The 57671-nt window shown below is 74.7% G+C and carries 47 protein-coding genes and 1 pseudogene; 19 read left to right on the forward strand and 29 right to left on the reverse strand.

Features of this window, described 5'->3' with window-relative positions; translation table 11 throughout:
* Positions 1-295: 295 nt before the first annotated feature.
* The 4 genes from HL189_RS18385 to HL189_RS18400 form a co-directional block, all read right to left on the reverse strand.
* On the reverse strand, positions 296-2257 hold the full coding sequence (locus HL189_RS18385) for a 3-oxoacyl-ACP synthase III family protein (protein WP_369135169.1): 1962 nt from the start codon (positions 2255-2257) through the stop codon (positions 296-298).
* Positions 2258-2259: 2 nt separating this feature from the next.
* Complete coding sequence (locus tag HL189_RS18390) at positions 2260-7785, reverse strand: carboxyl transferase domain-containing protein (protein ID WP_369135170.1); 5526 nt, start codon at positions 7783-7785, stop codon at positions 2260-2262.
* 52 nt (positions 7786-7837) lie between these two features.
* On the reverse strand, positions 7838-8629 hold the full coding sequence (gene fabG / locus HL189_RS18395) for a 3-oxoacyl-ACP reductase FabG (RefSeq protein ID WP_369135171.1): 792 nt from the start codon (positions 8627-8629) through the stop codon (positions 7838-7840).
* Between the two features lie 323 nt (positions 8630-8952).
* Positions 8953-9597 (reverse strand): hypothetical protein, encoded by a 645-nt coding sequence (locus tag HL189_RS18400; protein WP_369135172.1) that lies wholly within the window; start codon positions 9595-9597, stop codon positions 8953-8955.
* A gap of 139 nt (positions 9598-9736) precedes the next feature.
* Between HL189_RS18400 and HL189_RS18405 the strand changes: the two genes are divergently transcribed.
* A complete protein-coding gene (locus tag HL189_RS18405; protein ID WP_369135173.1) occupies positions 9737-10540 on the forward strand; it encodes an alpha/beta fold hydrolase in 804 nt (267 codons plus the stop codon).
* A gap of 48 nt (positions 10541-10588) precedes the next feature.
* On the opposite strand, the gene HL189_RS18410 is transcribed toward HL189_RS18405, so the two are convergent.
* Both HL189_RS18410 and HL189_RS18415 read right to left on the reverse strand, forming a co-directional pair.
* Positions 10589-11674 (reverse strand): PHB depolymerase family esterase, encoded by a 1086-nt coding sequence (locus HL189_RS18410; RefSeq protein ID WP_369135174.1) that lies wholly within the window; start codon positions 11672-11674, stop codon positions 10589-10591.
* 104 nt (positions 11675-11778) lie between these two features.
* Positions 11779-12174 carry a CopG family transcriptional regulator gene (locus tag HL189_RS18415; protein WP_369135175.1) on the reverse strand — a complete coding sequence of 132 codons (396 nt, stop codon included), beginning with the start codon at positions 12172-12174 and terminating at the stop codon, positions 11779-11781.
* A 201-nt stretch (positions 12175-12375) separates the two neighbouring features.
* Here HL189_RS18415 and HL189_RS18420 point away from each other — a divergent pair, with 201 nt between their 5' ends.
* Complete coding sequence (locus tag HL189_RS18420; protein WP_369135176.1) at positions 12376-13575, forward strand: DUF3141 domain-containing protein; 1200 nt, start codon at positions 12376-12378, stop codon at positions 13573-13575.
* Positions 13576-13645: 70 nt separating this feature from the next.
* Here HL189_RS18420 and HL189_RS18425 read toward each other — a convergent pair whose 3' ends face one another.
* Positions 13646-14026 (reverse strand): helix-turn-helix domain-containing protein, encoded by a 381-nt coding sequence (locus tag HL189_RS18425; protein WP_369135177.1) that lies wholly within the window; start codon positions 14024-14026, stop codon positions 13646-13648.
* Between the two features lie 227 nt (positions 14027-14253).
* On the opposite strand from HL189_RS18425, the gene HL189_RS18430 reads away from it, so the two are divergent.
* Positions 14254-15114 (forward strand): IclR family transcriptional regulator, encoded by an 861-nt coding sequence (locus HL189_RS18430; protein WP_369135178.1) that lies wholly within the window; start codon positions 14254-14256, stop codon positions 15112-15114.
* A gap of 31 nt (positions 15115-15145) precedes the next feature.
* Here HL189_RS18430 and HL189_RS18435 read toward each other — a convergent pair whose 3' ends face one another.
* The 4 genes from HL189_RS18435 to HL189_RS18450 form a co-directional block, all read right to left on the reverse strand.
* Complete coding sequence (locus HL189_RS18435; protein WP_369135179.1) at positions 15146-16873, reverse strand: PHA/PHB synthase family protein; 1728 nt, start codon at positions 16871-16873, stop codon at positions 15146-15148.
* A 138-nt stretch (positions 16874-17011) separates the two neighbouring features.
* Positions 17012-17290: a hypothetical protein gene (locus HL189_RS18440; RefSeq protein ID WP_369135180.1), complete on the reverse strand. Its 279-nt coding sequence runs from the start codon at positions 17288-17290 to the stop codon at positions 17012-17014.
* 214 nt (positions 17291-17504) lie between these two features.
* Positions 17505-17918: a hypothetical protein gene (locus HL189_RS18445; protein ID WP_369135181.1), complete on the reverse strand. Its 414-nt coding sequence runs from the start codon at positions 17916-17918 to the stop codon at positions 17505-17507.
* Positions 17919-18029: 111 nt separating this feature from the next.
* Entirely contained in the window at positions 18030-18662 is a 633-nt protein-coding gene (locus tag HL189_RS18450; protein ID WP_369135182.1) for a class I SAM-dependent methyltransferase, read from the reverse strand.
* Positions 18663-18891: 229 nt separating this feature from the next.
* Between HL189_RS18450 and HL189_RS18455 the strand changes: the two genes are divergently transcribed.
* Positions 18892-19704, forward strand: a complete 813-nt coding sequence (locus HL189_RS18455) for a hypothetical protein (protein WP_369135183.1) — start codon at positions 18892-18894, stop codon at positions 19702-19704.
* Between the two features lie 134 nt (positions 19705-19838).
* Positions 19839-20720, forward strand: coding sequence for an alpha/beta fold hydrolase (locus HL189_RS18460; RefSeq protein WP_369135184.1), 882 nt, complete (start codon positions 19839-19841; stop codon positions 20718-20720).
* A 21-nt stretch (positions 20721-20741) separates the two neighbouring features.
* Here HL189_RS18460 and HL189_RS18465 read toward each other — a convergent pair whose 3' ends face one another.
* Together HL189_RS18465 and HL189_RS18470 are read right to left on the reverse strand one after the other, a co-directional pair.
* The gene (locus HL189_RS18465) at positions 20742-21524 is read right to left on the reverse strand and encodes a TIM barrel protein (protein WP_369135185.1); all 783 of its coding nucleotides are present in this window, start codon (positions 21522-21524) and stop codon (positions 20742-20744) included.
* The gene (locus tag HL189_RS18470; RefSeq protein WP_369135186.1) at positions 21521-22543 is read right to left on the reverse strand and encodes a Gfo/Idh/MocA family oxidoreductase; all 1023 of its coding nucleotides are present in this window, start codon (positions 22541-22543) and stop codon (positions 21521-21523) included. The genes HL189_RS18465 and HL189_RS18470 overlap by 4 nt, the downstream gene beginning before the upstream one ends.
* Positions 22544-22655: 112 nt before the next feature.
* On the opposite strand from HL189_RS18470, the gene HL189_RS18475 reads away from it, so the two are divergent.
* Positions 22656-23657 carry a LacI family DNA-binding transcriptional regulator gene (locus HL189_RS18475; RefSeq protein WP_369135187.1) on the forward strand — a complete coding sequence of 334 codons (1002 nt, stop codon included), beginning with the start codon at positions 22656-22658 and terminating at the stop codon, positions 23655-23657.
* Positions 23658-23660: 3 nt separating this feature from the next.
* Here the strand turns inward: HL189_RS18475 and HL189_RS18480 are convergent, their stop codons facing one another.
* Positions 23661-24683, reverse strand: a complete 1023-nt coding sequence (locus HL189_RS18480; RefSeq protein ID WP_369135188.1) for a LacI family DNA-binding transcriptional regulator — start codon at positions 24681-24683, stop codon at positions 23661-23663.
* 170 nt (positions 24684-24853) lie between these two features.
* Between HL189_RS18480 and HL189_RS18485 the strand changes: the two genes are divergently transcribed.
* Complete coding sequence (locus HL189_RS18485; RefSeq protein WP_369135189.1) at positions 24854-26041, forward strand: Gfo/Idh/MocA family protein; 1188 nt, start codon at positions 24854-24856, stop codon at positions 26039-26041.
* 22 nt (positions 26042-26063) lie between these two features.
* Positions 26064-27062 (forward strand): sugar phosphate isomerase/epimerase family protein, encoded by a 999-nt coding sequence (locus tag HL189_RS18490; RefSeq protein WP_369135190.1) that lies wholly within the window; start codon positions 26064-26066, stop codon positions 27060-27062.
* A gap of 15 nt (positions 27063-27077) precedes the next feature.
* Here HL189_RS18490 and HL189_RS18495 read toward each other — a convergent pair whose 3' ends face one another.
* Positions 27078-28115 (reverse strand): LacI family DNA-binding transcriptional regulator, encoded by a 1038-nt coding sequence (locus HL189_RS18495; protein ID WP_369135191.1) that lies wholly within the window; start codon positions 28113-28115, stop codon positions 27078-27080.
* A 100-nt stretch (positions 28116-28215) separates the two neighbouring features.
* Here HL189_RS18495 and HL189_RS18500 point away from each other — a divergent pair.
* The 3 genes and pseudogenes from HL189_RS18500 to HL189_RS18510 form a co-directional block, all read left to right on the forward strand.
* A pseudogene (locus HL189_RS18500) lies at positions 28216-28659 on the forward strand (aldo/keto reductase); the annotation flags it as partial.
* Between the two features lie 145 nt (positions 28660-28804).
* Complete coding sequence (locus HL189_RS18505; protein WP_369135192.1) at positions 28805-29053, forward strand: aldo/keto reductase; 249 nt, start codon at positions 28805-28807, stop codon at positions 29051-29053.
* Between the two features lie 90 nt (positions 29054-29143).
* The gene (locus tag HL189_RS18510) at positions 29144-30331 is read left to right on the forward strand and encodes a phytanoyl-CoA dioxygenase family protein (protein WP_369135193.1); all 1188 of its coding nucleotides are present in this window, start codon (positions 29144-29146) and stop codon (positions 30329-30331) included.
* A 24-nt stretch (positions 30332-30355) separates the two neighbouring features.
* On the opposite strand, the gene HL189_RS18515 is transcribed toward HL189_RS18510, so the two are convergent.
* The 7 genes from HL189_RS18515 to HL189_RS18545 all read right to left on the reverse strand — a co-directional run bounded on the left by HL189_RS18515 (position 30356) and on the right by HL189_RS18545 (position 39227).
* Positions 30356-32614 (reverse strand): cytochrome P450, encoded by a 2259-nt coding sequence (locus HL189_RS18515; protein ID WP_369135194.1) that lies wholly within the window; start codon positions 32612-32614, stop codon positions 30356-30358.
* A gap of 109 nt (positions 32615-32723) precedes the next feature.
* Positions 32724-33539 carry an ATP-binding cassette domain-containing protein gene (locus tag HL189_RS18520; protein ID WP_369135195.1) on the reverse strand — a complete coding sequence of 272 codons (816 nt, stop codon included), beginning with the start codon at positions 33537-33539 and terminating at the stop codon, positions 32724-32726.
* Position 33540: 1 nt separating this feature from the next.
* Positions 33541-34602, reverse strand: coding sequence for an ABC transporter permease (locus HL189_RS18525; RefSeq protein ID WP_369135196.1), 1062 nt, complete (start codon positions 34600-34602; stop codon positions 33541-33543).
* 65 nt (positions 34603-34667) lie between these two features.
* Positions 34668-35648 carry a substrate-binding domain-containing protein gene (locus HL189_RS18530; protein ID WP_369135197.1) on the reverse strand — a complete coding sequence of 327 codons (981 nt, stop codon included), beginning with the start codon at positions 35646-35648 and terminating at the stop codon, positions 34668-34670.
* Positions 35649-35946: 298 nt separating this feature from the next.
* Positions 35947-37143 carry a Gfo/Idh/MocA family protein gene (locus HL189_RS18535; RefSeq protein WP_369135198.1) on the reverse strand — a complete coding sequence of 399 codons (1197 nt, stop codon included), beginning with the start codon at positions 37141-37143 and terminating at the stop codon, positions 35947-35949.
* Positions 37144-37300: 157 nt separating this feature from the next.
* Positions 37301-38317, reverse strand: coding sequence for a zinc-dependent alcohol dehydrogenase family protein (locus HL189_RS18540; RefSeq protein WP_369135199.1), 1017 nt, complete (start codon positions 38315-38317; stop codon positions 37301-37303).
* An 85-nt stretch (positions 38318-38402) separates the two neighbouring features.
* Positions 38403-39227 (reverse strand): IclR family transcriptional regulator, encoded by an 825-nt coding sequence (locus tag HL189_RS18545; RefSeq protein ID WP_369135200.1) that lies wholly within the window; start codon positions 39225-39227, stop codon positions 38403-38405.
* Positions 39228-39386: 159 nt separating this feature from the next.
* Between HL189_RS18545 and HL189_RS18550 the strand changes: the two genes are divergently transcribed.
* The 7 genes from HL189_RS18550 to HL189_RS18580 all read left to right on the forward strand — a co-directional run bounded on the left by HL189_RS18550 (position 39387) and on the right by HL189_RS18580 (position 49294).
* Complete coding sequence (locus HL189_RS18550) at positions 39387-40718, forward strand: MFS transporter (RefSeq protein ID WP_369135201.1); 1332 nt, start codon at positions 39387-39389, stop codon at positions 40716-40718.
* A gap of 132 nt (positions 40719-40850) precedes the next feature.
* The gene (locus tag HL189_RS18555) at positions 40851-41705 is read left to right on the forward strand and encodes a fumarylacetoacetate hydrolase family protein (RefSeq protein WP_369135202.1); all 855 of its coding nucleotides are present in this window, start codon (positions 40851-40853) and stop codon (positions 41703-41705) included.
* A 1-nt stretch (position 41706) separates the two neighbouring features.
* Positions 41707-42948, forward strand: a complete 1242-nt coding sequence (locus HL189_RS18560; RefSeq protein WP_369135203.1) for a DUF3500 domain-containing protein — start codon at positions 41707-41709, stop codon at positions 42946-42948.
* A complete protein-coding gene (locus HL189_RS18565; RefSeq protein ID WP_369135204.1) occupies positions 42945-44564 on the forward strand; it encodes an FAD-dependent monooxygenase in 1620 nt (539 codons plus the stop codon). Before HL189_RS18560 ends, HL189_RS18565 begins: the two co-directional genes overlap by 4 nt.
* Before the next feature lie 190 nt (positions 44565-44754).
* On the forward strand, positions 44755-45780 hold the full coding sequence (locus HL189_RS18570) for a 3-oxoacyl-ACP synthase III (protein ID WP_369135205.1): 1026 nt from the start codon (positions 44755-44757) through the stop codon (positions 45778-45780).
* Positions 45777-48335 carry an alpha/beta fold hydrolase gene (locus HL189_RS18575; RefSeq protein ID WP_369135206.1) on the forward strand — a complete coding sequence of 853 codons (2559 nt, stop codon included), beginning with the start codon at positions 45777-45779 and terminating at the stop codon, positions 48333-48335. Before HL189_RS18570 ends, HL189_RS18575 begins: the two co-directional genes overlap by 4 nt.
* Entirely contained in the window at positions 48332-49294 is a 963-nt protein-coding gene (locus HL189_RS18580) for an NAD-dependent epimerase/dehydratase family protein (protein WP_369135207.1), read from the forward strand. The genes HL189_RS18575 and HL189_RS18580 overlap by 4 nt, the downstream gene beginning before the upstream one ends.
* 51 nt (positions 49295-49345) lie before the next feature.
* Here the strand turns inward: HL189_RS18580 and HL189_RS18585 are convergent, their stop codons facing one another.
* Genes HL189_RS18585 through HL189_RS18600 form a run of 4 tightly spaced genes read right to left on the reverse strand, consistent with a single transcriptional unit; the run spans position 49346 to position 53384 of the window.
* Positions 49346-50101 (reverse strand): nitrilase-related carbon-nitrogen hydrolase, encoded by a 756-nt coding sequence (locus tag HL189_RS18585; RefSeq protein ID WP_369135208.1) that lies wholly within the window; start codon positions 50099-50101, stop codon positions 49346-49348.
* On the reverse strand, positions 50098-51288 hold the full coding sequence (locus HL189_RS18590; protein WP_369135209.1) for a pyridoxal phosphate-dependent aminotransferase: 1191 nt from the start codon (positions 51286-51288) through the stop codon (positions 50098-50100). The genes HL189_RS18585 and HL189_RS18590 overlap by 4 nt, the downstream gene beginning before the upstream one ends.
* Positions 51289-51312: 24 nt before the next feature.
* Positions 51313-52485 (reverse strand): low temperature requirement protein A, encoded by a 1173-nt coding sequence (locus HL189_RS18595; protein ID WP_369135210.1) that lies wholly within the window; start codon positions 52483-52485, stop codon positions 51313-51315.
* Positions 52486-52541: 56 nt separating this feature from the next.
* Positions 52542-53384 carry an NmrA family NAD(P)-binding protein gene (locus HL189_RS18600; protein WP_369135211.1) on the reverse strand — a complete coding sequence of 281 codons (843 nt, stop codon included), beginning with the start codon at positions 53382-53384 and terminating at the stop codon, positions 52542-52544.
* A 57-nt stretch (positions 53385-53441) separates the two neighbouring features.
* On the opposite strand from HL189_RS18600, the gene HL189_RS18605 reads away from it, so the two are divergent.
* Positions 53442-54509: a Gfo/Idh/MocA family protein gene (locus HL189_RS18605; protein WP_369135212.1), complete on the forward strand. Its 1068-nt coding sequence runs from the start codon at positions 53442-53444 to the stop codon at positions 54507-54509.
* 18 nt (positions 54510-54527) lie between these two features.
* Here HL189_RS18605 and HL189_RS18610 read toward each other — a convergent pair whose 3' ends face one another.
* The 3 genes from HL189_RS18610 to paaK form a co-directional block, all read right to left on the reverse strand.
* Positions 54528-55469, reverse strand: a complete 942-nt coding sequence (locus HL189_RS18610; RefSeq protein WP_369135213.1) for a hypothetical protein — start codon at positions 55467-55469, stop codon at positions 54528-54530.
* Positions 55470-55592: 123 nt separating this feature from the next.
* On the reverse strand, positions 55593-56204 hold the full coding sequence (locus tag HL189_RS18615; protein WP_369135214.1) for a TetR/AcrR family transcriptional regulator: 612 nt from the start codon (positions 56202-56204) through the stop codon (positions 55593-55595).
* Positions 56205-56241: 37 nt separating this feature from the next.
* A complete protein-coding gene (paaK, locus tag HL189_RS18620) occupies positions 56242-57591 on the reverse strand; it encodes a phenylacetate--CoA ligase PaaK (protein WP_369135215.1) in 1350 nt (449 codons plus the stop codon).
* Between the last annotated feature and the right edge of the window lie 80 nt (positions 57592-57671).

The raw sequence follows: 57671 nt of genomic DNA on the forward strand, positions 1-57671 counted from the left end.
TTCGACGGCGTGCTGACCACCTGCGTCTTCGGCTGGGACGCCGAGGCGCGCGAGTCCGGCGCCCGGATGCTGGCCGCGATCCGCGAGCTGGTCACCAAGCACTTCCCCGCCGGTACGAACACCTGACCCCGAGAGGCAGCAAGCTACGGCAGGCTGGACCTCGGCCCACCGCACAACGCCTGACCCCTGCCCGCAACCTCCGCGGCGATCATGGACCGGGGGAACCGGCACGCCGCGCGGTGCCGGCGTGCCGGCCCCCCGGCGCCATGATCGCCTTGGAGGGGGACGCCGGCTGTCAGCCGAACGCCTCCTGGATGGCGTCCGAGGCCCGGCGCGGGCTCGCCGCTTCCTCCGGGGCGATGGACTCGGCCGTCCCGACCTCGCGCGCGGCAGGCTCGCGCACCTCGACCACCGCCGGATCGATCCGCATCACGGCGTAGCCGGCCACGGCTCCCGCGCCGAACCCGGGCGCGAAGATCCGGGTCGGCTGGGTGATGACGCCGTCCCGCACGGCGTCGTGGATCGCGAGGGGGATGCTCGCCGCCGACGCGTTGCCCACCCTCTCGATGTTGAAGTACAGCTGGTCCGCGCCCAGCCCGGCACGCTCGGCCAGCTGGAGCACCATCGTCTTGTTGGCCTGGTGCGGGACGATCAGGTCGATGGTCTCCAGCAAGGAGCCGGCCTGGCCGCGGGGGTCGGGCAGCGCGCCGATCTCCTCGATCATCTGGGTCAGGTAGCGGCCGGCCAGGTTCTTCACCTGCGGACCGAACACGGTGACGTTGTTGTCGAAGTCGGGGTTGGGCCAGATGATCGAGTTCACCTCGCTGGCCGGGCCGCTGGCGTAGGTCTGCAGGTAGTCGAGGTCCGGCTCCTCCCCCTCGGGCGCCACCCCCACCACCATCGCCGCCGCGCCGTCGGCGAAGAGCATGCGCGACGGGCGGACGTTGCCGACCTTGTCGGAGAACTTCTCCGCGCACACCACCAGGACCGGCCGCTGCACCTCCTGCAGGATCCGGACGGCGTCGGACAGCCCGTAGGGCATCCCGGCGCAGGCCGCGATGAGGTCGAAGGCGGCGTGGGTCTGGTAGATGCCCAGCTGACCGCAGATGTAGGTGGCCAGCGACGGGAGCAGCCGGGAGGTGGTGCAGGTGCACACCACCACGCCGCCGATCTCCTCGGGGCCGCGCTGCGCCTTCTCCAACGCCGCCTCGGCCGCCTGCAGCGCCAGCTCCTCCAGGCTCAGCGAGGTGTAGCGCCGCTCCTCGACCCCGGTCTTCTCCTGGATCTCGTCGGCGCTCATCGGGGACCAGTTGTAGGAGGAGTTCCGGACGACGTCGTCGTTGGTGAACGGCTGGTCCCCGTGGATCGCGACCAGCGCCTCCAGCTTCGGCATCACGGTGAACTGGCTGCGGACGTCGACCGCCGGGTAGGGCCGCACCGGCTGCCGCGACTCCCGGGCCCGGGGTGCCGGCCGCTTCGTCGCCCCGGCGCTCAGCCGGCGCAGGAAGTCGGCGACCCCCTTGTCCCGGGGGTGGAAGGCGACGACGTAGTCGTCGTCCGACAGCTGGTCGGCCCGGGTGAGCTCCACGCCGGCCCGGTCCCACGGGTACTGGTTGTGCAGCACCATCGCCCAGCGGTGCAGCGCCTCGAGCTCCGGCACGTCCTCCCAGCAGTCGAGGATGTCGTCGTAGTCGAAGACCGGGTAGTCCGGGTCGTAGCTCGGCAGGCGGAACGTGAGGTTGTCCGGGTCCTGCAGGAACTCGGCCACCGTCGGCTTGACCGCCGGGAGGGTCGTCGCGTGGTTCTTCCGGTTGCCGAAGACGTCGAACAGGATGCCGAAGATCCGGTCCTCGACCTCCGCGTCCCACTTGGGCGGCAGCGCCGGGTAGGCCGACTCGACCGCGGCCACCTTCGTCGCGCCGTCCTCCCAGGGCTGCAGCACCGGCAGGAAGACGTCGGTGCGGGTGCGTGGCAGGTCGCCCCAGCGGGTCGGCCGCTTGTCGTACATGGTGATCGAGAACCGGTTGGCCCAGAACAGGTTGAGCGCCACGTCCCGCATCAGGGCGTAGCGGTCCTCGTAGGCGCCGATCCGGACCTTGTCCAGGATGTCGGTGCCGCTGGGCGCCTTGGTCTCGAAGTCGCGGCGGATGACGTTGTCGAGCTGCTCCAGCGAGGTCATGGTCGAGAAGTCCAGCTGCGGCATGATGCTCGAGGGGAACACCGGGCGACCGTGCCGGTTGAGGACGAAGGCGTTCATGATCAGCCTCTCTGAGGGCCCGACGTGGCGGCAGTCCCTGGTCGGGCTGCCCGTTCCATCCCCCGCTCGACGGCGGCGATCAGCCGCGGGCGGAGCTCGGCAGCGGGGACGATGTCGTGCACCGAGCCGACCCGACGGGCCCGCTCGATGTCGTGCACGGCCTCGAACTCCGCAGCCACCTCGCCCAGCTTCTCCGATCGCACGCTGGCGCGCAGGGTGGCGAGCTCGGCTCCCAGCCGGGCCTGCTCCAGGCCCTCGGCGGCGTCCACCGCGGCCTGCAGCTCGCGCACCCGGCTGTCGGCGGCGGTGCGCTTGTCGACCTCGCGGGTGAAGACGACGGCGGCGGCGGGGGCACCGCCGAGCACCGAGGCGTAGGAGCCCTCGACCGCCAGCACCTCCATGTTGTCGTTCAGGACGCCGGCGAAGACGACGAAGGCCCCGCCGTGGTAGCGGGAGACGACGCAGAAGACGATCGGGCCGTCGAAGTTGGTGATCGCCCGGCCGATCTCCGCGCCGTACTCCAGCTGGAGCTTGCGCAAGGACTCCGGTGACCCGTCGAAGCCGGAGAGGTTGGCCAGCACGACCAGCGGCCGGTTGCCGCTGGCCGCGTTGATGGCCCGGGCGGTCTTCCGCGACGAGTGGGGGAACAACGTCCCGGCCGTCCACTGGTCGGGGCCGTCGGCGGGGTACCTGCCGCGGCGCGGGATCGGCCGGGACTCGATCCCGATCATCTCGACCGGGTGGCCGCCCAGGTGCGCGTCCAGCACGACCGAGGTGTCGGCGTCGGCCATGCCGGCCCACCGCTCGAGGACGGGGTGGTCCTGGTCGCTGACCGCGTGCAGGACCGTGCGGATGTCGAACGGCTTCTTCCGCTCGGGGTTGGCGGTCGCCGAGAAGATGTCCCCGACGGTGGTGAAGTCGCTCGACGGGTGACTGTGCGGATGCGACCGGACGTCCCGGTCCCGGGGGTCCTCGGTGTCGGCGGGCCGGGGCCAGCGCTCCCCGGGCACGACGTAGGTGTGGTCGTAGTGCCGCAGCAGCAGGTCGGTGGCGGCCGCGAGGTCGGGCGCCCAGTACTGCGCCTGACCGTTCGGGCCCATCACCCGGTCGTAGCCGCCGATCCCGAAGTTGTCCTCGGCCGACACCCCGCCGGAGTAGTCCAGGGAGTGCTTGCCGGTGAGCACCATCGCGCTGTCCGGCGTCATCACCAGGATGCCCTTGGTGTGCATGAGCATCGTGGCCTCGGCGTTCCAGTACGGCTGCGCCCCGACGTTGATCCCGGCGACGACGACGTTGATCTCGCCGCCGTCCTGGGTGAACGTGATGATCCGGCGCAGGGCGCGGGCGACCCAGTCCATGTTCTCGGTGCCGCTGTCCATCGAGATGCGGGCACCGGAGGACAGCGCGAACCACTCGACCGGGACGCCGAGCTCCTCGGCGAGGTCCACGGCGGCGACGACCCGCGCGCACTCGGGTTCGGCGACGGTGCCCAGTGCCTTGGTCGGGTCACCGAACAGGACCACCCGGGTCATGCCCTCGGGATGGCGCTGGCTGGGCGTGCTGACCACGCCCACCACGAGGCCGGCCCGGTTGCGCCCGGGCGGCCGTTCCACCGGCACGAGGCGGCCCTGCTCGTCGAGGTCGTACTCCACGAAGGTGCCGTCGGGGCCGGCCAGCAGCGGCGCGAGCTCGTACGGGTAGACGGTGCCGCGGGCGCGGGAGCTCAGCACCTTGTCGGCGTAGTCGTCCAGGGGCCGTAGCGGCTCGGTCGGCCGGTCGGTCACCTCCATCCGCACGCCCGCCCCCGGCCGGAAGGAGAACCGCAGCGCCACGTCACGAGGGGCACCGTCGTCCTCCTTCAGCCGCGCCAGCAGGACGATCTGGTCGAGACCGGCCCCGACCGTCAACGGCGCGGAGGTCCGGGCGAAGGCCGCGACCTGCGACAGCGGCACCTCGATCGACGGCCAGGCGTAGAGGTGCACCCGGTTGTGCATCAACGGCCGCCGCGACCGCCGCTGCGACTGCGCCCGGCGCAGGCCGTCGAGGCAGGCGGTCAGCAGCCGCTCGACGGTCGGGAACCCGACGATCTCGCCGGTCTCGTCGCGGAGCGGCGTCAGGTCGCGCACCTCGGCCATGGCGATCAGCCGCTCGTCGTTCGGGTTGTCCTTGGCGACGACGTGCAGCAGGTAGGTGTCCTCGGCCGAGGGCAGTCGCCGGCCCTCGAACTCCTTGAGCCGCCACAGGTCGAGCCGCTGGGCCGTCAGCGGGTGCAGGCCGCGGATGATCCGCTCCTCGGCCAGGCCGTCCGGCGAGGGCCGGAACGTCACCGCGTCCACGTCGCCGTCGGGCGTGCAGACGGTCACGGTCACCCGGCGCACCGTCTGCAGCCCCGGCACGGCCGCGAGCTGCTCCTGCAGCCGGGCGGCCATGGCGTCGTCATCGGCCGGCCGGTCGGGCCAGGAGAGGTAGAGGTCCAGGATCAGGTGCCCGGGGTCCCCTGACTCCGCGGCCCGGGCGGCCAGCGCGGAGAGGGCGGCGGGCAGGCCGTCGCTGCCGACCATCAGGGCGAGCACGTGCAGCTGCACGCCGTTCAACTCGTAGTCCGCGGAGACGGCCGACTGGCCGTCGAGCAGGAAGGACCGGACGTCCTGCAGCGCCCGGCTGCGGTAGTAGCGCCGGGTGAGGACCTCCACGACCGGGTCCGGCCTGCTGGTCGGCCGGTCGAAGCGCTGGGCCAGGAGCCGGATCAACGGCTCCGGGCTGGCGACCAGCGCCTCGATCCGGGTCAGGTCGTCCCCGGACTCCCCTCGGCTCCGGGCGTCGTCGAGCTCGTCCAGCAGCCGCCCCGCCTCGTCGATGACCTCCTGCCGCGCCCGGCGGACCACCGGCTCCTCGAAGGAGCGGTACCGGACGGCGCGGGCGAGGTCGCCCACCGACGGGTAGCGCAGCTGGGTCGCGACCACGAGCCGGTCGAGCACCTCCGCGACCTCCGACCGCTCCTCCCCCGACGGCGGGTCGGCGACCAGCCACCGGTCCAGCAGGGCCAGCACGGCGGGCAGCTGCCCGGTGACCCGCTGCTGGGCGAGGAAGACCCGGTACACGGCCGCCTCGAGGGCCGGGCCGGCGTCCCGGTCGTCGTCGACCCCGTAGTGCGCGAGGACCCGGCGCAGCCGGTCCCGGAAGCTGGCCGGGAGCCCCTCCCGGTCCGCGTCCAGCGAGTGCAGGTAGGTGTGGAAGTACTCGCGCGGGCTGTGGACCTGCTGGTCCTCCTCCTCCTCGGCGACGGCCGGGCGGTTGCGCGACAGCTCGGCGAGGTCGGCGAACGTGGTGAGGACGGCGAGCTCCGCGCGCAGCAGCTCCGGGTCGTCCGGAGGGAGGTCCGCGCGGGCACCGGCGTACTCCCGCACCAGGTCGGCGACGTGCCCGGCGCCGATGTCGTAGCCGGTGATCAGCGCCTGCAGTGCCGCGAGCGTCGCCAGGGCGCGGGCCCGGGCATCCGGTGCGGCCGCGTCCGGGCTCTCCGGCAGGGTGACCCGCTCGCCGGACGCCTCCTCGGCGTCGTCGCCGGCCCGGTCGATCGTCAGGAGGGGGGCACCGGCGTCGACCTGGGCGTTGGCCGCGACGCGCACCTCGCGCACCCGGCCGGCGAACGGCGCCCGCACCGCCGTCTCCATCTTCATGCTCTCCAGGACGACGATCGTCTGGCCGGCCTCGACCTCCTGGCCGACCTCCGCGCGCACCGCCACGACCACCGCGGGGGCCGGGGCACGGACGATGCCGCCGACGTCCCGGGACACCCGGTGCGACACACCGTCGACCTCGACGAGGGATGAGCCGGTCGCCTGGACCGCCACCACCGAGAACCGGTCGTCGCCCACCGTCAGCCGGCTCTCCAGCGGGCTGAGCCGGTCCACGTCCACGTCGGTGTACCGGTCGTCGAGCGTCACCCGGTAGCGATCCCGCCCCACCGTCGCCACGGTCAGCCGGTAGGCCTGCCCGCGGGAACCCAGCTCCACCGTCCGCCCCACCTCGTGCGGGGCCCGCGGGCGCCCGCCCTGGGCCGAGGCGAGGAAGGCGGCCCGCTCGCGCGCCTCCTCCTCGTCGGCGACGTCGATCGCCACCTGGGCCAGCGCCACCCAGGCGTTGCCCGCGGGCTCGGCGTCCCCCCGCGTGCCGGTGCGGTCCAGCCAGCCGGTGTCCGCGGTGCCGGCGACCACCTCCGGCCGGTCGAGGAGCTCCAGCAGGAAGGACTTGGTCGTGGCCCCGCCGCGCAGCACGACGGTCGTGTCGCGCAGCGCGCACCGCAGCCGGGCGAGCGCCTCGGGCCGGTCGCGTCCCCAGGCGATGATCTTGGCGATCATGGAGTCGTAGAGCGGCGGGATGACGTCGCCGACGCCGATCCCGGTGTCGACCCGGATCCCCGGCCCGGTGGGCAGGCGCATCAGCTCGACCCGGCCGGGCGCGGGGGCGAAGCCCTGCTCGGCGTCCTCGGCGTTGAGCCGTGCCTCCACCGCGTGCCCGGACCGCGGCGGCGGCTCACCCTCGAGCCGGCCGCCGCCGGCCACGTGCAGCTGCAGCTTCACGATGTCCAGGCCGGTGGTCTCCTCGGTCACCGGGTGCTCGACCTGCAGCCGCGTGTTCACCTCGAGGAAGGTGAAGAGCTCCTCCTCGGGCTGGTACAGGAACTCGACGGTGCCCGCCCCGACGTACCCGGCGGCCTTCACCAGCGCGATGGACGACTCGCGCAGCAGGCGGTCCTGCTCGTCGCTCAGAGCGGGGGAACTGGACTCCTCCAGCACCTTCTGGTTGCGCCGCTGGACGGAGCAGTCGCGCACCCCGGGGGCCCACACCGTGCCGTGCTGGTCGGCGATCACCTGGACCTCGACGTGCCGGCCGCCCTCGACCAGCCGCTCCATGAAGACGACCGGGTCGCCGAAGGTGCGCTGCGCCTCGACCTGCGTGCGGGCCAGCGCGTCCTCGAGCTCGTCCGCGGAGCGCACGACGCGGATCCCGCGCCCGCCGCCGCCGCTGCGGGACTTCACGATCAGCGGATAGCCGATCGTGTCCGCGTGCCGCCGGCCGTCCTCGATGCCGGCCACCGGGCCGCCGCTCCACGCCGCCACCGGCACGCCGGTCTGCTCGGCGAGCACCTTCGCCTCGATCTTGGCCCCGAGCAGCCGCATCGCCTCCGGCGGAGGGCCGACGAAGACGACGCCGAGGGAAGCGCACAGCTCGGCGAAGGCCGGGTCCTCCGCGACGAACCCCCAGCCGACCCACGCGGCGTCGGCGCGGCTGGCGCGCAGCGCCCGGGCCAGCTCCTCGTGGTCGAGGTACGGGCTGCCCGCACCGGTCTCGCGCAGGAGCACGGCCTCGTCAGCCGCCCGGACGAACGTCGCCCGGCGCTCGGCCTCGGTGTGCAGCGCGATGACGCGCGTCCCGTGCCTGTGCTCGGCGTTGAGCTCCCGGACGGCCCGCGTGAGCCGCATGGCGGGCTCGCCCCGGTTGATGACGGCGATGCGATCGAACACCGAGCACTCTCCTGTCGGTGGGCCCGTTGACGGCGGCGGCGTCGGCCGCCTGCTACATGTCCAGCCCGCCGTTGACCCCCCAGGTCTGGCCGGTGATGTACGACGACGCGTCGGCCGCGAGGAAGTGCACGACCCGCGCGATCTCCTCGGGCTGCCCCAGCCGGCCCAGCGGGATCTTTGCCAGGATCCCGTCGAGGACCTTCTGCGGGACGGAGCTGAGCATCTCGGTCGCGATGAAGCCCGGGGTCACGGCGTTGACGGTGATCCCGATGCCGTCCGTCTTGCCCGCGCGCTTCAGCTGCATCGCGGCCTCGAGGGCGAGGGTCTTGGTCAACCCGAACAAGCCGGACTTGGCGGATGAGTAGTTGACCTGCCCGATGCCGCCGGTCTCGCCGATGATCGAGGAGATCATCACGATCCGTCCGCTGCCGCGCTCCAGCATGTGCACCAGCGCCGCCTGGGACAGGTAGAACGCCCCGGAGAGGTTGACGTCGATCACCCGGCGCCAGTCGTCGTCGGTCATCTTCAGCACCGTGCGGTCCGCGGTGATGCCCGCGTTGTTCACCAGGATGTCCAGCCGGCCCTGCTGCTCGATGACCTCACCGATGGTGCGCCGGCAGTCGTCCGCCGACCCGATGTCGCCCCGGTGGACCGTCACCTGGCGGTCGGGGAAGTCACTGGTGAAGTCGCGGGCGAACGCCTCGGCCGCCTCCTGGTTGCCGCTGTAGCCGACCGCGACGTCGGCTCCCTGGGCGGCCAGGCTCCGGGCGATCGCCGCGCCTATCCCGCGGGTCCCGCCCGTCACGAAGGCCACCCGGCCGAGGAGCTTGTCACCGGTCCTCATCGCGCGTTCCTGCGTCGCTGTCATGGCGTCCCCTCGTCGCGGCGTTACCACCGTGTCCCCCCGAGTCGAGCCTGAGCGGCACGGGTGGCCGTTCCGACACCGGGCAGGGCGAGCATCGTGGTCGGACTGCGGAGCGTCAACGGGAGACCGAACATCCTCACGCAACGACGTCGTGTCGCCCCGGACAGCCACCGCCGGTCCGTGGCGCGACCGGCGTCCCAGGACGACCGCCGACGACGCAGCAGCGCCCCCTCCCCGGACGGGGAGGGGGCGCTGCTGCGGACGGTGGTGCGGACCGTCGCGCAGGCGACGGTCACGCGGACTTACTTGGTGTCGGCCTCGACCAGTCGCTCGACGAGCTCGTCGACGGTGCCGGTCTTGGGCAGCTCGCGCTGGGCGGCCAGCTCGGAGAGCTCCGCCTTGGTGAGGGCCTGGTACTGCTCACGGGCCTTGTCCTGCGCCGCCTTGCGCTCCTGGCGCTCGGCCTTGGCCGCGTCCCGGGCCTGCTGGCGCTCGGCCTGCTCGGCCTGCTCGGCCTGCCGGCGAGCGGCCTGCTCGGCCCGCTCGGCCTGGTCGCGAGCGGCCTTCTCGGCCTGCTCGGCCTGCTCGCGGGCGGCCTTCTCCACGGTGTCCACGCCGGTCCGGGCGACGTCGGAGACGCTCTGGAACTGGTCGCGCACGGCGCCGCTGACCGACTCGATCTGCTGGCGGGTGACGTCGGAGAGGGTGGTGGCGACCTCGGCCAGCTGACGGGCGTACTGGTGGTTGAGGTCCACGATCTGCTTGATGAAGGAGTACTGCCGCTCGACGGCGTCCGCGACGTCCAGCTGCGGGACGCTGGGGGCGGTCGGCAGGGTGCGGAACTGGTCGGTGACGGTGCTCATGCCGTTCTTCCAGCTGTCCAGCGTGGTGCTGAGCAGGTCCTTGGCGTTGCGGGTCGCGGCGGTGTAGTCAGTCGCGGAGGTCATCGTGTGCTCCAGATGTGGTAGGTGGCCGTTCGGTGATAACTATGCCAAGCAACCGCGCTACATGTCAATCGAAAGGGCAGTGGTACGACTCACCCGGCCGATGAGGATGGTCGCCCGGGCTGTCGGCGCTGCCCTGACCATGACCCTCCTCGCGTCCGACCGCGCCGGCCGCGGCGAACCACTGCTGCTGCTCCACGGCATCGGCTCAACCCGGGACGACTTCTCCGCCCTCCTCCCCCGGCTGGCCGAGCGCTACGACGTCCTGTCCCTCGACCTGCCCGGGCACGGCGGGTCGCCCGCGGTCAGCGGGCCGCCCACCGTCGCAGCGCTCACCGACGCCGTGGAGGCCGACCTCACGGAGCGCGGACTCCAGCGCGTCCACGTGCTCGGCAACTCCCTGGGCGCCCGGATCGCCATCGAGCTCGCCGCCCGCCGGCGGGCCCGCTCGGTCGTGGCGCTGTCGCCGTCCGGCCTGGGCCTCCCGTCCGAGCGCCTGCACCAGGGCCTCCTGATGGCGACCGCGCGCACCATGACCCGCACGCTCCGACCGGCGCTCGGGGCCCTCGCGGGCTCGCCGGTCGGACGCGCCGCCCTGCTCGCCGGCATGCGCGCCCGCCCGTGGGAGGCCAGCGAGACCGAGGCGCTCGCCATGCGCGGCGGCTTCGCGGACTCCAGCGGGTTCTGGTCGATGCTGTGGTGGGCCGTGCTGCAGGACGTCCCGACCGGGCTGCACCGCGTGGACTGCCCGGTGATGCTCGCCCAGGGCGCCCTCGACGTCGTGGGGGCCGGGCAGACCCCGCGCTACCTCGCGTTGATCCCCGGGGCGCGCTTCCTGCTGCTGCCGGTGGCTGGGCACGCGCCCCAGTCCGATGCCGCGGACGCCATCCTGGACCTGGTGCAGCAGACCGTCGAGCGCGCCGCCCCGCTCCGCGCGGGAGCCTGACGCCGCCGTCGGAGGGGGCGCCGACCGCCCCCTCCGACGACCGGGGGCCTACGCCGACTGCTCGGCGACCGACAGGAAGAACCTGACCATCTCCGCCGAGGCGTCGGGGCCCGCGGGGTCGGTGTAGGAACCGGCCGTGCTGCCGCCGAACCAGGCGTGCCCGCCCCCGTGCACGGTCCAGGACTCGACGAGCACCGCGCCGTTCCCGTCGGTGTGCACCGTCCGGGTGCTGGCGCGCCCGCTCCCCCGCTCCACGCGCGACGTGTCCGACACGGTGACGTCGGCCGCGGCCAGCTGGGCGGCCACGAGCTGCTCCTGGTTCACCGGGGCCACGGTGCCGTCCCGGTCGCCGTGGAAGACGATCATCGGCACCCGGCCGGCCGGTGCCGGCCGACCGCCGGACCGCATGGCGGCGAAGGCGGAGCCCATGTCGTGCGCCGCGCCGTAGGCGATCCCGGAGTGGACGCCGGCCGCGGCGTACAGGTCCGGATGGGTCGCGGCCATGACCGCGGCCATCGCCCCGCCGGCGGACAGGCCGGCGACGAACACCCGGGCGGGGTCGACCGCGTGGTCGGCCATGACCCGCCGGGTGATGCCGGCGATGATCGACGGCTCGCCACGGCCGGCCTGCTGGTCGGCCGGCGAGAACCAGTTCCAGTAGCCGCCGTTGTTGGCGGCCGCGGACTGCTCGGGGTACGCGACCAGGAAGGTGTGCCGCTCGGCGAGCTCGTTCATCCGGGTGCCGGCCGCGCAGTCCGCCGCGTCCTGCTGGCCGCCGTGCAGCATCACGACGAGCGGCACGGCGTCGCCGGTGTAGCCGGTCGGGACGTACAGGTCGTACCGGCGCGTGCCGGCCGGCTCCGTGTGGCTCAGGTGCCGGACCTCCCCGCCGGGTGCGGCCGCCGCGCGGGCACGGCCCTCGTCCGTCCGCGCACCGGCCCGACCGGCCGCGGGCGTGGCCAGCGCGCCGCGGAGCTGCTGGAGCGGACCGCCGGAGCCGAGCACACCGCGCCCACCGGGGAACGACCGGGGCCCGGTCTTGCGCTCCCCGGCGGAGCCGCCGAGGGAGGCCTGGAGCGCGGCGAACGCCTCGTTCAGCTGGCCGGCCCGGGTGAGCCGGAGCGCTTCGGACATGCCTGAGGCAGGGACGTGGTCCATGGGATCCCCTTCCGGGGGTGTCAGTACCGGCACCGACCGGTCGGTCGGCGCCGTGGGATGCCGGCGCTGGGCGCAGGACGTCAGGTGGTGCGGGAGGCGAGGGCGGCCTTGACCGCCCGGGGAGCACGGAACGCGCCGAGGACCTCGACGGAGGAGATGGTCGCCAGGGCGAGCTCGGGCGTGACGTCGTCGGCGACGGTGGCCAGCCCGAGGACCCGCAGTTGCACGGTCCGGCCGGCGTCCCGCAGCCCCTCCAGGTCCTGGCGGCTGAGGTGCTGCGACCCGAGGGTCAACGTGCGCCGGGCGACCGTGTCGTCGACGGCCGCGGCACGGGTCTCGAGCTGGCGCCGGATCGCCGTCCGGATGAAGTCCGTCCGGTTGGCGTAGAAACCCTCGTCGACGAGGAGGTCGATCTGCCCCAGGTCGACCAGGCCGATGTTGATGGTGATCTTCTCGCTCTTGTCCGTCTCGGCCACGGTCCTCCTTCCGCTGCCACCATCCTGCCACCATCCCGTGGGATGGTCAAACCGGCCCGCGTCCCACCCGGCGCAGATCGCGTCGGATTTCGTGCACAGACCGGGGTGAAGGTGCCGATGTTTCACACGTCACACTTGGACCAACAACACGTGACGGCCGTGTCACGCGACGGAGCCGCACAGCACCTCAGAAGGAGCCAAATGTCGACCACCGCCGAGGACCTCGTACCGGCAGCCGAGGCCACCGCCCGACCGGGTGCCCTGCTGGCCCGTCATGCGGTCAGCAGCACGACCGCGAGCGTGGCCGAGCTGACCAGGGCGTCGCGCAGCGTCTGGGGCGGCGCCGCCCAGCTGGCGAACCCGCTGGAGGTCGCCGCACGGGGCGCGCTGTGGTGGACCCAGATGGCCGACCGCCGGGCGCCGCGCTGGCACCTGCCGCACCGGACGGTGCTGAGCACGCCGTTCGCGCACGTGCACGACTTCTCCCCGGCCGACGCCGCCGCCGACGTCGTCCCCACCGTGGTGCTGCCGCCGCAGGCCGGTCACTCCTCGCACGTCGTCGACTTCGCCCCGGGCCAGAGCCAGCTCGCCGTCCTGCTCGACGCCGGGCTCACCCAGCTGTACGCCCTGGAGTGGCGCCCGGCGACCGCCGCGACGCGCAACGTCACGATCACCGACTACCTCGAGGTCATCGACCGGGCGGTGGTCCGTGCCGGCGGCCGGGCGAACCTCGTCGGCGACTGCCAGGGCGGGTGGCTCGCGGCGATCTACGCGGCGCTGCACCCCGAGCGGGTGCACACGCTGACCCTGGCCGGGGCGCCGATCGACTTCCACGCCGGGGAGTCCCTCATCGCCGCGTCGACGCACGTCCTCACCCGCGCGCTCGGCATGGCCCCCTACCGGAGCCTCGTCGCCCTCAACGGCGGCAACATGTCCGGGCGGGCGGTCCTGACCAACTTCATCATGATGCAGCCGCAGACGGAGCTCGGCCGGCAGCTGAAGCTGCTGGAGAACCTCCACGACCCGGAGCACGTCGAGCGCTACCGCGTGTTCGAGGACTGGTTCAAGTACACCCAGGACATCCCCGGCGCGTTCTACCTGTGGCTGGTGGAGCACCTGTTCCACCGCAACGAGCTCATCAGCGGGCGCCTCGTCGTCGACGGGCGGCGCGCCGACCTCGGGAACATCACCAGCCCGCTGTTCCTGCTGGCCGGGGCCCGCGACCACATCACCCCGCCGGCCCAGCTGTTCGCCGCGGCCGACGCCGTGAGCACGCCCGCGGCGGAGGTCGTGCAGCGGACGTCGGCCGGCGGGCACCTCGGCCTCTTCACCGGCCGGCAGGCCCTGACCCAGGACTGGCCGGTGCTCATGGCCGCCGTCCGGGCCCGCAGCGGCACCTGACCGACCGCGACCGGGGTCCGCGGGCTGGAGTGGCGCGCAGGAGCGCCACAGCCCGCGGCCCCCGGGCGGGTCACGCGCCCGGGGAACGTCCTTCCACGAAGCTCCGGTAGATCCGCAGCAGCGCGTCCCGCTCCTCGGCCGTGAGGTCGGGATCGCTGCGGATGGCCTCCTCGGTCCGACTGCGGGGTCCCGCGGCCGGGTCGGCCGCCGGCTTCGACAGCAGACCGGCCTCGGCCAGCAGCGTGTCCGGCGGGATGTCGAGCGCCTTGGCGATGGCCTGCAGCACGCGCAGGGACGGTTGGTGCAGACCCCGCTCGATCTGGCTCAGGTAGGCATTGGACACCTTCGTCAGGTCGGCCATGCCGCGCAGCGACAGGTCGGCCATCTGCCGCTGGAGGCGGATGTACTGGCCGAGCCGTCGCACGCGCGGGTCGTCGTCCTCTGTTGCCATCGCGGTTCCTCCCGGTGATCGGCGCACAGTCTCACCGATCGACCCCCGCGCCCCGGCGCCGGTGGGCACGGGCCTCACCCGTCCGGTGGGCCGGCGGGTTCCGGTCCGGCCCCGGGACCCTTTCCCGCGAGCGTCCGTCTGGTGACGCGGGAGCCGCCGTGTTTCGCTCCTGCCCGTTCCCGGTCACAGGGTGTGGACCCGCTTCGACCGGTCTCAGGAGGGCAGCGATGGCAGGCAACTCCATGGAAGCCGGTCGGTCCGTCACCCACAAGATCACCTCGATCCTGCTCACGTTCACCGAGGGCAGCGAGCACACCCTGACCGAGATCGCCCAGCTGGCCGGGTTGCCGATCTCGACGGCGCACCGGCTGACGTCCGAGCTGGCGTCCCGGCGGCTGCTCGAGCGCGCCCCCGACGGCCGCTACCGTGCCGGGTTGCCGCTGCGCATGATCGGTGCCGGCGACCCCCGGCCCCCCGCGCTCCACGAGCGCGCGCCGGCCGTCCTGGAGGACCTCGCCAAGGTCACCCGCTGCCGGGCGCGGCTGGGCGTCCTCCAGGACCTGGAGGTCGGTTACATCGAGAAGCAGCCGGGGCCGCGACCGGTGTCGAGCTTCACGCCCGCCGCCACCCTGCCCGTGCACCCCACCGCGGTCGGGCGCGCGCTGCTGGCCTTCGCGCCCCCCAGCCTGGTGGAGCTCACGATCCTGCGGGGCCTGCGCGCCTACACCCCGCACACGATCACGGCTCCCGACCGGCTCCGCCGGGCGCTGGCGGTCGTCCGGCTGACCCGCGTCGCGGTCACGTCCTTCGAGTTCGAGGCGGGCGCGTGCGGCGTCGCGGTGCCGGTGTTCGGCGCCGGCGGCGAGCTGGTCGCGGCCCTCGAGCTCACGGTGCCCGACCTGGGACGGGAACTGCAGGCGGGGATGGCGGCCCTGACCATCGCCGCCCGGAGCCTGTCCCGGGAGCTCGCCGGCGGCGCCGGGGTGCAGGCGGCCCCGGTCGGCGGCATGTACCCGCTGCCGGCCGGCCCGCTCCCGGACGCCGCGGCCGGTCCGGTCGTCCCCGACGTCGTGGAGGGCGTCGGCTGACGGTCGCGGACGGGCCGGGCGCGCCGGGCCGTCAGGTGCGCACGTAGGTGCCGGGCCCGTCGCCGAGCACCGGGTACCGCTGGCTGCCCATGCCGGGCGGGTCCTGCAGCGGACCGGAGTGGTCCGCCGACCAGTTCGCCCAGTCCTCCCACCACGAGCCGCTCCGCCGCTCGGCGGCCGTCCGCCAGACCCCCGGGTCGGCGGGCAGGGCGTCGTCGGTGGGCAGGACCTGGTACCAGGCCTTGGGGCTGGGCGGGTTGACGATGCCGGCGATGTGCCCGCCGCTGGACAGGACGAACCGCACCGGTCCGCTGACCAGGCCGGTGGTCCGGTACGAGGACTCCCACGGCACGATGTGGTCGTTGATCGCGCTGACCACGTAGGTCGGCGCCTTGATCGCACTGAGGTCGATCGTCTTCCCGGCGATCTCCAGCGTGCCGGCGGCGAGCTTGTTGTCCACGTAGAAGTTGCGCAGGTAGAACGCGTGCATCGCTGCGGGCATCCGGGTGCTGTCGGCGTTCCAGGCGAGGATGTCGAAGGCCGGCGGGTCCTGACCCATCAGCCAGTTCGAGACGACGTAGTTGAAGATCAGGTCGTTGGCCCGCAGCACGTCGAAGGTCCCGGCCATCGTGGCGCCCTCGAGCCCGCCCTCGCGCTGCATCCTCCGTTCCAGCTTCTCCACCGTGCCGCGGTCGGTGAACATGCCCAGCGCTCCCGGAGCCGCGTAGTCCAGCATCGTGTTCAGCAGCGTCAGCGTGCCGATCCGGCTGTCGTCCGCCTGCACCAGGTAGGCATCGGTGATCGCGGTGAGCGCGCCGCCCAGGCAGAGACCGACGATGTCGATCGTCTCCGCTCCGGTGATCTCCTGGATGACGTCCAGCGCCGCCTGCGGGCCGTGGAGGAGGTAGTCGTCCATCCTGACGCCGGACATCTCGCGTGTGGCGTTCTTGTAGCTGATCGCGAAGACGGTGCGGCCGTGCTGCACGGCCCACTCGATGAAGCTGCGCCCGGGCGCGAGGTCCATCACGTAGTACTTGTTGATCCAGGGCGGGCTGCACAGCACCGGGTTGGCGTGCACCTGCTCGGTCTGGGGCTCGTACTGGAGCAGCTCCATGAGGTCGTTGCGGTAGACGACCTTGGCCGGCGTCGCCGCGAGGTTCCGCCCCACCTCGAACGGGCTGGTGTCCACCTGCCGCGGCCGGCCCTCGTTGTAGACCAGGTCGTCGACGAAGTTGCGCAGGCCGTGCACCAGGCTCATCCCGGCGGTGTCCATCGCCCGCTTGAGCGCCGCGGGGTTGGTGACCAGGAAGTTCGTCGGCGCGATCGCGTCGAGCATCAGGTCCATGGCCGCGGCCGCCTTGCGCTCCGTCTCGGCGTCCAGGTCGGCCTTGGCGACGACCTCGCGCGCGGCGCGGCAGGTCGCCAGGTAGCTCAGCCGCACGCTCTGGAACATCGGGTTGGTCGTCCAGGCCGGATCGGCGAACCGCCGGTCCTTGGGATCGACCGGCACCGGTGAGGGGACCTCGCGGCCCAGCCAGGCCGAAGCCGCGACGAGCGGGATGCGGGCGAGGTCCGTGGCCAGCCGCATCGCTGCCAGCCCGGGCCCCAGCGGATTGCTGAGCCCCGCCCGGACCACCTTGGCGATCGCGTCGCCGAAACCGGCGGCATCGAGGTCCTCGAACACGCTCGACTCGGGAGCCAGCACGTTCGCCGCGCGCTCGCCGACGTCTCCGGCAGTCCTGGGGTCGTCCTGCGTCATGGGCACATGCTGTACCAGGTGTCGGCCTGACGGGCCAGCCTCCCACTCGTCGGAAGGAGCTCCCCGCACCGGACCGGCGCTGTCGGCCGCCCGCCGGCCACGCCCGCCACGGGACCCGTGGCGGGCGGCCGGCGCGGGTCAGCGCTTCAACTGGTCCTTCATGACGCCGAGGAACACCTCGGAGGTCTCCCGGACGAAGTTCGCGTGCGTCGTGGCGAGCGTCGTCGCCCAGTCCTGCCCAGTGCCCTTGGCGGCCTGTTCCTCGAGGTCGAGCATGTTCTTGAGGACACGCTCGTAGCCCTCCAGGAAGGTCAGCCCGTTCTTCTTCGCCTGGGCGACCACCTGTTCGCTCAGGTCACGGACGCGCTGGGTCGCCGCCTCCAGGTCGACGCCACCGGTCGGGTCGTTCGTGCTCATGGGGAACTCCTCTCCTCGCCTGTTGCTGCCCCCGCGGTCGCGGAGGGTCGGTCGCGGTCGGGCCGGTCGCCCACCTGCGCGACGGCCCTCCGCTCCTCGTCAGCCTTCCGGACGGAGATTCGCACAGGACCGCGACCGCGCTCACGTCATCGGGACGACGTTCCGGCCAGTGAGAAGGGCGGCCCCTCCCGCCCGTCCACCGGCCGCGCTGACCCTACTTCTCGGGGCCTCCGGTCAGAGGCCGCCAGAAGTCGGCCACGGCGGTCTCCACGCTGGCCCACTTGCGGGTCCAGGCCAGGAACGGCCGGAGGTTGGTCTCCAGCGTCGCGAGCTGCTCGTCGAAGCCCTGGAGCTGGGTGATCAGGGCCTGCACCTGGGCACGCCGGGCGGACAGGTCGTCCAGGACGGCCTCCATCTGCCGCCCCGACATGGTGGCCGGCATCGTCGGCAGGACGAAGCCCGGACCCGGCGGCGTCCCCGGCGGCGTCCCCGGCGGCTGACCCGGCGGCTGACCCGGCAAGGAACCGCCGGCAGCTGCTGTCCAGCCCGCCATCATCCGCTCGACCGCCGCTCGCATCTGACCGGCGAGGTCGGCAGGGTTCTGCGGCCCGGTGCCCGACTCGCTCACGTCGTCCCTCCCACCTTGCCCTGTCCGCCAAAGGCGCTCGCGCCGAGTGAAGCACCGGCGGCCGAGGTCGGAAAGTCGGTGCCGAGGATTCCTGCCGGGTGGAGCCGGAGCTCAGCCCCGGTCCACGCGCCCCCACGCCAGGTAGCCGCCACCGAGCGCGACCTCTCGCACCTGCAGGCCCGGGACCCGCTGGGCCAGCAGCGCCCAGGGCCGCTCGAAGCCGCTGAAGTCCCGGACGAACGGGGCGTGCACCCCGAGCACGACCGCGTTGACCGCCACCGCCCACGGCGGGGCCCACTTCCCGCCGGTCGCGGCCACACCCCCGCCATCGCGCAGGTGCGCGAGGACGTGGTCGAGCGCCGCAGCGGACTGCAGGACGTCGTGCACGGCGCAGAAGAGGACGTGGTCCGCGGTCGGCAGCTCCGCGCACTCCGTCGGCGAGCCGACCAGCACGACGTTGGACCACCCCCGGGCCGCCACCCGCGCGCCGGCGAGGGCCAGCATCTCTGGCGCCGGGTCCACGCCGACCACCGTCCCGGTCCGGCCGACCCGGCCGACCAGCTGCTCGAAGCACAGGCCCGTGCCACACCCGACGTCGATCACCACGTCGCCCGCACGCAGGGGCAGGAGGTCGATCGCCCGGCGGCGGTAGGCCTCGAACCCCGAGGTGCGCTCGTCGTAGCGGAGGGCGTCCCGCCCGTATGCGGGGATGGGCGGGGTGCCGGACGGGTCGGCTCCGGCCATGGCGACCTCCCGACGGGGGCGGTTCGGCAAGGAGTCCATGGTCCCGCGCCGGGGGCGCCGGGTGAACGGTCCCCGCCCTGCGCGACGAGGAACGGCGGCGGGCCGGCCCCGGGTCCTCGGGGGACCGTTCCCACCCGGTGGAAGGAACCCGGCAGGCGCCACGCAGGGACGGAGACTGACCCGGTCGGAGGCGCGCCGCGCGCGCCGGGCCGGACCCGAAGGACGATCCATGGACGAAGCGACAGATCCGTTCGCCGAGCTCACCCGCCGGGGGCACCTGCTGTTCCAGACCGCCGTGCAGGCCTGGGAAGAGGCCACCCGCTCGATGGTGGACGCCGCCGGCCGCCCGGACCGCGTGGCCGCGGACGTGCGACCGGCGATCGACGCGGCGTTGGGCTTCGCCGCCCAGATGCTGGCCGATCAGCAGGAGTTCGCGAGGGCACTGATGGCCCTGGGCACCCGGGCGCCCGGCTCCACCGGGGACCGGCCCCCGCCGACCGGACCCGCAGCGCCCACCGGCGCGGCGGACCGGGCCGCCCCGGCGGCGCTCGAGGCGCCGGCGGAGGAGGTGCGGCCTCGGGAGAGGGCTACACCCCAGGACGAGCCGACGCCCTCGGATGAGCCGACGGTTCAGGGGAAGCCGACGGCCCAGGAGAAGCCGACGGCCCAGGAGAAGCCGACGGCCCAGGAGAAGCCGACGGCCCAGGAGAAGCCGGCCGCCCAGCAGAAGGAACCGGCGCAGGAGGAACCGACCGCCCAGCGGGCAACGGCCCAGAAGGCGCCGGCCCAGCAGAAGGCAACCGCGCAGAAGGCAACCGCGCAGAAGAAGGCGACCGCGCAGAAGAAGACGACCGCGCAGGAGAAGACGACGACCCAGAAGAAGACGACCGCCCCGAAGGCGGCGACGGCGCAGAAGAAGGCGACGGCGCAGGAACGGACGCCGACCACCAGGACGTCTTCCTCGGCACCCCGGAAGAGGGCGCCGAGGAAGACGGCGGCGCCGGGAGCGGGCCCGGCAACGACCGGCGAGAACCCCGGGTGACCGGGCGCCGTCCCGCTCGTCCGACGACTCCTCCTGGGTGCACCGGCGCGGCGGGTGGTTTGGCGGGCGCGTCGTCCGGTAGGTAGACACCCGGGCCCCGCCACCCGCCTGGGCCACCCGCCTGGGAGGTACATGTGGTCCGCACGGCCCCGACGGCGCTGCCCGGTGCAGCGCTGCGCGTCCTCGAGCTGCCCGGACGAGGACGGACGGCGGTCTGGGAGGCCCCCGGTCCGGCCGGCGCACCGACCCTGCTGCTGATCCACGGCGTCACGCTCACGTCGGCGCTAAACTGGGGGCGGATCGTGCAGACCTTGAGTCGCCGCTACCGGGTCCTCCTGGTGGACCAGCGGGGACACGGCGCCGGGCTCCGGGGCGGGGACTTCCGGCTCGAGGGCTGCGCGGACGACATGGCCGCGGTCGCCGAGCAGCTGGGCATCGAGCAGGTGATCCCGGTGGGGTACTCCATGGGGGGTCTCATCGCCCAGCTGATGTGGCGCCGGCACCCGCGCCTGGTCGCGGGGCTCGTCCTCTGCTCCAGCGCCCGGAACGTCTCGGGCGGGCCGTGGGAGCAGTCCGCCTCCCTGCTGCTGCCCGGGCTGGTGACGGCGGCGAGGTGGATGCCGCTGACCGGGGTCATGGGTGCCGACCTCATCGGGGCCGCTCTGCTCGACCACACCTGCGCCCCGGAGCAGCGCCGGTGGGCACTGGCCGAGATGCGGCGCACCTCGCTCGTGGACGCCCTGTCGGCCATGCAGGCCGTGACCGAGTTCAGCTCGCACACGTGGATCGGCTCGGTCGACGCACCGACGGCCGTGGTGATCACCGGGCAGGACCGGGTCGTGCCGCCCCGGCGGCAGTGGAAGCTGGCCCGGGCGCTGCCGGCCGCGACGGTGGTGCGGCTCGACGGCGGTCACGACGTCTTCCTGCACTCCCCCACCCGCTTCGGTGCGGCCGTCGCGGCGGCCTGCGACGCGGTGTGCGAGGAGCTGGGCAGCGGCACCGCCGAGAGCGCCTGACCGCCGGCCACGCGCGGGGGCTCAGGGAGCCGGCGTGAACGCGGTGCGGAAGCTCTCCAGCGCTCGCGCCGGGTCGGCCGACGCCCAGCCCTCCAACGCGACCACGCCGTCGTAGCCGAGCCGGGTCAGCACGGCCGCGATCGCCGGGTGGTGGATCTCGCCGGTCCCCGGCTCGCACCGGCCGGGGACGTCGGCGACCTGGATCTCCCCCACCAGCGGCAGCGCCCGCTCCACGAGCTGGACGAGGTTCCCCTCGCCGATCTGCGCGTGGTAGAGGTCGAGGTTGAGCCGCAGGTGCGGGCTGCCCACCGCCTCCACCAGCGCGATCGTGTCGGCGGCCCGCGCGAACGGGGTGCCGGGGTGGTCGACCGCGGTGTTGAGGTTCTCCAGGGTGAAGACCCGCCCGGTCCGCTCCCCCAGCGCGGCGAGCCGCTCCAGGGTGCGCGCGGCGGTCAGCCACATGGCCGGCGTCACATCGTGGCACGCGATCACGGGCAGCCCCCGGGGGTCGAGCCCCGTCCCGTGCACGTTGAGCCGCGGGCAGTCCAGCCGCTCGGCGACCTCCAGCGACTTCTCCGCGGTGCTCAGCAGCTGCTCGGCGCCGTCGGCGTCGGCGAGGGTGCCGCTGACGTAGCCGGTCATGGAGGAGAAGGTCGCGCCGGTGGCGACGAGCGCGTCGACGTCCTTGGCCGTCCAGTCCCAGATCTCGACCTCGAGGCCGGCCGCCGCGATCCGCTCCACCCGCTCGACGAACGGCAGGTCGAGGAAGAGCATCTCCGCGGACGCGGCGAGCCGGTAGGTCACTTCTGCACCTCGTCGATGCGGACCGGGCGCCCGGCCCGGACCGACTCCGCCGCGGCCAGCGCGATCGCCAGGGCGGCCCGGGCGTCCTCGCCGGTGACCGGCGCCGGTCCCCCCGTGCGGACGGCGTCGACGAACGCAGCCAGCTCGGCGGTGTACGCGTCGCGGAAGAGCTCCTGGTCGCCGCGGACGGTCTCGACCAGCCGCCCGGCCGCGCCGGAGAAGGCCATGCCGCTGCGGCGCCCCTCGCCCATGGTCACCATGCCGCCGGAGCCGAGCACCTCGCCGCGGACGTCGTAGCCGTAGGCGGCCTCGAAGCAGGCCTCCGCGACCGCCGTGGCGCCGTTGTCGAACCGCACCGTCACCACCGCGGTGTCCAGCAGGCCGCGGTCCCGCCACCCGGGCTCGACCAGCGCGTCGGCGGCGGCGAAGACCTCGACCGGCTCGGCGCCGGGGTTGAGGAAGCGCAGCGTGTCGAAGTCGTGGATCAGCGTCTCGAGGAAGATCGTGTCCGGCAGGACGCGCGACGGGTCGAAGCCGCCGGGGTCCCGGGTCAGCGAGCGGAGCAGGCGGGGCGTGCCGACCGTGCCGGCGTCCAGCAGGGCGCGGGCGGCCCGCCAGTCGGCGGCGAAGCGGCGGTTGAACCCGACCTGCAGGACGACGCCGGCGGCTCGGGCCGCGTCGATCGCCCGGTCGGCGTCGGCGAGGGTGACCGCCATCGGCTTCTCGCAGAACACGCCCTTGCCGGCGGCGGCGGCGGCGGCTACCAGGTCGGCGTGCGAGCGGGCCGGAGCGGCGATGACCACCGCGTCGACCGCCGGGTCCGCCCAGACCCGCGCCACGTCGGTGTACGCGCGATCGGCGCCCAGCGCGCCGGCCAGCCGGTCCGCGGCCCCCGGCGCGGGGTCGGCCACCGCCGCCAGGCGTGCGTGCGGCAGCCGCAGAGCCACCGTCTCCCCGTGGAAGGCCCCCATCCGCCCCGACCCGATCAGGGCCACCCCGACCTGCGTCGCCTGCGTCATCCCGACTCCTCGACTAGAACGTTCTAGGCCGATGTCAGGGTGTCCCTCGACCGGGTCGCCGTCAAGGCGGATCAACTAGAACGTTCTAGCCGCTCGGCGCTAGGCTCGGCAGGTGACGCGGACGGGTCCCGACCGGCGGCCCACGCTGGCCGACGTCGCGGCCCGGGCAGGGGTCTCCACCGCGCTGGTCTCGATCGTGCTGCGCGACGCGCCGGGGGCCAGCGCCGCGACCCGGGAGCGGGTGCGGCAGGTCGCCGCCGAGATCGGCTACCGGCCCGACAGCCGCGCCCGCCTCCTGCGCAGCTCCCGCAGCCGGCTGCTGGGCGTGGTGTTCGGCGTGCAGCACGCCTTCCACGGCGACCTCGTGAGCGGGTTGTACGCCGCGGCCGAGCGGGTGGGCTACGAGCTCGCGCTGAGCGCCGTCACGCCGGGCCGGGACGAGCGGCGGGCCGTGGCCGGCCTCCTCCAGGACCGCTGCGAGGCGCTGGTCCTGCTCGGCCCTTCGTCCCCCACGGCCGCGCTGGCCGACCTGGCCACCCGGCTGCCCGTGGTCGTCGTCGCCCGTCCGGTGCGGTCCACCGCCGTGGACGTCGTCCGGACCGCCGATGACGAGGGCATGCACCTGGCGGTGGAGCACCTGCTGGCCCTCGGCCACCGCGACGTCGTGCACGTCGACGGCGGCCGGGCGCCAGGGGCCGCCGAACGGCGCCGCGGGTACCGGGAGGCGGTGCGCCGCGCCGGCCTCCCCGCCCGGACCGTGCCGGGTGGGCTCGCCGAGGACGACGGCGCCGCCGCGGCGCGGGCGCTGCTGGCCGGGCCGCTGCCGACCGCCGTCACGGTGTTCAACGACCGCTGCGCCCTCGGCGTGGTCGACGTGCTGCGCCGCGCGGGCGGGTCGGTGCCCGGGGACGTCAGCGTGGTCGGCTACGACGACAGCCGCATCGCGCGCCTCACCTCGGTCGACCTCACCTCGGTGGCCCAGGACGTCGAGCAGCTGACCACGCTGGCGGTCACCCGGGCGGTGGAGCGGCTGGACGGGGTGCCGGTCGCCCGGCGCGACCTCGTCGTGCCGCCACGCCTGGTCGTGCGCAGCAGCACCGCACCGCCGCGCTGAGCGTCAGGCCCCGGCCGGCGGCCCCGTCGTGCTCCGCACCACCAGGCGCGGGGGGACGACGACCTCGCGCCGCTCCGAGCGCCCGCCGTCGAGCCGTTCCACCACGGCGGCGACGGCGTGCCGGGTCAGCTCCGCGGACTCCTGGCTGACCGTGGTCAGGTCGATGTGCGCCAGCCGGGCGAGCGGTCCGTCGTCGAAGCCGACGACCGAGATCGCGCCCGGCACGTCGACACCACTGCGCAGCAGGACGTCGAGCAGCCCGACCGCGGAGTGGTCGTTGTAGGTGACGACGGCGGTCGGGAGCTCGCCGGCGCCCAGCAGCGCCCGTGCGGCGCGCGCTCCGGACTCCTCGCCGGCATCCCCGGGCAGCACCCGCGGCTGGCCCGCCGGCCCGAGCCGGCGCATCGCCCGCTCGAAGCCACCGCGCCGGCCGGCCGCGATGACCCCGCGGCCGCCGTCTACGTAGGTGATCCGCCGGTGCCCGAGCTCCGCCAGGTGCTCGACGGCCTGCGCCACGCCCTCGTCGTCGGCGACCCGGACGACGTCGACACCGGCGGACGGCACCGGGCGGCCGACCACCACCACCGGCACCTGCCGGTCCAGCGCGCCGAGCCGCTCCGCCGGCAGCTCGGGGCCGAGGAGCACCAGCGCCTCGCAGCGCGAGTCCAGCAGCGTCTCGACCGCCCGCTCCTCGCCCCGGGTGCGGGTGACCGTGCTGAGCACCAGGTCGTACCCGTGCTCGTCCGCGGCCTCGTGGACGTCCTCGACGAGCTGGGCGTGGAAGGTGCTGCGGACGTCCATCACCACGCCGATCAGCCGGCTGCGCCGGCGGGCGAGCAGGCTGGCGGCCCGGTCGGGGCGGTATCCCAGGCGGGCGGCCGCGTCGAGCACGCGCTCGCGGGTGGCGCTGCCCGGGCCCGGGGCGCCGCGCAGCACGAGCGACGCCGACGCCGTCGACACCCCGGCTTCGGCCGCGACGTCCTGCAGCCGCGGCCGTCGCACCGGCTCGGGTCCGTCGCGGTCCACCACTGCGCCCCCCTTGACACCGGCCGCCTCGGCTGATGCGATCTGTCCCACATCTTAAAGCGCTTTAAGTTGCTCCAGGATGACCACTGCCAACGCGCGACACTGCCACGTCGGCGAAGGCGCCCCCGTCCGGCCCCGGCCCTGCCCCACCCCGACGAGAGGGGACGACGATGACCGGGAAGCCGATCTCCGTCGCCGTCATCGGTGCCGGCATGGCCGGCCGCAGCCACGCGGCCGGCTACCGCCAGGTGAACACCGTGTTCGGCGAGGGGCTGCCGCCCGTCCGACTGGCCGCGATCGCCGACGCCAACGAGCCGCTGGCCCGCGACGCCGCCCGCCGGTACGGCTACGAGGAGGCGCTGACCCGCTGGGAGGAGGTCGTCGCGGACCCCTCGATCGACGCGGTCAGCATCGTGGTGGGCAACGACCTGCACCGGCCGATCGCGGAGGCCGCGATCGCCGCGGGCAAGCACGTGCTGTCGGAGAAGCCGCTGGCCGGCTCCATGGAGGACGCCCGGGCGATGGTCGCCGCGGAGGAACGCGCCGACGTCGTGACCGCCGTGGGCTACACCTTCCGCCGCTCCCCCGCCATCGCCGCGATCCGCGACCACGTGCAGGCCGGTGAGCTGGGCGAGCTGACCCTGTTCGACGGCCGGTACTGGTGCGACTACGCCTGCGACCCTCGCGGACCGCTCAGCTGGCGGTTCAAGGGCGGCCCGGGCTCGGGGGCGCTGGCGGACATCGGCGCCCACGTCATCGACGCCGGCCAGTTCGTCTGCGGGCCGATCGTGTCGGTGTCCGGCGCGGTGCTCTCCACCCAGGTGCCCAAGCGGCCCCTGCCCCTCGGCGCCGTGGTGGGGCACGATGCCGCCCCGGTCAGCGACGAGGTGGGCGAGGTGGAGAACGAGGACACGGCCGTGTTCACCGCCCGGTTCGCCTCCGGCCTCGCCGGGTCGTTCTCGGTGTCCCGGACGGCGTTCGGCATGCCCAACGGGCTGGCCTTCGACGCGTACGGACTCGGCGGCCGCGCCTCCTTCGACTGGCACCGGCCCGCGGAGTACCTCTTCGACGACCGCCAGCCCGACGCCCGGACCCGGGGCGCGCGGCAGGTCATCGTCGGCCCGCAGATGCCCTACTTCGCCGGCGGCTACCCGATGGCGGCCCCGGGCGTGGGCGGCGGCAACGCCGAGATGTTCGTCTACCAGTGCCGCGCCTTCCTGGACCAGATCGTCGGCACCCCCGACCCGCTGCCGCCGAACGCGACCTTCGCCGACGGGCTGCACACGATGGAGATCATCCAGGCCGTCGTCCGGTCCGCCCAGTCCGACGGCGCCGCCGTCGCCGTCCCCGCCTCCTGACCCCCGGAAGGACCGACCCGCGATGCCTCTCAAGCTCGGCGCCTACACCGCGTGCCTGCACGACCGCCCCCTCGCCGAGGCGCTCGACGTGCTGCAGGCCAACGGCCTGACCTCGGTCGAGGTCAACACCGGCGGCTTCATCCCCTCGCCGCACTGCCACGTCGACCTGCTGCTGTCCTCCGAGCGGGCCCGCCGGGACTACCTGGAGACGTTCTCCTCCCGCGGGATGGAGCTGACCGGGCTCAACTGCAACGGCAACCCGCTCAACCCGCTGCCCGGCGTCGGCCCCAAGCACGCCGACGACCTGCGCCGGACGATCCGGCTCGCCGGCCTGCTCGGCATCAAGCACGTGGTGACGATGTCCGGCACACCCGGCTCGGACCCCGGCGCCCGCTACCCGTCGTGGGTGGTCAACCCGTGGGACGGGGTGTACATGGACGTCCTGGACTACCAGTGGGGCGTTGCGGCCGAGTTCTGGACGGAGATCGACGCGCTCGCCCGGGCCGACGACGTCCGGGTCGCCATCGAGATGCACCCGCACAACCTTGTGTTCTCCCCGGTCACGCTGGAGAAGCTGGTCGAGCTCACCGGCGCCACCAACGTCGGCGCGGAGATGGACCCCTCGCACCTGATGTGGCAGGGCATGGACGTGGTGGCCTGCATCCGGCGGCTGGGCCCGCTGGTGTTCCACGCCGCCGCCAAGGACGCGATGACCACCCCGGGCGTGGACGTCCGCGGCGTGCTGGACACCTCGTTCGAACGAGTGCCGGCCGACGCCCCGGACAAGGTCCCGACCGGCTACGGCTCCTGGTGCAACGCCTGGCCGGCGGACCCGGCCTGGCGGTTCGTCGCCGTGGGGGTCGGTCACGACGTCGACTGGTGGACCGGGTTCCTGCGCGCGCTCGCCGAGGTCGACCCGGACATGGCGGTCAACATCGAGCACGAGGACGCCGGCTACTCCCGGCTGGACGGCCTGGCGCTGGCCGCGGAGAACCTGCGGGCCGCCGCGGAGAAGGCCTAGCCGCGGCCCGGCGCCTCAGCGCCCCAGCGCCTCCGCCGGGAGGTTGTACGGCGTGACGACCTGGACGCCGGAGTGCCACGAGCGGGGCGCGCCGGGCAGCGCCGAGTGGGCCTGCATCACGACGTGGCAGGCGCGGCGCAGGTCGAGGGCGAGGTCGTGGTGCAGCACGGCGGACAGCCGGCCCTCCTGCAGCAGCGCCAGGTTCTCGGCGTCCAGGTCGTGCGCGACGAACGCCCGGCAGTTCCGCCCGGCGTCGGCGAAGGCCGCCACCGTCGCGGCGTTGCCACCGGAGGCGTACATCGAGTAGACCGCGCAGAGGTCCGGGTCGGCGGCCAGGGCGTCCCGAACGAGGCCGCGCAGCACCTCGTCGTCCCCGGTCACGTCCACCAGGTCGACCTGCCGCCGGCCGGGCCGCAGCCTCCGGGTGGTCGCCCGGAAGCCCATCTCCCGGTCGTCCTCGCCGCGGAAGGAGCCCGACCCCCGGGTGACCAGCACGGCGCCGGCGTCGGGGACCCACTGGTCGAGCAGGTAGGCCGCGGTGGCGCCGGCTGCCCGGTTGTCCAGCCCGACGTAGGCGATCCGGCGGCTCGTCGGCAGGTCGGTGACCAGGGTGACCACCGGGATCCCGGCGTCGGCCAGCCGCTCCACCGCCGCGCTGACGAGCGGGTGGTCGGGGGCCTTGAGGACGACGCCCTGCGACCCCCGCTGGGCGATGCCGTCCAGCGTGCGCGCCAGCTCCGCGACCGGCGGGCCGTCGGCGAGGTGGAAGCGCGCCCGGAACGTCGCCGGCCGGACCAGCGGCAGCTGCGACTCCAGCGCCACCCGCACCGCCGAGGAGAACCGCGCCGGCGCGTCGACGACGAGGTCGAGGAAGAACGTCCGCCCGGTCAGCCGCAGCTGCGAGCGCTGCCGGTGCAGCTCGGCGATCGCGCGGTGCACCTCGTCGACCGTGCTCTGCCGCACGCCGCCGCGGCGGTTGAGGACGCGGTCCACGGTCGCCTCGGAGAGCCCGGCCTGACGGGCGATCTGCCGGATCGGGTACGGGTGCCCCATGCGGGGAGTGTGCGGGGCCGCTGAGGGTCGCGGCCAGGTTGCCCGGGGTCCGGCGGCCGGTCATGGTGGCGACGTCCCCGCGCCTGATCGGAGAGCCCGCATGAGCGCCGTCCCCACCGTCCGGCTGAACAACGGCGTCGAGATCCCCCAGCTGGGGCTGGGGACCGCGCGGGTCTCCGACGAGGAGACCCGGCGGATCGTCCGGGAGGCCCTCGAGGTGGGCTACCGGTTCATCGACACCGCCGCCAGCTACGACAACGAGGTGGGGGTCGGCCAGGGCATCGCCGACTCCGGCGTGCCGCGCGAGGAGGTGTTCGTCTCCACCAAGCTGCGCGGCCGGGAGCAGGGCCGCGAGTCGGCGAAGCAGGCGCTGCGGTCCAGCCTGGACCGGCTCGGCCTCGACTCCGTGGACCTGTACCTGATCCACTGGCCGCTGCCCCGGCTGGACCGCTACGTCGAGTCCTGGCTGGCGATGGAGGAGCTGCTGGCCGAGGGGCTGACCCGGGCCATCGGGGTGTCGAACTTCCTGCCCGGGCACCTGGACCGGCTGGCCGCCGCGAGCTCGACCGTCCCGGCGGTGAACCAGATCGAGTGCCACCCCCCGGGACCCGCAGCTCGAGCAGCGCGCCGACGACGCACGGCGCGGCATCGTCACCGAGTCCTGGTCGCCGCTGGCCAACGGCGGCGACGTGCTGGCGCACCCGGTGGTGACCGGGATCGCCGCCCGGCTGGGCCGCACGCCCGCGCAGGTGGTGCTGCGCTGGCACGTGCAGCAGGGGCTGGTCACCTTCCCGAAGTCGTCCTCCCGCGGCCGGCTGGAGGAGAACCTCGACGTCTTCGGGTTCGCGCTGACCGACGAGGACCTGGCCGGCATGGCCACGCTCGCCGACGGCACCCGGGTGAACGGTCAGTACCCGGACGTCTGGGAGGAGTTCTGAGGGCTTCTTGACGGGTTCCTGCCCTTGTCCTCCCCGGCCGGGAGTCGCCAGGCTCGGTGCGACACCGACCACTCGGGAGAGGACGACACCATGACCGCACCGGCACCCAGCCGCACCGCGCCGGGCTGGTTCACCGCGGAGGACTGCCGCCTCGAGGACTTCCGCGCGGTCGTCGAGACGACCACCCGGCTGGACGGGTACCCGCACGCCGACGAGGTGCGGGAGAACGTCCTCGTCTACGGGCAGCGGCTGGCCGACGCCGTCGCCACCCCGGGAGGCCGCCGCGAGGTGCAGGCCGAGCTGGCCCGCGCGCTCACCGACGGGCCGGGGATCGTCGTCCTCGCCGGCGCCTTCCCCGACACCGGGGTGGTGGACCGGGCGACCGCGGTGTTCGAGGCGCTGATCGCCGAGCAGAAGGCGGCGGGCACGGTCGCCGGGGACCACTTCGCCGCACCCGGGGCCAACGACCGCGTCTGGGGGGCGCTGGACAAGTTCGCCGTCCGGGACCCGGAGGCCTTCGCCGCCTACTACGGCAACGACGTGATCGCGCTGGTCTCCGAGGCCTGGCTCGGCCGTGGCTACCAGGTCACCAGCCAGGTCAACGTGGTCAACCCGGGCGGGCAGGCCCAGGTGGCCCACCGCGACTACCACCTCGGCTTCATGTCCGAGGAGCAGAGCCTCGCCTACCCCGCCCACGTGCACCGCCTCTCCCCCGCGCTGACCCTGCAGGGGGCGGTCGCGCACTGCGACATGCCGGTGGTGACCGGCCCGACGATGTACCTGCCGCACTCGCAGAAGTACGCCCCCGGCTACGTCGCCTTCCACCGGCCGGAGTTCACCGCCTACTTCGACGAGCACTTCGTCCAGCTGCCGCTGCGCACGGGGGACGCCGCGTTCTTCAACCCGGCCCTCTTCCACGGCGCCGGCACCAACCACTCGGCGGACGTCCGCCGGATGGCGAACCTGCTGCAGGTCTCCTCCGCCTTCGGCCGGGCCATGGAGACCGTGGACCGGGCGGCGATGTGCCGCGCGCTGTACCCGGTCCTCCTGGACCGGCAGGCCGCCGGCGCCGACGAGCGGTCCCTGCGCAACGTCGTCGCCGCCTCGGCCGAGGGCTACGCGTTCCCGACCAACCTCGACCACGACCAGCCGATCGGCGGGCTGGCCCCGGAGACGCAGGCCGAGCTGGTCGTGCGGGCACTCGCCGGGCGGTGGCCGGCCGAGGCGTTCGAGGCGGAGCTGTCCGCCCGGGCCGCGCGGCGCGCCAGCGCCGTCTGAGCTGTCAGGAGCGGCGGGCGGGCCTCACAGGTCGAGGACCAGCCGATCGCCGCAGGCGCGGGAGACGCAGATCATCATGCAGTCGCCCGCCTGCCGCTCCTCCGGGCCGAGCACCGAGTCCCGGTGGTCGGGGACGCCCTCGAGGACCGCCGTCTCGCAGGTGCCGCAGGTCCCCTCCGCGCAGGAGGAGAGGACGCCGACGCCGGCCTCCTCGACGACCGACAGGATCGACCGGTCGGGCGGGACGGTCAGCGCGAGCTCGCTGCGCGCCAGCACCACCTCGAACGCCTCGGACCGCAGCGGACCGGTGAGCGGCCGGGCGGCGAACCGCTCGACGTGCAGCGAGCCGGGCGGCCAGCCGGCACACCGCTGCTCGACCGCGGCCAGCAGCGGCTCCGGTCCGCAGCAGTACACCCGGGTGCCCGGCAGCGGGGTGCCGAGCAGGCCGTCGAGGTCCAGCCAGCCGGTCTCGTCCTGCGGGCGGACGGAGACCCGGTCCCCGTGGCGGGACAGCTCGTCGAGGAAGGCCATCGACGCCCGGCGGCGGCCGCCGTAGACCAGCCGCCAGTCCGCACCGGCGGCGTCGGCGGCCCGGATCATCGGCAGGACAGGGGTGATGCCGATGCCGCCGGCGATGAACAGGTACCGGGGCGAGGGCACGAGCGGGAAGTTGTTCCGCGGGCCGCGCACCCCCACCGCGTCGCCCACCTGCAGGTGGTCGTGGACGAAGAGCGAGCTGCCGCGGCCGTCCGGGTCCCGGAGGACCCCCACCCGGTACGCGGAGCGGTCCGCCGGGTCCCCGCACAGCGAGTACTGACGGGTGGGTGCCCCGTCGAGGACCAGGTCGACGTGCGCACCGGGCTCCCAGGCCGGCAGCGGGCGCCCGGTGGCCTCGCGCAGGGTCAGCGTGACGACCCCGTCGGCGGCGACCTCCTTGGCGGCCACCCGGGCCTCGGCCTCGAACTCGGCGGCGGCGAGGGTGACGGTGGTGGTGCGGTGGTGCACCGCCTCGACGTACGGGCGGGCCGCGCCGTCGCCGCGCCGGGTCGCCCCGAACGTCACCGGCAGGTGCTTCCAGACGTACATGTTCGGCGAGCTGGGGTAGAAGCCCGGCGGCCCGGCCAGCCGGTAGTCGCCCAGCACGGGCAGCGCCTCCTCCAGGGCGATCCGCGCCTCGAGGCGGGCCAGTGGCGCGCCGAGACAGCCGTGGACGCCCTCGCCGAAGCCCAGGTGCCGCCCCCGGGGCCGGGTGACGTCGAACCGGTCCGGGTCGGGGAACTGCCGCTCGTCCCGGTTGGCGGCGCCCATGACCAGCACGACGCGGCCACCCGCGGGGATGGTCACCCCGTGCAGCGTGACCTCGCGCGACACCGTGCGCGCGGTGAGCTGCAGCGGCGTGATGAGCCGCATCGCCTCCTCCACGGCGGCCGGCACGAGCGACGGGTCCGCCTGCAGCAGCGCCCGCTGGTCCGGGTTCTCGGCCAGCAGCTTGAACAGCGTGCCGGTCAGCCCGGCGGTGGACTCCACCCCGCCGAGGAAGAGGATCATCATCAGCCCGCTGACCTCGGACATGGGCGTGACCTGCGCGTCCACGAACGGCACCCCGTCGATGTCCGCCTGGACGAACGTGGTGACCAGGTCGTCCCGCGCGACCCGGCGCCGCTCCTCCAGCAGCTCGATGAAGAACTGCTGGACCCCGGCAGTGGCCGCCCTCGCCACTGGGGTCAGGTGCGGGGTGCCGGGCACGCGGTCCTTGAGCTCGTGGGTCCAGTGCTCCAGCTGCTCGCGCCGCGCCCGCGCGAGCGGGTCGTCGTCGTTCCTGCTGGGCAGGCCCATCAGGTGGAAGAAGACGTCGAACGGCATCGGCCAGGCCAGCTCCTGGGCCAAGTCGACCGCGCCGCGGTCCCGCCAGGAGGCGACCAGCCCGCGCACCACGGCACGGATGCCGTCCTCCAGCGCGGCGATCCGGCGCGGGACGAAGTACGGCTGCACCACCGAGCGGACCTGGTCGTGCCGGGGGTTGTCCATGCTGCCGATGGAGCCCGGCGGGACCTGCTCCAGCCGGCTGTCGTCGATGTCCATGCCCTCGGAGCTGCGGAACGTGTCCGCGTCGAGCGCGGCCGCGCGCACGTCCCCGAAGCGGGTCAGTGCGTACCAGCCCCACTGCTCGCTCCAGTACACGGGAGCCTCGTCCCGCATCCAGCGGTACACCGCGAACGGGTCGGAGGTGTAGAAGTCGGGGGCGAACGGGTCGTAGACCGTCGCCGTCCGGGCAGAGGTCATCGGGGGCTCCGTGATCTGACGGGGACGAAGGTCGTCCGGGCAGCACGGGAGTGCCCGTGCGGAGAGCCGGGCTGCGCCCGCCGGCCGGGGACCCGGCCGGCGGGCGGGCTCAGCGCTTCAACTCGTGCGACAGCTCGGCGAGCTCCTGGCCGCCGGCCATCTCGCCGGTGAGCTCCTCGAGGGTCACCTCGGAGCGCTTCTTGTCCAGCACCCGCCGGCCCAGCTTCAGGATGATGAAGTGGTCGCCCACCAGGTAGGCGTGGTGCGGGTTGTGGGTGATGAAGACGACGCCGAGGCCGGCGTCCCGGGCGGCCGCGGTGTACTTCAGGACGACGCCGGACTGCTTGACGCCCAGCGCCGCCGTCGGCTCGTCCAGGATGAGCACCCGCGCGCCGAAGTAGACCGCCCGGGCGATGGCCACGCACTGCCGCTGACCGCCGGAGAGCGTGCCGATCGGCTGGTTGATGTCCTTGACGACGATGCCCATCTTCTGCAGCTCGGCGTCGGCGATCTCGCGCATGGCCTTGATGTCCAGCGGCGCGAGCGGGTACTTCCCCTTGCGGATCTCCGAGCCGAGGAAGAAGTTGCGCCACACCTCCATGAGGCCGACGACCGCGAGGTCCTGGTAGACGGTCGCGATGCCGACGTCGAGCGACTCGCGCGGCGAGCTGAAGTGCCGCTCCTGGCCGTCGACCTTGAGCGTGCCCTCGGAGTGCGAGTGCAGTCCTGAGATGATCTTGATCAGCGTCGACTTGCCGGCGCCGTTGTCGCCCAGCACGCAGGCGACCTCTCCGGCGTTCACCGTCAGGTTGACGCCCTCCAGCGCCCGGATGGCGCCGTAGCTCTTGCCGACGTTCTCCATCTCGACCAGGGGCACGCCCTTGGCGAGCGCCGGGTCGGCGTGTTCGGCGATCGTGTCCGTCACGTCATCTCCTCTGGGCGGCGTAGTTCTTGATGTACAGGTTGACCAGCACGGCGAGCAGCAGCATCACGCCCAGGAAGGCGCGGAACCAGTTGGGGTCCCAGCCGGCGTAGACGATGCCCTGGGTGGTCATGCCGAAGATGAACGCACCCAGCGCCGAGCCGACCGCCGAGCCGTAGCCGCCGGTGAGCAGGGCGCCGCCGACGACCGAGGCGATGATGTAGATGAACTCGTTGCCGACGCCGAGGCCGGCCTGCACGGTGCTGAAGTTGAACAGCAGGTGCATCCCGAGGAACCAGGCCAGGAAGGCCACGCCCATGAACAGGCCGATCTTGACCTTGCGCACCGGGACGCCGACCGCGCGTGCGCTGGCCGCGTTGCCACCGGAGGCGGTGATCCAGTTGCCGGTGCGGGTGCGCAGCAGGATCCAGGTGGCGACGGCGACGAACGCCAGCCACCACAGCACCGTCACCTTGACGGTGATGAACCCCAGCGGGACGTCGGAGGCGAAGATCGCCCGCCCCTGGTCGAACCCGTCCAGCCGGCTGCTGTTGGGGGTCGCGACCGTCCCGGTGACCAGCTTCGTGACGCCGAGGTTGATGCCCTGGAGGACGAAGAAGGTCGACAGCGTGATGAGGAAGCTGGGTATCCCGGTCCGCACCACCAGGTACCCGTTGACGAAGCCGATGGCCAGCGCGATCGCCAGGCTCACGATCATGCCGACCCACATGTTCAGGCTCAGCTGGTAGCTGAGCATCGCGGCCGACAGCGCGGCGGTGGTCACGGCGACACCGGCGGACAGGTCGAACTCGCCACCGATCATCAGCAGGGCCACGCCGACCGCGACGATCCCGATGGTGGACGAGGCGTAGAGCACCGTCGCGAGCGCGGGCAGGGTGCGGAACGGCGGGGCGACGGCCCAGAAGAAGCCGAAGATGACGATCGCCGCGGCCAGCGCACCCACCTCGGGGCGGCCGAGGACGCGGGAGATCAGGGACCGCTCGGCGCGGCCGGGCGGTGCTGCATCGGGCGCGGTGGGCGGCTTGGCCACCACGGATGAGCTCATGAGGTGCTCCAGACTCGGCGGGACGGGGTGGGGGGAGCCGGGTTCCCCCGGCTCCCCCGAGCGGGCTACCGGGTGTTGTTGTTGGCGTACTCGACGATCGGGCCGATGTTGTTCTGATCGACGATGGACGGACCGGTCAGGACCGGACCACCACCGCCGATGTCGTTGCCGTTGGTCAGGTTCAGCCACAGCGCCGTCACGGCCATGTAACCCTGCACGTAGGGCTGCTGGTCCACCGAGAAGGAGATGTCCCCGGACTCGATGGCCTCGGCGACGTCGGCGTTCAGGTCGAAGGTGACGACGTTGGCCTGGCTGCCGGAGTCGGCCTTGGCCTGCCCGGCGGCGAGCGCGATGTCGGCGCCGAGGGTGACCACGTTGGTGATCGACGCGTCCTCCTGCAGCTTGGCCCCGATGGTCTGCTGCACCGCCGGGAGGTCGCGGCCGTTGACGTAGAGCACCTCGGTGTCGGGGTTGGTCTTCGCCACGCCGGCGCAGCGGGCCTCGAGCTGCACCTGACCCTGCTCCTGGATGACGCAGACCGTGTGGCCGGGGGTCTGCTCGGTGATCCGGGTGCCGACCGTCTGCCCGGCCAGGTCCTCGTCGGAGCCGAAGTACATGCTCACGCCGTAGTTCTTGTAGTCGTTGATGCCGGCGTTGAACGCCACCACCGGGATCCCCGCGTCGACCGCCTTCTGCACGTTCGGCCCGATGGCGTCGGGGGTGGGCATCGTCGTCGCGATCCCGGCCACCCCGCTGTCGATCGCGTTCTGGATGAGCGTCGACTGCTCGCCGGCGTCCTGGTTGTTGGAGTAGTTGAGGGTGATGTTGTGGTTCGCGGCGGCGGCCTCGGCCCCGTTGCGGATCTTGTCCCAGAACGTGTCGCCGGGAGCCTCGTGGGTCACCATCGCGATGGTGTACTCCTCGCCCTCGGCCGCGGCGCTGCCGCCCTCGTCCTGGGCGCCACCCTCGCTGCTGCAGGCGGTGACCACCAGGCCCAGGGCGGAGATCGCGACCAGGGTGCGCAGTCGCCGGCGGGTGCCGGTCATCGGGTCTTCCTCATCGGAGCGTCCCTTCTTCCGCGGCCCACCGGGCGGTGACCGCCTGTCGGAGCGGGTGGGTACGGCGACGGCTCCCGCGGCGGTGCCGCGGGGCCGGGCCGGCGAGCGGGTCCGGCGCTCCGGAAGAGGGGCCCTCCCGCAGCAGCTGGGGACGTCTCGTCCCACCTGTATGTACTGACAAACTGACATGAGCAATGTGACAGGGGCAACAGTGAGCGTCAAGGTCCCGGCGCACCCGACCCTGCAGGCCGGACGCCGGTCGCCACTCCGGGGACGGGCTCATGGCTCAGGCCGGCCCGACCGCCAGCCAGCGGCCGCGCGCGGCGGACTCCGCGGCGGCGTCGAGGACCTGCTGGGCGCGCACCGCGTCGGCGAGGCCGGCGGCGCGCTGCACGCCGTCGGCGATCGAGCACAGGAACGCGTGCGCCTCGACCACCTTGAGGTCGTCGTAGCTCATCGGGTTGGCAGCCCCCGGCTGGAAGGCGCCGTAGGCGCCGGCGGCGGGGCCCACGAACTCGGTGGCCACGGACTGGTCGGCGGCGGCGGGGCCGGAGCTGGACAGCAGCTCCCCCATCCGCCGGAAGTCCCACGCGAGCGAGCCGGCCGTGCCGTGGACCTCGAACCCGTAGTCGTTCTGCGCGCCCACGGCCACCCGGCTGGCCTCGAGCACCACCCGGGCGCCCGAGGCCAGCCGCAGCAGGCAGGCGACGTAGTCGTCGTTCTCGACCGGCCCCAGCTCCCCGCCGCCGCGGGCGTGGCCGGTGGTCTCGGCGAGCGGCCGGGCGCGCTGGGTCAGGAACACCGCCGTGTCCGCGGAGATCGCCACGACCTCCCCCAGCAGGTGCCGGACCAGGTCGACGCCGTGGGACGCGAGGTCGCCGAGCACGCCGCTGCCGCCGCGCGCCCGCTCGTAGCGCCAGGTGAGCGCGCCGTCCGGCGAGGCGGCGTAGTCGCTGAACAGCCGGACCCGGGCGTGCGTCACCTGCCCGATCCCGCCCGCGGCGATCACCTCCCGGGCCCGGTCGACGGCCGGGGCGTGCCGGTAGTTGAAACCCACGGCCGCCTGCACCCCGGCCTCGGCGACGGCCGCCGCCACGGTGGCCGCGTCGGCCGTGGTCAGCCCGACCGGCTTCTCGATCCACAGGTGCTTGCCGGCGCGGGCGACCGCGGCGCCCACCTCGCGGTGCAGGTCGTTGGGCAGGGTGACGCTCACCGCCTGCACCTGCGGGTCCGCGACGGCCGCCCGCCAGTCCTCGGTGGCCCGGGCGAAGCCGTACTGGCCGGCGGCCGCCGCGGCCCGCCCGGGCACCGCGTCGGCGGCGACCACCAGGTGCGGGACCCGGGGGACGTCGGGGAAGTGGTGCCGCACCCGGACGTAGGCCTGGGTGTGCACCCGGCCCATCCAGCCGAGGCCGACCACCGCCACCCCCAGGGGGGACGGCACCCCTTGGAGGTCCGGCACGGCGCTCCGGTGGACGTCCACGGCCGCTCCTCCCGGGCTGGGGAGACCAGGGGCGCAGTCTAGATCGGCACTGGGGCCGGAGGACGCCCACCAGCCACCCGACCGGCCGCGGTGCGCCGCGCGTCGCGACCGGTGGACGACGGGGCCCGGGGCCGCACTGGTCCCGGGCCCCGGCCGGTCACGGGCGCAGGAGGGTCTTGATAGCGCGGCGCTCGTCCATCGCGCGGTACCCCTCGGCGACCTCACCGAGCGGGAGCTCGAGGTCGAAGACCCGGCCGGGGTCGATCTCGCCCCGCCAGACCAGGTCGATCAGGTCCGGGAGGAAGCGCCGCACCGGGGCCGGGCCGCCGTGCAGCCGCACCATGGTCGAGAACAGCCGCTGCCCGGTGATCTCGACACCGTGCGGGACGCCGACGAAGCCGACGCCACCACCGGCGCGGGTCGAGCTGATCGCCTGGTCCATCGCCTCGCCGGTGCCGACGCACTCCAGCACGGCGTCCGCCCCGACCCCGTCGGTGAGGTCCTCGATCCGGGCGACGGCCTCGTCCCCGCGCTCGGGGACGACGTCGGTGGCGCCGAACTCGGTGGCGAGCTTCTGCCGCGGCTCGTGCCGGCTCATCGCGATGACCCGCTCGGCCCCCAGCTGGCGTGCGGACAGCACGCCGCACAGGCCGACGGCGCCGTCCCCGACGACGGCCACGGTCATGCCGGGCCGGACGCCGGCCGCCACCGCGGCGAACCAGCCGGTGCCCATGACGTCGGAGAGCGTGAGCAGGCTCGGCAGCAGCTCCGGGTCCGGCTGCTCGGGCGTGGCCACGAGCGTGCCGTCGGCGTGCGGCACGCGGAGCAGCTCGGCCTGGGCGCCGGTCATGCCCACCCGGTGCGCGCACGCGCTCTGGTACCCCGCCCGGCAGTGCGCACAGGTGTTGTCCGAGGCGATGAACGAGCCGATCACGAACTGGCCGGGCCGCACCGAGGTGACCGCGCTGCCGACCTCCTCGACCACCCCGCAGTACTCGTGCCCGATCGGCGACGGCTCGGTCACCTCGTTGATCCCGCGGTAGGGCCACAGGTCGGAGCCGCACACGCAGGTGGCGGACATCCGGATGACGGCATCGGTCGGCTCGACGACCACCGGGTCGTCGAGCCGCTCGATGCGGACGTCCCCCGGGGCGTGCAGGACGGCTCCTCGCATGCTGCTGTTCCTCTCTGGCGACGCGTTCCCCCTCCCCCTTTCCCGCAGCGGGGCCGGCGGGAAACGATCCGCCGGATCGAGGAGGTCAGCCGCGGGCGTCCCCGGCCTTGACCGCGGCACCCGGGGCGCCCAGCCCGCGGGACACCGCGCGGGCCGCGGCACGCACCGCCGGCTCGATCGTGCGCGGGTTCGCGCCACCGGCGGGCAGCACCACCGAGAGCGCGGCGACCACCCGGTCGGCGGCGTCCCGGACCGGGGCGGCCACGGACACCACGGGCGCCGGGTTGCGCCGGTTGATGATCGCGACGCCCGAACGCCGGACCTCCGCCAGGGTGCGGCGCAGAACCGCGGGCTGGGGTACCGGGTCCGCCGAGGCACCACCGCCCTGCCCCGCCAGGATCCGCTCCTGCAGTTCGACCGGCGCGTGGGCCAGCAGCACCCGGCCGACAGCGGTCATCTGCAGCGGCAACCGCCCGCCGACCCGGTAGTCGACCGGCACCGCGGCCCGGGCCGAGCGGCGCTCGACCAGCACCGCCTCCTCCCCCTCCCGCACCGCGAGGAGCACGTGCTGGCGGGTGGCCTCGTGGAGGTCGTCCATGAACGGCATCGCCACCTCCCGGAGGCCCAGCCCGCGCGGGGCCAGCGAGGCGATCTCCCACAGCCGCACGCCGACCACGTACCCGCCCGCGGCCGAGCGCTCCAGCGCGCCCCAGGCGAGCAGCCGCTCGGCCAGCCGCCGGGTGGTGCTCAGCGGCGTGCCGGACCGGCGGCTGAGCTCGGACAGGGAGAGGCGCCGGTGCGCCGGGTCGAAGGCCGCGAGCAGCGCCAGGGCGCGGTCGACGACGGGGTCGCCCTGCGGGGGTCGCTTGCCCCGGGCGGCGGCCCGGAGACCGGCGTCGTCGACGGCCACGGGCACATCGTGACAGCCGCGAGGACGAGACGTCTGCCGCTCAATGGCAACCCCCCTCGGAGGAAGTGACCCGGCTCACCCATCCTCGCCCCAACGGCCGAGACGCCGCCCCCTCCTCCCGGCTCCCCCGCCGGCCCCCGCGAAGTGGAGACAACCCGCGTGGACCACACCCCTCCTGCCCGGACGGCGCAGCGCAGCGCCCTCGTCGTCCCCGTGCTCTGCTGGCTCGCCCTGACCGCCGACGGGTACGACCTGTTCTCCTACGGCGCCACCGTGCCCGGGCTGCTGACGGCCGGCTGGGGCGTCACCCCCGGCACCGCGGGCGCGGTCGCCAGCCTCGCCCTCGTCGGGGTGCTCTGCGGCTCGCTGGTCGCCGGCACCCTGACCGACCTGCTCGGCCGCCGGCGGCTGTTCGTCACCTCCGTCGCGGTCTTCTCCGTGGCCATGCTGGTGTGCGGGATCGCCCCGTCGTTCGAGGTCTTCGCCGCCGCCCGGTTCGTGGCCGGCGCCGGCATCGGCGGGCTGCTGCCCACCGCGATCGCACTGACCAGCGAGTTCGCGGGTCAGCACCGCCGGTCCCTCGTCGTGGGTGCGGTGCTCACCGGCCCGCCGCTGGGCGGCGTGCTCGCCTCGGTCGCCGCGATGAACCTGGTGCCCTCCGGGCACTTCCAGTGGGTCTACGGCCTCGGCGTGATCCCGCTGCTGCTGGTCCCGGTCGCGCTGCGCCTGCTGCCGGAGTCCCCGGCGTTCCTCCGCGCCCGTGGCCGCTCCGCCGAGGCCGACGCCGTCGCCGCCGCCCACGGCCTGCCGACGGGTGTCCCCACCGCGCCGGCGGGCTCCCGCTCGCCGGTGGGCGCGCTGTTCGCGGACGGGCAGGGACCGGTCACCCTCGGGCTCTGGGCGGTCAACGTGTGCAGCCTGCTGACCGTGTTCGGCGTGAGCACCTGGCTGCCGCAGATCATGAACAAGGCCGGGTACGGGGTCAGCTCCTCGATCGGCTTCCTGCTGCTCTACAGCGCCGGCGCGATCGTCGGCACCCTGGTCGCCGCGACGCTGGCCGAGCGGGTCGGCGCGAAGGCGATGGTGCTCACCGGGTTCACCGCGGCCACGCTGGCGCTGGTGTTGCTGGCCACCCGCCCGGCCACCGCGGTCGTCGTCCTGCTCGTGGTGGTCGCCGGCTTCGGTGGCCTGGGGACGCAGAACCTGCTCAACGACCACGTGGCCGGCTACTACCCGGCGGCGGCGCGGGCGACCGGCCTGGGCTGGGCGCTGGGCGTCGGTCGGCTGGGCGCGATCGCCGGCCCCAGCTACGGCGCCCTCGTCGTCGGCGCGGGCAACGCGGTGGTGGTCAGCTCCCTGGGCTTCGCCGTCCCGGCGCTGATCGGGGCCCTGGTCATGAGCCGCCTCCCGCGGCGCGGCCGGGCCGTGCCGTCGGCCGCGGACCTGCCGCCGGCCCCACCGACGTCGGCTGCGGCGCAGCGGGTGTCCTGACCCGCCCTGCCGGCCCATGGCAATCACCCTCGGTCCGGTGACCCGGGTCACCCATCCTCGGGAGGACGGCGGAGCGCGGCTCCCCACCTGCCCGGGTCACCGGACTCCCCCCTTCCTGGAGAGGAACCCCGCATGAGGATCGTCGGCATCCGCCGCAGCGTCGGCACCGGCATCGAGGTGGCCACGCTGTCCGAGGACGGCGGCAAGGTCACCGTGATCGCCCCGCTGGCCGAGTTCTGGGCCGACCCGGCCGGGTACATGGCCCGGGAGGCGACCGGGCCGACCCTGGCGAGCGACGAGGTCACCCCCGTGCCCCCCGTGCTGCCCGGCGCCCGGGTCATCTGCATCGGGCTGAACTACCTGGCGCACATCGCCGAGGGCAGCTTCCGCGACCAGGAGATCCCGCCGTACCCGACGCTGTTCGCCCGGTGGACCCAGTCGCTCACCGTCGACGGCGCGGAGGTGCCGGTCCCCTCCGGCGAGGACGGGCTGGACTGGGAGGGCGAGGTCGTCGCCTACGTCGGCCGGCCGCTGGTCGACGCGACCCCGGAGGAGGCACTGGCCGCCGTCGTCGGCTACTCGACCTTCAACGACCTCACCAGCCGCCGGGCGCAGAAGCTCACCAGCCAGTGGATCCTCGGCAAGAACGGGGACAACTCCGGCCCGCTGGGCCCGCTGGTCCCCGCCGCCGAGGTCGGCGACCTGCGCGACGGGCTGCGGGTGCGGACCCGGGTCAACGGCGAGACCGTCCAGGACGGCAACACCGCTCAGATGGCCTACACCGTCGGGGACACCCTCGCGCTGATCTCCCAGACCTTCACCCTGCGCCCCGGCGACCTGCTGGCCACCGGCACCCCGTCCGGCGTCGGCTACGCCCGTACGCCCCCGTGGCTGCTGCAGCCCGGCGACGTCGTCGAGGTCGAGGTCGACCGGCTCGGCGTGCTGCGCAGCACGGTGGTCGGCAACGACGCCCGGACGGGGGCCTGACGTGTCCGGCGAGTACCGCCAGTACCTGTTCCCACTCGACCACCCGCGGCTGGCCGACGTCCGTGGGCTGGACCCCCACGCCTACCGCGAGGTCGCCTCCCACGGCGGCACGTTCACCGGCGACCTGGTCGCCGGCTGGCGCCCGCTGTACCGCACCGAGTTCCGCGGGATCACCGAGGACGGCACGCTGCGGGAGGGCCTGTACCCGCTGACCCCCGCCGAGCCGGGCGAGGAGGCCCCGGTCACGGAGATGGTCGCCGCCGCCCGCGACCTGCTCGACGCCCTGGACGACGACGGCCGCAAGCGGATCGCCCACGACGTCGACGACGTGGAGTGGCAGACCTGGGCCAACCCCGAGTTCCTGCAGTTCGACACCGGGCTGCGGCTGGAGTTCCAGCCCGCCGAGGTGCAACAGAAGGTCCTCGCGCTGCTGCGCGCCTCGCTCAGCCCCGAGGGCTACCAGCTGGCGCACGGGATGATGCTGGTGAACGGCTTCCTCGGCGAGGTCGTGGACCTGCCGACCGTGCTCAACGAGTTCAGCTACAACATCGCCCTCTACGGCCAGCCGGACCCGGTCGCCCCCTGGGGCTGGCAGCTGTTCGGCCACCACTGCGCGCTCAACTGCCTGGTGGTCGAGGGCCGGATGGTGCTCAGCCCGGTGTTCCTCGGGGCCGAGCCCAACGAGATCGACGCCGGCCCGCACGCCGGGCTGCGCGCCTTCGACGACCGCATCGCCCTCGGCCTCGAGGTGATGGCCGCCCTGACCGAGGCGCAGCGGGACACCGCGACGGTCTACCAGGAGATGGTCGACCCGGCGATGCCGCCGGGCCGGGTGCACCCCGGCGACGAGCGGCACCTGGCCGGCGCGTTCCAGGACAACCGGGTGATCCCGGTCGAGGGCGTGCGCGTGGCGGACATGCCGCCGGCCGCCCGCCAGCTGGTGCTGGCGCTGGTCGAGCGGTTCGTCGCCCCGCTCCCCCGCGGCCCGCGGGCCGCGCGGATGCGGGAGGTCCGCGAGCACCTGGACGAGACCTGGTTCAGCTGGATCGGCGGGCACGCCCCCGGCGACGTCTTCTACTACCGCGTCCAGTCCCCCGTGGTGATCGCCGAGCTCGACCACCACTGCGGGGTCTTCCTGGACTACGACACCCCGCAGCCCTTCCACGTGCACACGGTGCTGCGCACTCCGCACGGCAACGACTACGGCCGGGCCTGGGTCCGGCACTGGCAGGAGAACCGATGAGCACCGTGCCCTCCCACATCCCCGTGCTGGTCATCGGCGGAGGCCCCAGCGGGCTGGCCGCCGCCCTCGAGCTCGGCCGGCGCGGCGTCGAGGTGCTGGTCGTCGAGCCCCGCACGCAGCGCGACCCGCTCCGCCCGCGGGCCAAGACCACCAGCGTGCGCACCATGGAGCACCTGCGCCGGTGGGGTCTGGCCGACCGGCTGCGCGCCGCGGCGCCGCTCCCCGTGGAGCACGCCCAGGACGTCGTCTTCTGCACCGGGCTGTTCGGCACCGAGATCGTGCGGTTCCCCGAGGCGTTCGGGCTGACCCCCGAGCGGCGGGAGCTGTTCGCCGAGGCCGGCCAGCAGGCGCCGCAGCCGCTGGTCGAGGAGGTGCTCCGCGATGCCGTCCGCGAGCTGCCGACCGTCACCCTCGCCGAGGGCTGGCGCGCGGTCGAGGTGGTCGACGGGCCGGACGCCGCCCGTGCCGTGCTGGAGGCCCCGGACGGCGCCCGCCACCCGGTCACCGCCGACTGGCTGCTGGGCTGCGACGGCAGCAGCGGCGTCACCCGCCGGTCGATCGGCGCCCGGTACCAGGGCTCCTCCGGCACCCTGCCGAACCTCAGCATCACCTTCCGCTCCCGGGACCTGGACACCCGCGAGCTCTGCGCACTGGGCGTGCACTACTGGGTGATCGGCGCACGGCACGGCGGGCTGATGGGCCGGCTGGACCTGCAGGGCACCTGGTGGGCGATCGTCCAGGGCGTCGACGGCACCGCCGCGGATGTCGACCCGGTTGCGCTGGTGCGCGAGCTGGCCGGCGCGGACGTCGACGTCGAGGTGCTGGCCACCGACCCCTGGTCGGCCCGGATGCTGCTGGTCGACCGGTACCGCGGGCAGCGGGTGTTCCTGGTCGGCGACGCGGCGCACCTGAACCCGCCGTGGGGCGGGCACGGCTTCAACACCTGCGTCGGGGACGCGGTCAACCTGGGCTGGAAACTCGCCGCCGTCCTGGCCGGCTGGGCGCCCGAGTCGCTGCTGGACAGCTACGAGGCCGAGCGCCGCCCGGTCGCCGAGCGCACCATCGGCGCGGCCGGCGCGCAGGAGGCCTTCCTCGCCCCCGCGTTCGCGTCCGGGGACCTGGACGCCGACACCCCCGCCGGGGAGTCGCTGCGTGCCGCGCTGGCCGAGGGCCTGCAGGTCAAGAGGCCGGAATTCCACAGCCTCGGCCTGGTGCTGGGCTACGACTACCCGGAGTCCCCCGTCGTCGTCCCCGACGGCCGGCCGGTGCCCGGCCAGGACCTGGTCACCTACACCGCCTCGGCCCATCCCGGCGCCCGGCTGCCGCACACCTGGCTGCCCGACGGCCGGTCGGTCTACGACGCGCTCGGCCCGGAGTTCACGCTCCTGGTGCTGACCCCCGACGTCCCGGACGGGCTGCCGGACGCCGCCGCCCGGCTGGGGGTGCCGCTGCGGGTCCTCGACCTCGGTTCCGTGCCGGGCCTGCGCGCCCGGTACGGCGCCGACCTGCTGCTGGTCCGCCCGGACCAGCACGTCGCCTGGCGGGGTGAGGGGGCCGAGGACGCCGTCGCCCTGCTCGCCCGGGTGGTGGGTGCCGCCGCGGCCGCGCCCGTCTGAGCCGGACGGCGACGTCCCCGGCCCTGACCAGCGCGGGCGCGTCGGCCCACGCGGGGACTCCCAGGTCCGTGGTGTTGACTGCCCCAGAAACGCCAGGCGGCATCAGCGGTGCCGGGTCGGGGTAGCGCCTGTCCGATCCGGCCGGTGCGCGATCCCCCTGGAGCCGGCTCCCCTCGGACTTGGACACTGCATGAGCGGCAACGCGACCCACCGGTTCACCAACACCTCGATCCTCGCCGTCCAGACCGTGGACGCCACCCAGGTGGTGACCTCGGCCGACTTCGACGCGCAGCTCACCGACACCTACCGGCGCGTGGGCCTGCGGCCGGGTCTGCTGCAGCGGCTGGCCGGCATCGAGGAGCGCCGGTGGTGGGCCGACGGGGTCACGTTCGTCGACGGGGCGGCCACGGCGGGGGCCAAGGCGATCAGCGAGAGCGGCGTCGACCCGCAGCAGATCGGCCTGATGGTGAACACCTCGGTCAGCCGCAGGTGGCTCGAGCCGTCCACCGCGGTGGCGGTGCACGCGGCCCTGGGCCTGCCCAGCTCCTGCCAGAACTTCGACATCACCAACGCCTGCCTCGGCTTCGTCAACGGCATGGGGCTGGCCGGGGCGATGATCGACTCCGGGCTGATCGACTACGCGCTCGTGGTGGACGGCGAGGACGCCCGGCCCGTGCAGGAGCAGACGATCGCCCGGCTGCAGAGCGGGGAGACGACGTCGAAGGACGTGCTCGCGCAGTTCGCCACCCTCACGCTCGGCTGCGGCGCCGCGGCGATGGTGCTGGGGCGCGCCGACCGGCACCCCGAGGGCCACCGGCTGGTCGCCTCGGTGACCCGGGCCGGCACCGAGCACCACGAGCTGTGCGTCGGCGACAACGACGTGATGCGCACCGACCTCAAGGGCCTGCTCGACGCGGGGCTGCAGCTGACCGAGGACATGTGGGCCGAGGCGTCCGCGGAGTTCGACTGGTCGCGGGGCATGGACCACTACGTCGTACACCAGGTGTCGAAGGTGCACACCGCGGCGATGTGCGAGCGGCTGGGCATCGACCCCGGCCGGGTGCCGATGACCTTCCCGACGCGCGGCAACCTCGGCCCGGCGTCGGTGCCGTTCACCCTGGCCAGCCGGGCCGACGCGCTGGCCGACGGCGACCGGGTGCTGCTCATGGGCATCGGGTCCGGCCTGAACGCCTCCTGCCTCGAGATCGCCTGGTGACCTCCGCTCCCCTCCTCCCGGCCGGCCTGCCCGGCGTGGACCCCGCCTGGTCGCGCACCGTCGTCGTCGCCGACGCCACCGGGGCGAAGCACACCTGGCACCTGCTCGACAACGGCGTCCGCGACCCGGTCGGCACCCTGCTGTGCGTCCACGGCAACCCGACCTGGTCCTACCTGTGGCGGCGGCTGGTCGCCGCCGCCCCGCCCGGCTGGCGGGTCGTCGCCCCCGACCAGCTCGGCATGGGCTTCTCCGACCGGCTGCCCGCGCCGCGCGCGCTCGCCGAGCGGATCGACGACCTCGGCGACCTCACCGCCGCCCTGGGCATCACCGGCCCGGTGGTCACCGTGGGGCACGACTGGGGCGGTGTCGTCTCGCTGGGCTGGGCGCTGGCGCACCGCGACCAGCTGCGCGGCGTGGTGCTGGCGAACACCGCGGTCGCGATGCCCGACGGCGACCTCGGTCCGGCGCTCATCCGGCTGGCGAACGCCCCGGGCGTGCGGGCCGCGGTCACGGTCGGGACCCCCGTCTTCGTCCGGGCCACCACGGCGCTGTCCTGGCCGCCGCTGCCCGCCGCCGTCCGGAACGCCTTCGCCGCGCCGTACGCCGGCCGGGACCGGCGGCGCGCGGTCGGGGACTTCGTCGCCGACATCCCGTTCCGCCGCGACCACCCGTCCCGGGCCCGGCAGGAGGCGGTCGCCGAGGGCATCCGCTCCCTGGACGTCCCGGCACTGCTGCTGTGGGGCCCGCGCGACCCGGTGTTCGGCCAGCGGTACCTCGACGACCTGCGGCAGCGGATGCCGCACGCGGCGCTGCACCGGTACGAGGGCGCGTCGCACCTGCTGCCCGAGGACGCGCCGCAGTACGCCCGTGCGGTGGCCGAGTGGGTCACCGACCTGGAGGCTGCACCCCCAGCGCCCGAGCCCGCGGCCGGCACGGCCGAGCGCCCGTGGTCCGCGCTGGCCGCCCGGGCGGACGACCCGTCGCCCGCCGTCGTCGAGGTCGGCGGCGGCACGGTGAGCTGGGCCGAGCTGCACCGGCGGGTGGAGGACCTCGCCGCCGGGCTGCGCGCCGCGGGGCTGCGGCCCGGGCAGCGCGTCGGGCTGCTGGTCGAGCCGTCCGCGGACCTCACCGCGGCGGTCTACGCGGTGTGGCGGGCCGGCGGCGTGATCGTCGTCGTGGATCGCGGGCTCGGCCTGCCCGGCATGCGGCGGGCGCTGCGCGGCGCGTCCCTGGACGCGGTGATCGGCAGCCCGCAGGGCCTGGCCGCCGCCCGGCTGATGGGCCTGCCCGGCCGGCGGTTCGCCGCCGGCCGGCTGCCCGGCGCGGCCCGCCGGGCGCTGGGGGTCGCGCACGACCTCACCGAGCTCGCGGAGCTCGGCCGGGCCGCCGGGCCGGCACCCGACGAGTCCTCGGCCGGCGACGACCGTGCCGTGCTGTTCACCTCCGGCGCCACCGGCCCGGCCAAGGGCGTCGTCTACACGCAGGGGCAGGTGGCCGCGCAGCTCGCGCTGGTGCGCGGCGCCTACGGGCTGACCGCCGCCGACCGGTTCGTGGCCGCGTTCGCGCCGTTCGCCGTCCTCGGCCCGGGGCTGGGCGTCGCCTCCTCGGTGCCCGACGTCGACGTGACCGCCCCGGGCTCGCTCACCGCGGCCCGGCTCGCGGACGCGGTGCGGGCGGTCGACGCGACCGTCGTCTTCGCCGCGCCCGCGGCGCTGCGCCGGGTGGCCGCGACCGCCGGCGTGCTGACCACCGAGCAGCGGACGGCGCTGGCCGGCGTCCGGCTGCTCATGTCCGCCGGCGCGCCGGTGCCGGCCGCGCTGCTGCGGCGGCTGCGCGGCGTGCTGCCCGCCGCGGAGATGCACACGCCCTACGGGATGACCGAGGCGCTGCCGGTCACCGACGTCTTCCTGGAGGAGATCGAGGCCGCCGGCGCCGGCGACGGGGTCTGCGTGGGTCGGCCGCTGCCCGGGGTGGCGGTGCGGATCAGCCCGCTGTCGCCCTCCGGCGCGGCCGACGGCGCCCTCACCGGCTCCCCCGGGGTGACCGGCGAGGTCTGCGTCCGCGCCGCCCACGTCAAGGACCGGTACGACGCGCTGTGGGCCACCGAGCGGGCCGCCTCCCGCGACCCGGGCTGGCACCGCACCGGCGACGTCGGCCACCTGGACGCCGCCGGCCGGTTGTGGGTCGAGGGCCGGCTGCCGCACGTGGTCCCCACGGCGGACGGCGTGGTCACCCCGGTCGGCGTCGAGCAGCGGGTGGAGCAGCTGGACGGCGTCGCCGCCGCCGCGGTGGTCGGGGTGGGTCCGGCGGGCGCGCAGGCGGTCGTGGTGGTCGTCGTCCCGGACCGGCCGGGTCGGCGGAGGTCGCTCGCCCCCGCGGCGCCGGAGCTGGCCGACGCCGTCCGGACCGCCGCGGGCACCGAGGTCGCGGCCGTGCTGGTCACCGACCGGCTGCCGGTCGACGTGCGCCACCAGTCGAAGGTGGACCGGACGGCGGTCGCGCGGCGCGCCGCCCGGCTGCTCGCCGGCTCCCGCGGTCCCGCGCGTCGCCGGTGAGGGTGCTGGTCACCGGCGCCAGCGGGATGCTCGGCCGGGCCACCGCGCACGCGCTGCTGGCGCGCGGTGACGAGGTGACGGTGCTGCAGCGCCGCCCGGCCGGGCTGCCGTGCCGGGAGGTGCTGGGCGACGTCGCCGACCCCGGCGCCGTGCAGCGGGCGGCCGCCGGGCAGGACGCCGTCCTGCACCTGGCCGCCAAGGTCGACGTCGTCGGCCCGTGGCCCGAGTACGCCCGGGCCAACGTGGTCGGCACCCGGACCGTGGTCGGCGCCTGCCGCGCGGCCGGGGTGCCCCGGCTGGTGCACGTCTCCTCCCCCTCGGTCGCGCACGCCGGCGCGGCGCTGACCGGCGTCGGGGCCGAGCCGGCCGACCCGGCCGCCGCCCGCGGCAACTACGCCCAGTCCAAGGCGCTGGCCGAGCGGCTGGCGCTGGCCGCCGACTCCCCCGCCCTGGCGGTGCTCGCGGTGCGCCCGCACCTGGTCTGGGGGCCCGGCGACACGCAGCTGGTCGAGCGGATCGTCACCCGGGCGCGGGCCGGGCGGCTGCCGGTGCTCGGGACCGGGGCGGCACTGATCGACACGACGTACGTCGACAACGCCGCCACGGCGCTGGTCGCGGCCGTCTACAGCGCGGCGCACGGTGAGGCGCTGGTGGTGTCCAACGGCGAGCCGCGGCCGGTGGCCGAGGTGCTCGCCCGGCTGTGCGCGGCCGCCGGCGTCCCGGGCCCGCGCCGGCACCTGCCGTTCCCGGTCGCCTGGGCGGCCGGCGCGGTGGTCGAGGGCGTCTGGACGGCGACCGGACGGCGCAGCACTCCCCCGCTGACCCGCTTCCTCGCCGAGCAGCTGGCCACCGCCCACTGGTTCGACCAGCGCCGCACCCGTGAGGCGCTGCGCTGGCGGCCGGAGGTGCCGCTGGACGAGGGCTTCGCCCGCCTGGCCGCCTGGTACGCCACCCCCTGAGAGCCCCCTTCGGCCGAAGTCGCGACTTCGGCCGCTCTGACGGAGGGCTGGTCAGTCCCGCCGGTCGGCGAGGAAGGGGTACCGCTCGCGGGTGGCGGCCACCTCGGCCGGGTCGACGTCGGACAGCACGATCGTCTCGGTGCCGGACGCCGTCGCGAGCAGCTCCCCCGCCGGGCTGACGATGCGGCTGTCCCCGGCGTGCGGGGTGCCGTCCCCGGCCGTGCCCACCCGGTTGCAGCCGACCACGTAGGCCTGGTTCTCGATGGCGCGGGCCTGCAGCAGCGCCTGCCAGTGGTGCCGCCGCGGGCTGGGCCAGTTGGCCGGCACCAGGTAGAGGTCGGTGCCGGCGGCGGCGTTCCAGAAGACGTTGGCGAAGCGCAGGTCGTAGCAGATGAACGGGGTGATCCGCAGGCCGCCGACCTCCAGGGTCACCGGGCCGGTGCCCGGCCGGAAGCGGTCGCGCTCGTCGGCGAACGGGTGCAGCTTGCGGTACCGGTGGGTGGTGCCGTCCGGGCCGGCCAGGACGAACGAGTTGTAGGGCAGCTCGCCGTCGTCCGCGGTCTCGGGGCAGGTGCCGGCCACCCACACGCCGTGCTCCTCCGCCTGGGCGGCGAGGAACTGCGACGACGGGCCACCCTCGGGCTCGCCGATGCCCGGGGTCATCGAGAACCCGGTGGAGAAGGTCTCGGTCAGCAGGACGAGCTCCGCCCCGGCGCCCACCGCCCGGGCCACCTGCGGGGCGAGCCGCTCGAAGTTCGCCGCGCGGTCCTCCCAGACGATGTCGTGCTGCACCGCCGCGATCCTCATCGCATCCTCCCCAGCCGCTGCGCCGCCTCGGCGAGCACGTCGTCGGTCTTGCAGAAGGCGAACCGGACCAGGTGCCGGCCCAGGTCGGCGTCCGCCGGGTCGTAGAACACCACGGTCGGGATCCCCACCACCCCGGCACGCTCGGGCAGCGACCGGCAGAACGCCCAGCCGTCCCCGTCGGGCTGCACCGGGCGGACGTCGACGGTGGCGAAGTAGGTCGCCTGCGGGCTGACCACCGGCAGCCCGGCCGCCGTCAGCCCGGCGACGAGCAGGTCCCGCTTGCGCTCCAGGTCGCGGGCGATGCCGGTGAAGTAGGTGTCGGGCAGCCGCAGGCCGGCGGCGATCGCCGGCTGGAACGGCCCGCCGTTGACGTAGGTGAGGAACTGCTTGGCGGTGCGGACGGCGGACACCAGCGGCGCCGGGGCGCACATCCACCCGATCTTCCAGCCGGTGGTGTTGAACGTCTTGCCGCCGCTGCTCACCACCAGCGTGCGCTGCCGCATGCCCGGCAGGGTGGCGATCGAGACGTGCTCGGCCCCGCCGAAGACCAGGTGCTCGTAGACCTCGTCGGTGAGGACGAGCAGGTCCGCGCCGGTCGCCACCTCGGCGAGCAGGGCGAGCTCGGCGCCGGTGAAGACCTTGCCGGTGGGGTTGTGCGGGGTGTTGAGCAGCAGCAGCCGGGCGCGCGGGGTCACCGCGGCGCGCAGCTCGGCCTCGTCGAAGGTCCACGGGCCGGCGTCCCCGGGCGGCGGCGGGCGCAGCGGCACCGGCCGCGGCACCCCGCCGGCCATCGCCACCGCGGCGGCGTAGCAGTCGTACATCGGCTCGAACAGCACGACCTCGTCGCCGGGGTCGAGCAGCGCCAGCATGGCGGCGGTGAGCGCCTCGGTGGCCCCCGCGGTGACCAGCACCTCGACGTCCGGGTCGTAGGACAGCCCGCGGAAGCGCAGCTGGTGCTCTGCGATCGCGGTGCGCAGCTCCGGCAGGCCCGGTCCCGGTGGGTACTGGTCGTGCCCGGTGCCGATCGCGGCCCGGGCGACGTCGAGCACCTCGGCCGGGCCCGGCTCGTCGGGGAAGCCCTGGCCGAGGTTGATCGACCCGGTGGCGACGGCGAGGGCGCTCATCTCGGCGAACACCGTCGTCCCGAAGCCCTGCAGTCGCGACGACAGGTAGGGCGCGCGTGTCACGCCGTCATCCTGCACCCCGGGGTCTCAGACCTCTTCGACCTCCAGGTCGCCGGTCGCCCGCTGCACGGTGCCGACGACGACCACAGCGATCATCAGCGCGGCAAGCGCGCCCACGACCACCACCGCCGGGAGCTCGGTCAGGACGTCCAGCGCCGCGATGGCCGCGGCGAGCAGCGGCCACAACCACCCGCGGCTGCCGCCCGTGGCCATGCCGGTGTTCCGCACGCTGACCGACGCCAGGTACAGCGCCACCCCACCGGCCAGCAGCACGCGGGTGACCAGGGGCACGTCGCCCTGCCCGCTCTCCAGCACGGCGAGCTGGATCCCGGCGCCGATCCCGGCCAGGGCCAGGGCGATGGGCAGCTGCCCGAAGATGAACACGTCGTGGGCCCGCACGCTGCGCTCGTCACCGGCCTCGGCGAGCAGCCGCTTGGCGCCGGCACCCGCGAGGTCGAAGTGGCTCCACCACAGCGCGGCGGCGAGCACGAAGGACACCGCCCCGACGGCCACCGCCTCCGCCGTCCAGTGGGCCTCGTACAGGCCGTGCGCCACCGAGGCTATGGACTCGCCGAGCACCAGGATGACGAACAGCCCGAACCGCTCCGGCAGGTGCTCCATGTGCAGCGGGACGGCGGCCGACGTCTCGGTGGCCCGCAGCGGCGCAGCCACCTCGACCGCGACGGCCAGCCCCCAGAGGACGAAGCAGACGGGCGCTGGGACGGCGATGGACACCGCCCACAGCAGGCCGCCGACGACGAGCGCCACCAGGTACGTGCGGGCCAGTGGCCGCGCCTCCTCGACGTGCCGGTGCACCCGGGCGTACTGCAGCACCAGGACCACCCTGAGCAGGACCTGGCACGCGGCGAACAGGCCGAGCCGCTCGCCGGTGGCCTCCGACGCCGTGGCCGCCAGCCCGATCACCGCGGCCATGCTTGCCAGCTTGTACAGCCGGAAGACGACGTCGTCGTGGTCGAAGCGGTTGGCGTACAGCGTGGAGCTGACCCAGGCCCACCAGACGGTCGCGAACAGGCCGGCGAAGACCGCCACCCCATGAGCGGAGACGTCCTCGCGGAGGGCGGAAGCCAACTCGGCGACGACGAGCACGAAGGCCAGGTCGAAGAACAGCTCCAGCCGGGACGCCGACCGGTCCTCGTCTGTCTTCAGGCTCGGTGGCCGCACCAGCCCGACCGAGCCCACCGCGTGGAGGGTCCTGCGGACAGCGCTCCGGTCGGCCATCGCCCTGCCGTACCCGCTCAGCCGACCCGAAGCACCTCGGACAGCGGGGTCGCCGGGTGCCCGGTGAGGTCGGCGACCGCCGTGCTGACGGCGGCCATCTCCCCCGCGGCGATCGCGGTGTAGGTGGACACCCAGGCGTCCACCTGCCAGGCCGGGGCGCCGTGGCCGGCCCGGGACGCGTACGCCTCCTCGACCGTCTCCGGGTGGTAGGTGACCCGGCGCCCGGTGACCGCGGTGAGCGTCGCGGCCACCTCGGTGAGGGTCAGCGCCTCCGGGCCGGTGAGGTCGTAGGTCGCCCCCGCATGGCCGGCCGGTGCCCGCAGGACGGCGGCGGCCACGTCGGCGACGTCGTCCTGGGCCACCGCGGCGGCCCGGCCGTCCCCGGCCGGGCCGCGGATCACGCCGTCCGCGCCGACCATGGCGGGGAGGAAGTCGCTGCACAGGGCGTCGCGCAGGAACGTCGCGGCGGGCAGGCGGTGGCGGATGTGCTGCTCGGTCGCCCAGTGGTCGCGGGCGAGGGTGAAGGTGGCGTCCGGGGCCGCGCCGGTGAACGACACGTACACGAGGTGCCGGACGCCGGCGGCCGCGGCGGCGTCGACGAAGGTGCGGTGCGCGTCGACCCGGTCGGGGGCCTCCGCGGCCGACACCATGAGCGCCGTGGCGACGCCGTCCAGCGCGCGCCGCACCGCCTCGCCGTCGGCGTAGGACGCGACGACGGCGCTCGCCCCGGGCAGCCGTGGTGCCCGGGCCGGGTCGCGCACGAGCAGCCGCTGGGCGACCCCGGCCGCGGCCAGCCGGGCGGCGACCCGCCCGCCCAGCCGGCCGGTCGAGCCGGTGACGGCGATCGGGGTGGTGGTCATGGGCGGCTCCTGGGTCGGCGGGTGCGCCAGCGCGGTCGCCCGCCTAGCCTGCCCGGCATGACCGCGCCGCTCATCGCCCGCCCTGCGCTCCTCGACGCCGATCCGCTCGCGCCCACGGGGCGGCCGGTCCGCTGGGGCGTCGTGGCGACCGGCACCATCGCCGCGAAGGTCACCGCGGACCTGGTCCTGCTGCCCGACGTGGTGCTGCAGGCGGTCAGTTCCCGGGACGCCGGCCGGGCCCGGGCGTTCGCCGAGCGGTTCGGCGCTGCGTCCTGGTACGCGGACGAGGAGGGGCGCACCGGCATCGAGGCGCTGGTCGCCGACCCGTCGGTCGACGTCGTGTACGTCGGCACCCCGCACGCCCAGCACGCCGCCGTGACCCGGGCGGCGCTGCTCGCGGGCAAGCACGTGCTGTGCGAGAAGCCGCTGACGGTCAACGCCCGGGAGGCCGAGGACGTCATCGCGCTGGCGCGGGAGCAGGGGCTCTTCCTGATGGAGGCGGTCTGGACCCGGTTCCAGCCGGCGATGCAGCGGGCGTTCGAGATCGCCGCCTCCGGCGAGATCGGCGAGGTCCGCTGGGTCGCGGCGGAGACCGGGTTCCCCGCCCCGGCCGACCCGACCGCCCGGATCTGGGCGCGGGCCGACGGCGGTGGCGCGCTGCTCGACCTCGCCGTCTACCCGCTGCTGTGGGCGTGGGGCACCCTCGGCCGGCCCGACTCGGTGACGGCGGTGGCGACGCTCACCGAGCAGGGCGTGGACGCGCAGAACGCGATCACCCTGCAGTACGCCTCCGGCGCGCAGGCGCAGCTCACCACGTCGCTGGTGGCCCGTTCCCCGCACACCGCGCTGATCTGCGGCAGCGACGGCTGGATCCGCTCCGACGGCCCCGACACGGTCTGGCGGCCCACCCGGCTCGACGTGCAGGCCGGGGACGCCGCCGTCCGCACCGAGACGTTCCCGGTCATCGGCGAGGGCTACCCGTTCGAGCTGCGCGAGGTGACCCGGTGCGTCCAGCAGGGGCTGACCGAGAGCCCCACCATGCCGCTGGAGGACTCGCTGGCCACGGTCCGGTTGTTCGACGGGATCCGCGGTCAGCTCGGGGTGGTCTACCCGAACGACCACTGACCGCCGGGCCGCGACCGGTCAGCCGGGCAGGCGCTCCCCGTGCCGGCCGGTGGCCACCACCGGGACGGGCAGGTCCTCGGGCAGGCTGCTGGCCAGCGACGCGAGCGCCGAGCCGATCTGGTCGGTCAGCCGCCGCAGCGACGCCTCGGTCTCGGCCTTGCGGCGCTCCAGCCCGGCCAGCTCCCCCCGCACCGCCGCCACCTCGGCGGCGGCCGCGGCGGCCAGCTGCTCCCGGCGGTCCCGCGCCTCCCGGTCGAGCTCGGTCCGCCGGCGGGCGGCCTGCTCGTCCGCCGCCCGGCGCGCCCGGGCCGCCGCCTGGTCCAGCCGGCGCCGCTCGACGGCGGCCTGCTCGGCCACCGCGGCCGCGTCCGCGTGCGCCCGCTCCACGACCTCCCCGGCTTGCGCGAGCAGTTCCTCGGCCCGCTCGTGCGCGGCCACCGCCGCCGCCTCCCGCTCGCGGGCCCGTTGCAGCGTGGCCGCCGCCGCCCCGCGCGCCTCCTCCAGCAGCGCGTCGGCCTCGGCGGCCCGGGCGGCGGCCCCGGCCTCCGCCTCCTCGGCGACGACCTGCAGGATCCGGCCGACCCGCTCGGACAGCAGCAGCGCCTCGCGCCCGGCCGTCGAGCGCCGCAGCTCCTCCCGGGTGCGGCGCAGCTCGGCCCAGCAGGCGGCGAACCGGGCGGCCAGGTCGTCGCAGGTGCGCCGGACGGTGCGCAGCTCGGACTCCGCCCAGTCCACGTAGTTGTCGACCTGCAGCCGGTCGTAGCCGCGGACGTGCAGCCGGAACATCGGCTCGGGCTGCAGCACCGTCTCCAGGTCGCCCCGCAGGTTGGGCCGCCGGGGCGGCACCGGGGCGGGGCCGGGCGGGCCGTCGGGCGGCGGCCCGGGCGGGACGTCGTCCTGGCGGGCGACCTCCGGGGCGGCGGTGTTGCCCTCGACGATGACTTCCGGCGCTGCCGACATGGATCTCCCCCTGCACGCTGGTCCGGACAGGGTGGCCGCGCCGGGGCCCGCGCGCCAGGCATCCGCGCCCCGGCCGCCCGTTCCCCGGCGCGTCGCCAGGGCGCGTCGCCGGGGCGCGTCGGCTCAGGATCGGGTGCGCAGACCGGTGAACAGCACGGTGACCACGGAGTCGGCGAGGTCGTCGGCGGACAGCCCGCCGCCGGGGCGGTACCACTCGGTGAGCGAGTTGACCGTGCCGAACAGCAGCCGGCTGGTCACCGCCGGATCGACGTCGGGGCGCACGTCGCCCTCGTGCTCGGCGGCCCGCACCAGCGCGGTGACGAACCGGTCGAACTCGCGGCGGCGCTGCAGGGCGCTGCGCTCGACCTCGGAGTTGCCGCGCACCCGCAGCAGGAGGGTGACGTAGGGCAGTTCCGCGGCGAGGACGCCGATCGAGGCCCGCACCACGTGCTCCAGCCGGTCGATCGCCCGCCCCGCGGTGGCCGCCGGGTGCTCGGTGACGGCGAACAGCGCGTCCAGCGCCCGGTCCAGGGCCAGCCGCAGCAGCTCCACCTTGCTCGGCACGTGGTGGTAGATCGCGGACTTGGTGACGCCGAGCCGGACGGCCAGCTCGTCCATGCTGGTGGCCTCGTAGCCGCGCTCGTTGAAGACCGCCACGGCGACCCCCAGCAGCGACTCCACCGAGTGCCCGGGCCGCCCCCGCCGGGCGGGGGCGCCGTTCTGGGTGGCGGTCATGCCCGCCCCCCGATGACCGTGCCGGCCGGCACGGCCGTCACCGGTGGTCCCGGTTGTCCACCAGGCGCTGGAGCTTCCCCATCGACCGCGCCAGCGTCTCCGGGTCCACGACCTGCACCTCGACGCTGGTGCCCACGACGTCCTTGACCCCCTGCGCGACCTCCGCGGCGGCCGGGCCGCGCCGCGCCGCCGGGCAGTCCGGCCGCGCCTCGACGTGCACGGTGAGGTGGTCGAGCCGGCCGCGGGTGGTCAGCTCGAGGGAGAAGTGCGGCGAGAGCCCCGGGGTGCGCAGCACGACCTCCTCGACCTGGGTCGGGAAGAGGTTGACCCCGCGCAGGATGATCATGTCGTCGGTGCGGCCGGTGACCTTCTGCATCCGCCGCATCGCCGGCCGCGCGGTGCCCGGCAGCAGCCGGGTGAGGTCACGGGTGCGGTAGCGGACGACGGGCATCGCCTGCTTGGTGAGCGAGGTGAACACCAGCTCGCCCTCCTCGCCGTCCGGCAGCACCTCGCCGGTGACCGGGTCGACCACCTCCGGGTAGAAGTGGTCCTCCCAGACGTGCAGCCCGTCCTTGGTCTCCACGCACTCCTGGGCCACCCCCGGGCCCATCACCTCCGACAGCCCGTAGACGTCGACGGCGTGCAGGTCCAGGCGCTCCTCGATCTCCTGGCGCATCTGCTCGGTCCAGGGCTCCGCGCCGAAGATGCCGATCTCCAGCGAGGTGCTCCGGGGGTCGATCCCCTGCCGCTCGAACTCGTCGATGAGGGCGAGCATGTAGCTCGGCGTCACCATGATCACCCGCGGCCGGAAGTCGTTGATCAGCTGCACCTGCCGCGGGGTCATGCCGCCCGAGACCGGGACGACGGTGCAGCCGAGCTCCTCCGCGCCGTAGTGCGCGCCGAGCCCCCCGGTGAACAGCCCGTAGCCGTAGGCGTTGTGCAGCACGTCGCCGGGCCGCCCGCCGGCCGCCCGGATGGAGCGCGCCACGAGCCGCGCCCAGGTGTCGAGGTCGTGCCCGGTGTAACCGACGACCGTGGGCCGGCCGGTGGTGCCCGAGGACGCGTGCACCCGGCGGACCTGGTCGCGCGGCACGGCGAACATGCCGAACGGGTAGTTGTCCCGCAGGTCGGCCTTCGAGGTGAGCGGGAAGCGGACCAGGTCGGCCAGCGACCGGCAGTCGTCGGGGTGCACCCCCGCCGCGTCGAAGGCGTGCCGGTGGTGCGGCACGTGGTCGTAGGCGTGCCGCAGCGACCACCTCAGCCGCTCCAGCTGGAGGGCGCGCAGCTCGTCGACGCCCATCCGCTCGTCGGGGTCGAGGGAGCGCGGCGCCGGGGCCTCGCCCAGGCGGCGGGTGACCGCCCGGTCCGCGGCGGTGGGGGTGGTCACGGCTGCCTCCGTCGTCCCGCGGGCTGCCTCGCCCGCCTGCGGCTCGGTACCGGTGTCGACCGGTTGGTCGGTCATCCGAC

The sequence above is a fragment of the Modestobacter sp. I12A-02662 genome (assembly GCF_041028325.1).
In the GTDB taxonomy this organism is placed as follows: domain Bacteria; phylum Actinomycetota; class Actinomycetes; order Mycobacteriales; family Geodermatophilaceae; genus Modestobacter.

Coding starts and splice junctions, on each gene's coding strand:
- HL189_RS18385 (WP_369135169.1), bottom strand. CDS start 2,257: ATGAACGCCTTCGTCCTCAACCGGCACGGTCGCCCGGTGTTCCCCTCG.
- fabG (WP_369135171.1), bottom strand. CDS start 8,629: ATGAGGACCGGTGACAAGCTCCTCGGCCGGGTGGCCTTCGTGACGGGC.
- HL189_RS18400 (WP_369135172.1), bottom strand. CDS start 9,597: ATGACCTCCGCGACTGACTACACCGCCGCGACCCGCAACGCCAAGGAC.
- HL189_RS18405 (WP_369135173.1), top strand. CDS start 9,737: ATGACCCTCCTCGCGTCCGACCGCGCCGGCCGCGGCGAACCACTGCTG.
- HL189_RS18410 (WP_369135174.1), bottom strand. CDS start 11,674: ATGTCCGAAGCGCTCCGGCTCACCCGGGCCGGCCAGCTGAACGAGGCG.
- HL189_RS18420 (WP_369135176.1), top strand. CDS start 12,376: ATGTCGACCACCGCCGAGGACCTCGTACCGGCAGCCGAGGCCACCGCC.
- HL189_RS18425 (WP_369135177.1), bottom strand. CDS start 14,026: ATGGCAACAGAGGACGACGACCCGCGCGTGCGACGGCTCGGCCAGTAC.
- HL189_RS18430 (WP_369135178.1), top strand. CDS start 14,254: ATGGCAGGCAACTCCATGGAAGCCGGTCGGTCCGTCACCCACAAGATC.
- HL189_RS18435 (WP_369135179.1), bottom strand. CDS start 16,873: ATGACGCAGGACGACCCCAGGACTGCCGGAGACGTCGGCGAGCGCGCG.
- HL189_RS18440 (WP_369135180.1), bottom strand. CDS start 17,290: ATGAGCACGAACGACCCGACCGGTGGCGTCGACCTGGAGGCGGCGACC.
- HL189_RS18450 (WP_369135182.1), bottom strand. CDS start 18,662: ATGGCCGGAGCCGACCCGTCCGGCACCCCGCCCATCCCCGCATACGGG.
- HL189_RS18455 (WP_369135183.1), top strand. CDS start 18,892: ATGGACGAAGCGACAGATCCGTTCGCCGAGCTCACCCGCCGGGGGCAC.
- HL189_RS18470 (WP_369135186.1), bottom strand. CDS start 22,543: ATGACGCAGGCGACGCAGGTCGGGGTGGCCCTGATCGGGTCGGGGCGG.
- HL189_RS18485 (WP_369135189.1), top strand. CDS start 24,854: ATGACCGGGAAGCCGATCTCCGTCGCCGTCATCGGTGCCGGCATGGCC.
- HL189_RS18490 (WP_369135190.1), top strand. CDS start 26,064: ATGCCTCTCAAGCTCGGCGCCTACACCGCGTGCCTGCACGACCGCCCC.
- HL189_RS18495 (WP_369135191.1), bottom strand. CDS start 28,115: ATGGGGCACCCGTACCCGATCCGGCAGATCGCCCGTCAGGCCGGGCTC.
- HL189_RS18510 (WP_369135193.1), top strand. CDS start 29,144: ATGACCGCACCGGCACCCAGCCGCACCGCGCCGGGCTGGTTCACCGCG.
- HL189_RS18515 (WP_369135194.1), bottom strand. CDS start 32,614: ATGACCTCTGCCCGGACGGCGACGGTCTACGACCCGTTCGCCCCCGAC.
- HL189_RS18525 (WP_369135196.1), bottom strand. CDS start 34,602: ATGAGCTCATCCGTGGTGGCCAAGCCGCCCACCGCGCCCGATGCAGCA.
- HL189_RS18530 (WP_369135197.1), bottom strand. CDS start 35,648: ATGACCGGCACCCGCCGGCGACTGCGCACCCTGGTCGCGATCTCCGCC.
- HL189_RS18540 (WP_369135199.1), bottom strand. CDS start 38,317: ATGCGAGGAGCCGTCCTGCACGCCCCGGGGGACGTCCGCATCGAGCGG.
- HL189_RS18555 (WP_369135202.1), top strand. CDS start 40,851: ATGAGGATCGTCGGCATCCGCCGCAGCGTCGGCACCGGCATCGAGGTG.
- HL189_RS18565 (WP_369135204.1), top strand. CDS start 42,945: ATGAGCACCGTGCCCTCCCACATCCCCGTGCTGGTCATCGGCGGAGGC.
- HL189_RS18570 (WP_369135205.1), top strand. CDS start 44,755: ATGAGCGGCAACGCGACCCACCGGTTCACCAACACCTCGATCCTCGCC.
- HL189_RS18585 (WP_369135208.1), bottom strand. CDS start 50,101: ATGAGGATCGCGGCGGTGCAGCACGACATCGTCTGGGAGGACCGCGCG.
- HL189_RS18600 (WP_369135211.1), bottom strand. CDS start 53,384: ATGACCACCACCCCGATCGCCGTCACCGGCTCGACCGGCCGGCTGGGC.
- HL189_RS18605 (WP_369135212.1), top strand. CDS start 53,442: ATGACCGCGCCGCTCATCGCCCGCCCTGCGCTCCTCGACGCCGATCCG.
- HL189_RS18610 (WP_369135213.1), bottom strand. CDS start 55,469: ATGTCGGCAGCGCCGGAAGTCATCGTCGAGGGCAACACCGCCGCCCCG.
- HL189_RS18615 (WP_369135214.1), bottom strand. CDS start 56,204: ATGACCGCCACCCAGAACGGCGCCCCCGCCCGGCGGGGGCGGCCCGGG.